We start from the raw sequence: 52,317 nt of genomic DNA, 5'->3' as shown, positions 1-52,317 counted from the left end.
TCGATCCTGCAGGTCTATGCCTTCCTGCTGATTGCCTGGATCTGGGGCATCCGGCCGCCGGCGCCGGGCTATCTCGCGGTGCTGCCGGCGCTGTTCCTGTCGGGGCTGATGCTGGGGGCGCTGGGGCTCTTCATCTCGTCGGCGATCCGGCAGCTTGAGAATTTCGCGGGCGTGATGAACTTCGTCATCTTTCCGATGTTCTTCGCCTCGACCGCGCTCTATCCGCTCTGGCGACTTCGCGATTCCAGTCCGCTTCTGGCCGACATCGCTCTGGCCAATCCCTTCACTCACGCGGTCGAACTGATCCGCTTCGCGCTCTACCGTCAGGTCGAGCCGCTGGCGCTTGGCGTCGTCGCGGGCTGCGCGTTGCTGTTCTTCGGTGCGGCCGTCTTCATGTATGACCCGTCCAAGGGCCTCTGGGCCCTGCGCAAGCGGTGAGGAGGCACCCATGCTGAAATGGTTCCTTCCGGCGATCCTCCTCTGCGGCACGGCCGCGGCGGCGGATTTCTCGGACCCCGACTGGCCCTGCATCCAGCGCAAGCAACCGCACCTGTCGCTGGGCCAGGTCTGGAGCGGCCCCATTCCCGACGCGGCCACCGAGGATCTTGCCCGCGAACCCCACATCCGGGACCTGGCGGAAGAGCTTGAGCAGCGCCGCCTGTCCATCGAGGAGGCCGAGGGACGGATTGCGGAATTTGCGGCCAGCCATCCTCCCGAGGCGCTGGTGGCGCTGTATCTCGCCACCTTCGAGCGGATCGAGGCGGTCCGCAGCCGCGTCATGTCGGGCATCACGCGCTACGCTCACAGCCAGGAGGCGCTTGACCGGCGGATCGACGCGCTGCGGGCCGAGATGAGCCGGCTTCTGGCGGCCGAGGACAAGGACTTCGACCGGATCGACGCGATCGAGGAGCAGCTCGACTGGGACACCCGGATCTTCCGCGATCGTCAGCAGTCGCTCACCTATGTCTGCGAGACGCCGGTGATCCTCGAGCGCCGGGCCTTCGCGCTGGGTCGCGCCGTGGCACAGCATCTGCCGAAGTAGCGGCGGGCGGGGCGCGTCTATTCCCACTCCAGCTCGGCGTAGGCGGCCGAGACATTGCGGGGATGGCTCGTGTCATACGCCTGCCAGCGCGCGGCCTCCGCGGGATCGCGGTCACGGATCGCGACGCTCATTGGCTGGCCGGCGGCGATCGCGGCGCGGACCGTCGTGCGCAGCCGTTCGAGATAGGTGCGCGTTGCCTCGGCCCCGTCAGGCCAGGGAAGGGGGGCTGGGCCATGCCCGGCCACGATCCGGCGCACCTCGGGGCGCGGCTCGTCCAGCCAGGCAAGCCAGCCGTTCACAGAGCCGTCGAGCGTGGGCAGAAGCTCGTTGAAGACGAGATCGCCGGTAAAGAGCGTCCCCGACTGCGCGTGAAACACCGTGAGGTCGTTGTCGGTGTGCGCGGTGGCGACCGCCCGCAGATGCAGAGTGGCGCCCCCCAGTTCAAGCCGCTCGTCGGCTGTGCCGCGGTCGGGCAGGGCCATGAGGGTGCCCAGCAGCGCGCCGTTCCCGACCTGGGGCGGATAGCTCTCCATCCAGCTCGCGGCGCGCGCCTCGATGCCCGCGGCCAGCCTGGGCGCGCCAAGGATCTCGGCGCCGGCTTCGCGGAAGAGGTCCGCCCCGAAGGAATGATCGGGATGCATGTGGGTCAGGATCAGCGCCCGGATCGGCAGGTCGCTTCGGGCCCGGATCGCCGAAAAGAGCGACTCGGCCTGCGCCCGGCTTGCGCCCGCGTCGATGACGGCGATCCCCTGCGATCCGATCACGACACCGAGGTTCGCGATCTCGCCCCGGTTGGCGGTGTCCGGCAGTCCGTCCTGTCCCTCATGGACGAGGAGGCCCGGCGCGATCTCCTTCAGCGGGAGTTGCGGCAGATCCGCGGTCGGCGCGCAGCGGCTTGGGCCGGCCGTCAGCTCCGGGTGCCGCAGCAGCCAGCCTGCGGCGCGCTCGGCGGCGGTGGAGTGGCACTCCTCCTCGGTCAGCGGTGCGGGCGCGGGCAGCAGCCGCTCGGCGCAGGTGGCGGGCTCGGCCGCGAGGCAGGCGTGAAGCAGCAGGTGGAACATGTCCCTGCCTAGCCGCTTCCGCCCGGGCGCGCACTCAGCCGAAAGTCTGATAGGCGGGGCGGACGCCGCGTGGTTTCATATCTGCCGACAGCACAGGAGATCGCCATGCGCATCATCCGGCCGACCGTCATTTGTGCAGTTCTGCTGACCACACCGCTCTGGGCCGAGGAAAGGCCGAGCCCGATGCAGCCCGGCGAGGCCTGGGAGAGCTTGCAGTTCGACGTCTTCGGCACCGATTCCCTTGTCGAGACGCCCGGCGCGCTCTCGCTCGACGCGCCGTTCCGGGCGCATGATCCGGCGCTTGTTCCGGTGCGGGTGACGCAACCCGCCGGCGGGGCGCGCATCGAGGAACTGACCCTGATGATCGACGAGAACCCCTCGCCGGTCGCCGCGACCTTCACGCTGGGCGAGGCGATGCATCCGCTCGACATGGAGGTGCGGGTGCGGGTCAATGCCTATTCCAACGTGCGGGCCGTGGCGCGGACGGACGGGGGCGACTGGGCGATGGCGGGGCGCTTTGTCCGTGCGACCGGCGGCTGCGCCGCGCCCGCGGGCAAGGATGCCGAGGCCGCACTCGCCCATCTGGGGCAGACCCGCTTTCAGCCGCTGTCGGCCGAGACCGGCGGCGGCGACATGCGGCGCGAAGCCAAGCTGATGATCCGGCATCCGAACTACTCGGGCCTCCAGCGCGATCAGATCACCCTGCTGACCATTCCGGCCCGCTTCATCGACCTGCTCGAAGTGCGGCAGGGCGAGGAGCTTCTTTTCTCCATGACCGGGGGCATCTCGATCTCGGAAGATCCCGTCTTCACCTTCCGCTACCGCGACAACGGCGCGGGCGAGATCGTCGTCCGGGCAGTCGATACGGAAGGCGTCGAGTTCGGCGGCACCTTCCCGGTGCCTGCAGGCTGAAAAGAGGCGTCTCATGCGGGAACCGGAAGGGCTTGCCGCGCGTTCCCGGACATGGGCAAGATTGCCCTGCCGGAACAAGAGCAAGAGGAGCGGCAGGCAACCGGCCGATGGGGGAGACCGCGCAGGGAGGGGGAAGCCCGCGCGGAAACGGGAGGAAACTATGGGACATGTTCCTGGTGGGGGCATCGCATGCGCAGGAGCGCAGCGGGTGCCGGCACGCACGATTGGTGACATATTGATCGTCGATGACCATCCGCTGATGTGCGACGCGCTGGCGATGACCCTCACCCATGCCTTCGGGCTGAAGCGGGTGCGCAGCGCGGCCAGCCTGTCGGCCGCCGAGACGCTGCTGCGCGAGGGTCCGCTGCCGGATGCCATCGTGCTCGACCTGAACCTGCCCGACGTGCGGGGCATCGAAGGGGTGATGAGCCTTCGCAAGCTTGCGCGCGCCGTTCCGCTGACGGTGATCTCGGCCGAGGTCGATGCCGAGATGGTGACGGCGGTGATGGCGGCGGGGGCGACGGGCTATGTCTCCAAGAGCCTGCCGCGGCCGCAGATGATCGAGGCCTTCGGGCGGATGTGGGCCGGCGAGCCGGTGACGCCCGAGGAATATGATGCCGACGGTGGCGGCGAGGACAGTGGCGAGCAGATGCGCGAACTGGCCCGCAGCTTTGCCACCCTCACGCCGCAGCAGATGAACATCCTGCGGCTGATCTGTCAGGGGCGGCCGAACAAGCTGATCTCCTACGAACTCTCGATAGCCGAGGCGACCGTCAAGACCCACATCGCTGCCATCATGTCCAAGATCAACGTGAGGAACCGCACCCAGGCAGCCCTTCTGGCCAGCAAGGCGCGGCTCTTCGCGCGCTAGGGGGCTGCGGTTGGACGAACGCTTTGCGACGGAAGGGGCACGCTCCGGCGACAGCGGGGCGCCGGTCGTGCTGTCCGAGCCGGCCTGCGCGCCGGATCTGGCCGAGCGGCTGTGCGCGGGGCTTGCGGGGGCGGCGCCGGCGGCGGTTCTGCTGTTCTCGTCACCCGGCGCAGATCTTCCGGCGCTGGCGGCGCGTCTGGGCGCGGCGCTGGGGGCCCGGATCATCGGCTGCTCCTCGGCAGGCGAGTTTGCCTGCGGCGGCTATGGCAACGGGCATGTGGTGGCGGTGGGGCTGCCCGGCGCGCGCTTTCACACCGACGCCGTCTGGCTGAGGAACCTCGCGGGGCTGGGCGTGTCGGACTGGATGGCCGAGCTGCGCGCGCTCTTTTCCCGGTTCGAGGGGCAGCCGCGGCGGCATCGGTTCGGCCTCCTGCTCATCGACGGGCTGAGCCGGCAGGAAGAGCTGGTGGCGGCCACGGTCGACGCGGTGGCCCACCGGCTGCCGGTGCTGGGCGGATCGGCGGGCGACGGGCTGCGGTTCGAGGAGACCTGCCTCGTCCTTGACGGCGACAGCCACCGGGACAGCGCGATCTTTGCGCTGTTCGAGACGGATTTCGCGCTGGAGCAGGTGATCTTCGACCATTTCACCCCCTCGGGCAGCCGGATGGTGGTGACGGCGGCGGTGCCCGAAGAACGGCTGATCCTCGAGATCAACGCCGAGCCCGCGGCCGAGGAGTACGCACGCCTGATCGGCCTTGCCCCCGAGGCGCTGAACCCGCGTGTCTTCGCCGAGAATCCGCTCCTCGTGCGGATGGGCGGGCAGTATCACGTCCGCGCCATCCGCGAGGTCACGCCCGAGGGCGGGCTTACGCTCATGTCCTCGATCGAGAGCGGCGTGCTGCTGGCCCTTGGCCGTGCCGACGACCTGACGCATGGGCTTCAGGCCCGGCTCGAGGCGCTGGGAGAGCGTCCGGCGCTGATCCTGGCCTTCGACTGCATCCTGCGCCGTCTGGCGCTCGAACAGGCCGGGCTGGAACCGGCTGTCGCCCGCCTCTTTGCCGATTGGCGCATCGCGGGCTTCAACACCTACGGCGAGCAGCACGGCGGCGTGCACGTCAACCAGACCTTCGTGGGTCTCGCGCTGATGGGGCCCGCCCATGCTGCGTGACGGTGACGATCTCGAACGGCAGGTCGAAAAGCTCAAGCGGATCAACGCGGCGCTGATCGACCGGCTGGACCGGGCCGATGCCTCGCGGGGCTCGCACTGGATGCTGTTCCAGACCGCCGCCGTGCTCGAGCAGGAGCTGCTCGCCCGCAACCGCGATCTCGAACAGGCGCTGGCCCATCTGGAGGCGGTCAACCGCGAGCTGGCCCTCGCGCGGGAAACCGCGGACGAGGCCAACCGCTCGAAGACCCGTTTCCTGCGGGCCGCCAGCCACGATCTGCTGCAACCGCTGAGCGCGGCGAAGCTGTTCCTGTCGCATCTGTCCGAAACGGTGAGCGAGCCCTTGCAGGTCGATCTGGTGACGCGCATCGCCACGGCCTTCGACTCCACCGAAGAGCTGATCCGCGCGCTGCTCGAGATCTCGCGGCTCGATTCGGTCCGTCTCGACATTTCCAGCGAGCGCGTCTCGCTGGGCCGGCTCTTCCAGCGGCTGATGGTCGATTTCCAGAACGACGCCGAGGCGCGGGGCCTTGAGCTGCGCTTCGTGATCTCGTCGGCCACCGTGATGTCGAACCCCGTCTTCCTGCGGCGCATCGCGCAGAACCTGATCTCGAACGCGATCAAGTACACGCGGACCGGCCGGGTGCTGGTGGGCGCCCGGCGCGAGGGGGCGGATGTCTGGCTCGAGGTGCATGACACGGGCCCCGGCATCGCCCCCAAGGACCGCGAGCGGATCTTCAACGAGTTCGAGCGGCTGGCCCCCGACGGAGAGGAGCCGGGCACGGGCCTCGGCCTCTCGATCGTGCGGCGCGCCTGCCTGCGGCTCGGCCACGAGATCGCGCTCGACAGCGCGCCGGGGCGGGGCTCGGTCTTTCGCATCCGTTTGCCGCGCGCGCTCGAGGCGCCGGGGGCGCTGGCGGCCGGGCCGGCTCCGGCTGCGACCACCGGCGCCGTGCAGCGGCTGGCGGGGACGCCGCCCGATCCGTTGCTGATGGCCGATCCCATGGCGGGCCCTGCGCCGGCCTCGCTCGCGGGGCGGCGGGTGCTGGTGGTCGAGAATGACGCGGCGATGCGCGACGCCTACGCGCTCCTGCTGCGGCGTTGGGGGATGGTGGTGGCCGCGGCAGACGGCACGCAGGCGGCGCTGGCGCAGGTTGCGGGCTTCGTGCCGGAAGCCCTCGTCACCGACTACCGACTCGACCGGGACGACACCGGCCTCGGCACCATCGCCGCGCTGCGCCGCAGGCTCGGGACGCGGCTGCCCGCGCTGATCGTCACCGCCGAGCCCGACCCGCAACTTGAGGCGCAGGCCGACCGGCTGACCTCGGCGCTGCTGCGCAAGCCCGTCTCGGAGAGCGAGCTTCGCGAGACGCTCTCGGCGCTTCTCGACGCCCGCAGCCGGGGTGCGGCCGCGGCGGAATGAAAGGATGAGAATGAAACCTATACGAGCGATGCTTCTGCTGGGGGCCCTGATGGCGGGGTCGGCCGTCGAGGCGGGGCGGCTGGCCGAGGTGATCTTCCGCCCCGGCGCCTTCGCCGCGACCGACGTCACACGCTACGCCCACATGCGGACAGGCCCCGAGGTGGAGGGTCTGCGGCTTGTCGCCAGCGGCGAACTCGTGGTGACACCCGAGGCGGGCGACGGCGGCCCCCGTCTTGCGCTCATCCACCGCGTCGAGGGGCACGACCTGCCCGTCGCGGACTTCGCGGCCTCGGGCGGGGATCCGGTGCTGCTGTGGTTTCTCGAGAATACGGTGCGCAGCATGGCGACCATCACCAAGGGCAGCCCGTTCTACATCCGCAACCGGATGCGCGAGGCGCTCGGTGCGGCCGGGCTTGCCGAGGCCGAGGGGCCGGTCACGGCCGAGCTGCGCCCGTTCGAGACGGACGAGAGGCGCGAGGAGATGGGCGCCTTTGCCGATCTGGTCCTGCGTATCACCGTGGACCCTTCGGCGCTCGTGCCGCTTCGCGCCCTTGAGGTCGATACGACGGCCGCGGGCGGGAGCTACCGGGAAACCCTGACGCTGGAGGGGCCATGACCCTGCGCTTTCTCCTGACCCTTGCCCTTCTGCCTCTGCCTGCGCTGGCCCAGACGGCCGGAGAGGCGCCCCCTCCGGCGGTGGCCGGGGGCAGCGCCGGGATCTCCGAGCCAGACGCGGGTGCCGGGGGGCGCTTGTCGGGGCCGGATGCCGGTGCCGTGCGGGCCGCACCCGACCTCCATTTCGACGAGAGCCTGAATGATTATCCGACGCTGGCGCGGGCCGACTATATCTTCGCCTGCCTTGCCGCGAACGGACAGGACCGCAACACGATGCGTCGCTGTGCCTGCTCGATCGATGTGATCGCCTCGATCCTGCCCTACGAGGCCTACGAGAAGGCCGAAACCATCCTTGCGATGCGTCTGGGTGCGGGCGAGCGCGCGAACCTCTTCCGCATTCCCTCGACCCAGGCCGGTGTCGCCGATCTCCGCCGCGCGCAGGCCGAGGCCGAGATGACCTGCTTCTGACGCCACGGCCGGGCCCGCGCTAGCGCCGGCCGTGGAAGTCCGAGCCCGGGTCGTTCAACACCATGTCGCGCAGCCGGTCCCAGAGGTGGCGGCGCAGCTCGGCGTAAAGGGGCAGGGCGCGGATGTCGCCCTCCCACCGGGGCCGCGGGAAGGGCACCTCCAGTTCCTCGACCACGCGGCCCGGACGCGGCGACATGAGCAGGATCCGGTCGGCCATGATCAGCGCCTCATCGACCGAGTGGGTCACGAAAAGCACCGTCGCCGGCCGCCGCTCCATCAGCCGCATCAGCTCGATCTGCATCAGTTCGCGCGACTGCGCGTCGAGGCTGGCGAAGGGCTCGTCCATCAAGAGGATCCCCGGCTCGGCCGCCAGCGCGCGGGCGAGCGCCAGTCGCTGCCGCATCCCGCCCGAGAGCTGCGCAGGCCAGCTTTTCGCGAAGCGTGAAAGGCCGACCAGATCGAGATAGGCATCGGCGCGCGCCCGCGCTTCGGCGCGGGGCAGATGGGGCAGCGCGAAGGCCACGTTCTCGCGCGCGCTCTTCCACGGGATCAGGCGGAAGGACTGGAAGACCATCGCCGCATCCGCGCCCGGCCGCGGAGGGCGGTCATCCACGCTCACGCGCCCCTCGTCGGGCGGGAGCAGGCCCGCGACCAGCCGCAAGAGGGTGGTCTTGCCGCAACCCGACGGGCCGAGCACCACCACCACCTCGTTGCGCCTCAGCGAGAGCGAGACCCGCTCGAGCGCCGGCATCCGGTCGGTGCCCTGCCCGAAGGCGAGCGAGACCTGCTCGAGCCGGACGTGCGTCACCCCTCGGCCGGGCCGAGCTTCCGCAGCACCGTCTCGAGCGGCCCGAAGTCGGTCCATTCCTCGAGCCGCACCGGGCGGAGACCCTGGAAGTCCTCCGTGCCGTACATCCATTCCGTCGTCACCTTCAGTTCCTCACGCGTGAGGCCGCCGTCCACGCTCCAGCTGTTGCGGTAGGCCTCGGCCAGCACCATCAGATCCTCGCGCGCCACGTCCGGCCGCGCCACCACCATCCGCTCCACCCATAGGTCCGGGTCCTGAAAGTCGCGCGACGCGAGGACCAGCGCCTCGATCACCGCCTCGACCTCGGCCCGGCGGCTCCCGAGCACCTGGGTCGTGACCACATTGACCTTGGTCGTCACCGGGGCGGCGGCGAAATAGTCGTCCATGCCCACGAGGATGCTGACGCTGTCACGGTCGGGCATCGCGGACCAGGTGCCGATGGACATGGTGGTGGCATCGACCTGACCGGCCAGCAGCGCCTGCGCGCGGACGGCGGGCTGGCCCAGCGGCACCAGATCCATCCGGTCCATGTCGACTCCCTTGGCCGCCAGCACCTTGGCGCTCAGAGAATGGTCGAGCGAGCCGAGGCGGCCGATGCCGAAGCTGCGCCCCTCGAGCTGCGCAGGATCGGTGATGTCGGGCCGTGCCGCGATCAGGAACGGCAGCGACTTGTTGGGCGACATCACGGCGCGCAGGTCGCTCGTGCCCCGCGCCACCATCTGCAGCAGCGCATCGGTCGAGACATTGGCCATCTCGCCTTCGCCCGCCTGAAGGGCCGCCATCGCCATCGGCGTCTGCTGGACGCGCACCAGCTCGACCTCGACCCCCGCCCGCTCGAAATAGCCGTTGGCCAGGGCCAGATCCACGACCGAGTTCGGCACCAGCGGCGTCTCGAGGTCGCTGATGATGAGGCGGAAGGGCTCGGCCGACGCGGGCAGGGCGAGGACGAGCAGCAGGGCGAAGGGGGCGAGAAGTCGGTTCATGGATCCTCCGGTCACGGGTTACGGCCTGCCCGGAAGGCGCCAGCGCGACAGGCGGCCCTCCAGCAGGCGAAGGCTCTCGGTCACGATCACGCCGATCGCGGCGAGGGCCAGCACGATCACGAAATATTCCGCCATGCGGAAGGTGTTGCCATAGAGGGCGAGCAGACCCCCGAGACCGGACACGGCGGTGTAGAGTTCGGCCACCACGGTGTTGATCAGGCCGATGGTGGCGCCAAGGCGCAGCCCCACCACAAGGAAGGGCAGCGCGCCGGGCAGGACCACATGGATCTGGATGCGCGTCGCCGAGGCGCCGGTCGAGCGGGCCATCTCGATCAGCTCTTCATCGCGGGCCTGCACGCCCGCATAGGTGTTGAGGATGATGGGCATGACCGCGCCGAGAAAGACGATCATGGCCTTCGCCTCGATCCCGAGGCCGAGCAGCACGATGATGAGGGGGATGAAGGCCACCCGTGGCGTCGCGGCGAGGGCAAAGACGAAGACATCGACCGTGCGCCCGAAGAGACGCACCATGCCCATCAGCGCCCCCAGCGGGATGCCCACAAGGATCGCCGCGCCGAGGCCCGTGCCATAGGTGATGAGGCTCTGTCCAAGCGCGCCCTGCAGCCGGCCCTCCGAGAGGAGGCGCCTGGCCGCCTCGACCGTGGCCGCGGGCGACGGGATCATCCCCCTCGGTACGGTGGCCGCGGCCAGGGCCCACAGAAGGATCAGGCAGAGCAGGAACGCAAGGCGCATCAGGGTGACCGTCCCGGCACCCGCCGGGCGCCGGCCGGGGCCGTTCTGCGGTCTCGGTCCTGTCATCCGACCCCTCCCTGGCCGTCCGTCCGGCGAGAGTTGCAGGATCGGCCGGGGCCAGCAATCCCACTTTAGGGGGAGGCGGCCGCCCTCAGCCCAGAGCGTAGCCCGCGCCGCGGACGGTGCGGACGGGATCCTCGCCGCCGTGCACGCAGAGCGCCTTGCGCAGGCGGCCCACATGGACATCGACGGTGCGGCTGTCCACATAGATGTCCCGGCCCCAGACCCGGTCGAGAAGCTGTTCGCGGCTCCAGACCCGGCCCGGCTTTTCCATGAAGGTCGAGAGCAGCCGGAACTCGGTCGGGCCGAGCTTGAGGATCTGGCCGGCGCGGTGAACCTTGTGGGTCTCGGGATCGAGGCGGATGTCCTCGAACTCGAGCGTGAGCCCCACACTCGAAGGCCGCGCGCGGCGAAGCTGGCTGCGCACGCGGGCCATCAGCTCGACCACCGAATAGGGCTTGACCACATAGTCGTCGGCCCCGGTCTCGAGGCCGCGCACCCGGTCCACCTCTTCCGAGCGGGCCGAGAGCATGATGATCGGCACCGAGCGCGTCGAGGGGCGCGACTTCAACTGGCGGCAGACCTCGATGCCCGAGACCGACGGGAGCATCCAGTCGAGCACGATCACATCCGGCCCCGTCTCCTCGACAAGCATCAGCGCCTCGTCGCCGGTGCCCGCCTGCACCACGCGAAAGCCTTCGGATTCGAGGTTGTAGGACAGAACCTCGCGCTGGGCGGGCTCGTCCTCGACGAGCAGGACGACGGGCTGGTCGGCGGGCGACATCAGCCGGCCTCCCCGACGGCGAGGCCGGTGCTGCTGGCGGTCATGTCGGCCTTGGGGCGGGGCTCCTCGGGCAGGCGTCCGGTCACCAGATAGATCACCTGCTCGGCGATCGAGGTGGCGTGGTCGCCCATGCGTTCGATGTTCTTGGCGATGAAATGCAGGTGCATGCAGGCGGTGATGTTGCGCGGATCCTCCATCATGTGGGTCAGGAACTCGCGGAACAGCGCATTGTACATCTGGTCCACCTCGCGGTCGCGCTGGCGCACGTCGGCCGCAAGCTGGGCATCGCGGTGGATGTAGCTGTCGAGCGCATCCTTGAGGAGAAGCTCGACCGTCTTGGCCATGCGCCGGATCGAGCCCGCGGAATCCCCCACCTGCGCAAGCTGGCCCAGAACGACCGCACGCTTGGCGAGGTTCTTGGCATAGTCGCCGCAGCGTTCGAGGGCGGCCGCGATCTTGATCACCGTCAGCACGGTGCGTAGGTCTGTCGCGGTCGGCGAGCGCAGCGCGATGAGCCGCGCGGCCTCCGCCTGGATGCGTTCCTCGAGCGCGTCGATGGCGGCGTCGTTGCGCCGGACCTGCTCGGCCAGTTCCTCGTCGCGGGTCTCGAGCGCCTGGGCCGCGTCGAGGATCGCCGCCTCGACCATGCCGCCCATCTTCATGATGAGGGCCTGCACGGCTTCGAGATCGCGGTCGAAGGCCTGGAAGATATGGGGTTCGGTCATCATGCGGTCCTCCTCCTCAGCCGATCCGGCCCGAGATGTAGCTTTCCGTGCGGGGGTCGTGCGGGTTGGTGAAGATCTGGCCCGTCTCGCCATATTCCACAAGGCGGCCCAGGTGGAAGAAGGCCGTGCGCTGGCTCACGCGCGCCGCCTGCTGCATCGAGTGGGTGACGATCACCACCGAGAACTGCGTGCGCAGCTCGTCGATCAGCTCTTCGATCTGGGCCGTGGCGATCGGGTCGAGCGCGGAACAGGGCTCGTCCATCAGGAGCACCTCGGGCGAGGTGGCGATGGCGCGGGCGATGCAGAGCCGCTGCTGCTGGCCGCCCGAGAGGCCCGTACCGGGTGCCGCAAGCCGGTCCTTCACCTCTTCCCAGAGGGCCGCGCGGCGCAGGGCGGTCTCGACGATCTCGTCGATCTCGGCCTTGGAGCGGGCGAGGCCGTGGATGCGCGGGCCATAGGCCACATTGTCGTAGATCGACTTGGGGAAGGGGTTCGGCTTCTGGAACACCATGCCCACCTTGGCGCGCAACTGGACCGGGTCCACCCGCGGGTCGTAGATGTCGTGGCCGTCGAGCGTGATCCTGCCCTCGATCCGGCAGCCCGGGATCGTGTCGTTCATGCGGTTCAGGCAGCGCAGGAAGGTGGATTTGCCGCAGCCCGAGGGCCCGATGAAGGCGGTCACGGTCTTGCCGAGGATCTCCACGTCCACATCCTTCAGCGCGTGGTTCAGCCCGTAGAAGACCTGCACCCGGCTGGCGGCGATCTTGACCTCGGCGGCGCTCACGACGCGCTCGGCATAGCGGATATCGTCCATGTGTCAGCTCCTTACCAGCGGCGCTCGAAGCGGCGGCGAAGAATGATGGCGACCGTGTTCATGGCCACGAGGAACACGAGCAGCACGATGATCGCGCCCGAGGCCCGTTCGACGAAGGCGGGGTCGGCGCGCTGGGTGAAGTTGAAGACCTGCACCGGCAGGGCCGAGGCGGGGTCGAAGAAGCCCTCCGGCGGGGCTGCGGGAAACTCGCGCACGAAGGCGACCATACCGATCAGCAGCAGCGGCGCCGTCTCGCCCAGGGCCTGAGCCAGCCCGATGATGGTGCCCGTGAGGATCCCCGGCATGGCGAGCGGCAGGACATGGTGAAAGATAGCCTGCATCTTCGAGGCGCCCACACCCAGCGCCGCATCGCGGATCGAGGGCGGCACGGCCTTGAGGCTGGCGCGCGTGGCGATGATGATGGTGGGCAGCGTCATCAGCGTCAGCACGAGGCCGCCCACGATCGGCGCGGACTGGGGCAGGCCCATGAAGTTGATGAAGATCGCAAGCCCGAGGATGCCGAAGACGATCGAGGGCACCGCCGCAAGGTTCGAGATGTTGACCTCGATCAGGTCGGTCCAGCGGTTCTTGGGCGCGAACTCTTCCAGGTAGATCGAGGCGGCAACGCCGATCGGCAGGGCCAGCACCAGCACGATGAACATCATGTAGGCCGAGCCCAGGATGGCGACGCCGAGGCCCGCCGCCTCGGGGCGCAGCTCCGAGGCGTCGGGGCCGAACAGGAACTGCGGGTTGAAGGCGATGGTGATCAGGCCCGCCTCGCGCAGCCTTTGCGCAAGGACCAGCTGCTCGGGGGTGATGTTGCTGTCGAGCGCGGCGCTTTCCATCGTCACGCGGCCCTTGAAGAAGCCGTCCACCCGCCCGTTCGCCAGCGCCCGGACCTCGACGGTCTGGCCAACCAGCTCGGGATCGGCCAGCACGCGGTTGCGCAGGCCGGCGGCGGCTTCCTTGGACAGGAGGCCCGCGATGTCCTTGTCGCTGATCCCCTCGGACTGGAGGCCGGCCGCGGCCACGGCCGCCACCATCGAGGCCTCGAGCTGCCGGCCGTAGCCGATGGTCGTGACCTTCTTCATCTCCTCGATGTCGCGGTTGCCGCGCGGATCCACGATGGCCGCGTCGAGCGTCACGGGGATCGCGATGAAGGTCTGCCGGAAGGCGCCGGCGCCGTTGCCGATCACCGAGGTCAGCAGCAGGACCAGCGCGAGGATCGACAGGATCACGGCGCCGAGGCCGTAGGCGCGGAACCGGCGTTCGGCCGCGTTGCGGCGGCGGGTCCGGGCGTCGGGCGCAAAGAGCGAGCCCGGCTCGGGAGGGGCGGCTTCGGGTGCGGTGGCGTCGGTCATTCGTACTGCTCCCGGTATTTGCGCACGATGAAGAGGGCGATCACGTTGAGAACGAGGGTGATCGCGAAGAGCGTGAGGCCGAGCGCGAAGGCCACCAGCGTCTCGGGCGAGGCGAACTCGGTGTCGCCGGTGAGCTGGCTCACGATCTTCACCGTGACGGTGGTCATGGCCTCGAACGGGTTCAGCGAGAGCTTGGCCGCGGCGCCCGCGCCGAGCACGACGATCATGGTCTCGCCGATGGCACGGCTCGCGCCCAGCAGGATCGCGCCCACGATGCCGGGCAGGGCCGCGGGCAGGATCACCTGCTTGACCGTCTCGGAATGGGTGGCGCCGAGCCCGTACGAGCCGTCGCGCAGCGATTGCGGCACGGCGTTGATGATGTCATCGGACAGCGACGAGATGAAGGGGATCAGCATGATCCCCATGACGAGACCCGCGGTCATGACCGAGGACGAGCTGGCCCCGAGCCCGAGCGGCTGGGCGAACCAGTCGCGCAGCGCCGGGCCCACGGTGACGAGGGCGAAGAGGCCGTAGACGATGGTCGGGATCCCCGCGAGGATCTCGATCGCGGGCTTGGCCCAGCTGCGGGCGCGCGCACCGGCATACTCCGCAAGATAGATCGCGGTGAGAAGGCCGATCGGCACGGCCACCAGCAGCGCGATGAACGAGATGTACATGGTGCCCCAGAGCAGCGGCCAGATCCCGAGGTCCGACCCGCCGCGGAATTGCGGGTTCCAGGTCAGGCTGAGGAAGAAGTCCTGCGCCGGATAGAGGCGGAAGAAGTTCATCGTCTCGAACAGCAGCGACATCACGATCCCGACCGTCGTCGCCACCGCCACGAGCGAGGCGGCGATCAGGATCACCATGACGAACCGTTCCGTGGTGTTGCGGGCGCGGAAGTCGGGGCGGATGCGCGCGAGTGCGAGACCGAGGCCCGCGGCGCTGGTCGCAAGGACCGACACGACCATCCAGAAGCCGAGCCTGTCCTGCAGATCGCGGTGGGCGCGGGCCGCGGCCAGCGTCTCGGGGCCCATGCTGGTCACGGCCACACCCACGGCCCGCAGGCGCGGGGCGAGACCCTCGGGGCTGAGGCCCGCCACGTCGCGCGGCGAAAGGCCGTCGGTGACGGCCAGCCGCTGAAGCCCCGTCGAGATGCGACGCACGTCCGCCATCACGAGGCTGCTGGTGCTGGCGTCGCCCGCCGGCAGCAGCGACGCGACGCGCTGCTCGATGACCATGGGCTGTGCCATGAGCCAGACCGCCAGCAGCGCGAGAGCGGGCACCGCGGTCAGCAGCGCCGCGAACTGGCCGTAGTGGCCGGGCAGGGAATGCAGCCGACGGGGATCGCCGCCCGCCGAGGAAATGGCGCGACGCCGCCCGGCGAGAAAGCCTGCGGCGGCGAGGATCAGGACGGCCAGAACGAGGATGCCGAGGCTCATGGGAGGTCCGGGACTGGGAAGAGGCGGCGCGGGGACGTCCCGCGCCGCCGGAGGGGATCAGTTGCTGAGCGGGCCCATCGGAACCCGGTTGGCGATCATGTCCTGCGTCGCCGCCAGCTCGGGGTCGGACACGAGGCCGTAGGCGGCCAGCGGCCCGTCGGGACCGGCCATCTCGTCCGAGACGAAGAACTCGACATATTCCTGCAGGCCCGGGATCACGTCGAGGTGCGCCATCTTCACATAGAAGAACAGCGGCCGGGACACCGGATAATCGCCCGAGGCGATGGTCTCGACCGAGGGAACCACATCCGACATGGTCGCGACCTTCAGCTTGTCGGTGTTGTTCTGGTAGAACGAGAGGCCGAACACGCCGATGGCGTTCTTGTTGGCGTCGATGCGCGAGAGGGTCTCGGTATAGTCGCCATCGATGTCCACCGACGCGCCGTCGGTGCGCAGCGCCATGCACATGTCGTGGGCCTTGTCCTCGTCACCGCCGTTGGCGGCGGCGAAGGCCTCCATCGCGCCCGATTCCTCGCAGCCCGCCACGATCACCTTCTCGTCGAACACTTCGCGGGTGCCGTGCTTGGTGCCGGGGATGAAGGCGAGGATCGGCTGGTCGGGCAGCGCCGGGTTCACCTGGTTCCAGCGGCCGTTCGGGTTCGCGACCACCTGGCCGTCCACGACGATCTGCGCGGCCAGCGCGTTGAACCAGTCGGCCGGCGTGAAGGCGAAGTCCGGCCCGCCGATGTCGGAGGCGAACACGATGCCGTCATAGCCGATGCGCACTTCCATGATCTCGTTCACGCCGTTCTGGGCGCAGAGGTCGATGTCGGACTGCTTGATGCGCGAGGAGGAGTTGGCGATGTCGATCGTGTTCTCGCCGACCCCTTCGCAGAGTTTCTTGCGGCCCGCGCCCGACCCGCCCGATTCGACGACCGGCGTCGGGAAGTCGAAATTCTCGCCGAAGGCTTCGGCCACGATGGTGGCGTAGGGCAGCACGGTCGAGGAACCCGCGGTCTGGATGTTGTCGCGCGCGGCGGCGACGCCGGCCGAAGCGGCCACCACGGCCAGCGAGGACACCGTGAGCTTGAGAAGGGACATGGAACTCTCCTGTCGGTTGGACGGCCGCAGCGGGCGACCTCTGCGCCGTCCTAGCCCCGTTGCGAGTCGGGTTTATTGCAGTTCGGTGACGGTTTTGTAACAGCGCCCGGATCAGCGGCCACGCGTCGTCCGGCTGCCATCATGATCCCTGACGCCCACCGCCGTCGGCGCCCGCCCGTCAGCGCGAGAAGAGATCCGGCAGGGCGGGCTCGATCGGCTCGATCAGTTCGGGGCCTTCGTTGCGGACGGAACTCACGCGGCGCCCGACCTCATGCCAGCGCAGCGCGGTCATCGGGATCCGCGGCAGATCCTCCACCGGGCAGCCGCCCAGCCAGTCGCCGGCCGCCTCGAGGTCCATCATGACCGGCATCCGGTCATGGACCCGGGCCAGCCCCTCGCGCACCGGCTCGGTGAGGATGGCGCAGGTCGGCCCCTCGTAATCGGCCAGCCGCACCCGGCTCTCGAGCCCGGCCATCAGCAGCGCCGGGGCATTGCCGGCGGGCGACATGTAATGCGGATGCTTCACGCCCCCGCGCAGCTGCCATTCGTAATAGCCCGAGGCGATCACGAGGCAGCGCCCGCCGCGATAGGCGGCGCGAAAGCTCGGCGCGGTGGCGGCGCTTTCGACACGGGCATTGATGGTGCTGGCCTTCCAGTCCCGGAGGGCGCCGCGGTGAAAGGGCGGGATGAGGCCCCATCGTGCAAGATCGCCCTGAAGCCCCGATTCCGTCCGCCGCACGATGGGGATCAGCGCGGTGGGCGGGACGTTGTAGCGCGTCTCGATCTCGGCCCGCGCGGGCGCCAGCCCCTGCATCCAGCCGGCCAGCTGAGCCCAGGTCAGCTCCTTGTGGGCCATGCGTCCGCACATGGCCCGATCCTCAGGGCCGGCAGAACATGTCGTAGAGCATGGCGACCGCGCGGCTCACCTTGGGATCGGCGATCGAATACCAGATCGTCTTTCCCTCGCGCCGCGCCGAAACCAGTCCGTCCTGCCGCAGCCGCGCAAGTTGCTGGCTGACCGCCGCCTGCCGCGTGGACAGCAGCGTCTCAAGCTCGGTCACGGATCGCTCGCCGTTCGAGAGATGGCACAGGATCATCAGCCGCCCCTCGTGCGAGAGGGCCTTCAGGAACCCGGCGGCCGCCTGAGCCTGAGCCACCATCCGCTCGGGCGGAACGGGCGTCGCCTCCGGGGCGGTGCGATGCGTGTCGGGCAGGTCGAGAGACATGGTCATGGAACTCCTCATCCGGAGCACATCTAGCACGGAGGCCGGTGCGTGGCGAGATGTCGCAAGGCCGGTTTACCGACTCGCAAGGAAGGTTCCGAACCGCCCCTGCGAAAAGAGCAGCGGCTCGCCCGGCCGCATCGCGGCGCGGATCACCTCGCCCACGACGATGGCATGGTCGCCGCCGTCATGCACCGCCGCCTGCCGACACTCGAACCGGGCAAGCGGTGCCGGCAGCAGCGGAACCCCTTCGGGGCTCGAACGGTAGGCGAGGCCGTCGAACCCGGCGCCGCCCCGTGTGAAGCGGCGGGCGAGGTCGTCCTCGCCCGCATCGAGCACATGGATCGCAAAGTGGGGCGCGCGGGCGAAGAAGTCGAACCGGCTCGAGGCGCGCGCCGGGGACCAGAGCACCAGCGGCGGATCGAGCGAGACCGAGGAGAAGCTGTTGGCCGTCATGCCCATCGGCCCGTCCTCGGCAAGCACGGTCACCACGGTGACGCCGGTCGCAAAGCGGCCGAGCGCGTCGCGGAAGGCGCGCGCATCGGCGGCGGGGACAAAGGCGGCGTCCTCGGTCATCCGGCGTCTCCTCTCTGCCGGCCGGTCCGGCGCCGGAGCCCGGATGCCCCCGCGCCCCGGCGGGGCGGGCCTGACGTCTCACGATCCGCGCCGATGTGCAATGCGTCGCAAGCGCAGACCCCTGCGGCGTGCCGGGCCGTCGCGACGGCGCATGGGCTCAGCAGCCCAGAACCGCGCGTCCAGCAGACCTCAGCCGGCGCGGAAGTGCTTGGCGAGTTTCAGGCCCTGGCCCTGATAGTTCGAGGCGATGCCCGCGCCGTACAGCATGTCGGGCCGCTCCTCCATCCGTTCATAGACCAGACGGCCCACGACCTGCCCATGTTCCAGCACGAAGGGTGCCTCGTGGCAGCGCACCTCGAGCACCCCGCGCGAGCCGGTGCCGCCCGCCTGCGCATGGCCGAAGCCGGGGTCGAAGAAGCCCGCATAATGCACGCGAAACTCGCCCACCATCGCGAGGTAGGGCGCCATCTCGGCGGCATGGTCGGGGGGAATCGTCACCGCCTCGCGGCTGACGAGGATGTAGAAGGCGCCCGGATCCAGGATGATGCGGCCGTCGCGGGCGCGGATCTCCTCCCAGTAATCCGAAGCCGGATAATGGCCGATGCGGTCGAGGTCAATGAGGCCGGTGTGGGGCTTGGCGCGGTAGCCCACGAGGTCGCCGTCGCCGGGCCGCAGATCGACCGAAAAGCCGAGCCCGCCCGAAATGACGGGGGCGCCGTCCACCAGCGGCTCGCGCGCATGGAGCTGGGCCAGTTCGGCATCCGACAGCGTGGCCTCGCCCGCGCGGAAGCGGATCTGGTTCAGGCGCATTCCGGGGCGCACGAGGACCGAGAAGCTGCGGGGGCAGACCTCGGCGTAGAGCGGACCCGCATAGCCGTCGCGGATGCGGTCGAACTCGGTGCCGCCGTCGGCGATGGTCCGGGTCAGAAGGTCGAGCCGGCCCGTCGAACTCTTGGCATTGGCCACGGCCGAGATGCCGGCGGGCAGGGCGAGGCGCTCCATCAGCGGCACGACATAGACGCAGCCCTTCTCGAGCACGGCGCCGGCGGTCAGGTCCATCCGGTGCATCTCGAACTCGTCGAGCCGCTCGGTGACCGTGCGGCCGGCCCCGGCGAGGAATGAGGCGCGCACGCGGTAGGCGACGGTTCCGAGGCGCAGGTCGAGGCTGGCCGGCTGGATCTGGGCGGGAATCGGTGCGGGATCCGCGGAAATGGCGCCCGAGGCGATCAGGGACCGGATCCGTTGCGATGCGAGAACTCCGGTCATCTCTCTCTCCAGCTCCCTTGATGCAAAAAGGCCCGCCTCATGCGAGGCGGGCCTTTTTGATGGTCGGGCCGGCGAGATTCGAACTCGCGACCTTCCGCCCCCCAGACGGACGCGCTAACCAGGCTGCGCCACGGCCCGACAGGCGGGATACATAACGAGATTTGCCGCGGGAGCAAGCGGGAAACGCATCCTTCGGATCGCATCCCACGTCCGGGCGGATCAGGAACCCTGCAGCCGTTCGCGCAGGGCCAGCAGGCGTTCGCGCAACGCCAGAACCTCGTCGCGCCGGTGCGTCAGGCTGCCGCGCGCAAGGGCGCGCAGAGCCGTCGGCCGCCAGAGAACCTCCGCATCCGAATCATCCTCATGCGACTCCGGTTCCCCGCTCGTCGCATCCGGTGCGCGGCCGGGCGGCGATTCCGTGCGTGGGGCAGGGGGCTCGGCCCCGCGTGGAACGAGGGGCTCGGGCGCTGACCAGACGGTGCCGGGCAGGGGCGCGGCGTCCTCGTCCCCGGAACCGGCCATATCCTCGCGCGGGGCGGCGGCTTTCGCGCTTGCCCGCGACGCCTCCACCGTGGGCTCGTTCGCGCGCTCGGACCCGCGCGAGGGCTCCACCCGCGTTGAGGGCGGGCGACGAAGCGCCTCGGCGCGGAGCGCGTCGCCCCGCGGCACATCGCGGGCGAAGGGCACGACTTCGCCCCTCTGCTCGGCAGTCTCCTCGCAGGCAAAGCCGGCCTCGTCCTCGTGCGGGGGCATGGACCCGTCGCCCTGCGATCCCAGCGGGACAAGGCCCTCCTGACCGCTCAGGCTGGCCACATGGCGCACGCCCTGCTCGCGCAGGATCTTCTGCACCCCGCGGATGGTCATGCCTTCGTCGTGCAGAAGCCGGCGGATGCCCGCCAGCAGCGCCACGTCGGAGGGGCGGTAGTAGCGCCGCCCGCCCGCCCGCTTGACCGGACGTATCTGGGGGAAGCGGCTCTCCCAGAAGCGCAGCACATGCGCGGGCGTCTCCAGAATCTCGGCGACCTCGCTGATCGTGCGGAAGGCTTCGGCCGACTTTTCCATCCGCATGTCCGATCAGTTCTTGCCGCCGGCGGCGACACGCTCCTTCATCAGATGCGAGGGGCGGAAGGTCAGGACGCGGCGGGGCGAGATCGGCACCTCGTCGCCCGTCTTGGGATTCCGTCCGATCCGCGCCGACTTGTCACGCACCGTGAAGGTGCCGAAGGACGAGATCTTCACCGTCTCGCCCGAGGCCAGCGCGTCCGACACATGCTGGAGCACGGACTCCACCAATTGCGCGGATTCATTGCGCGACAGGCCCACCTCGCGGAACACCGCTTCGCTCAGGTCCATGCGCGTCAAGGTCTTGTCGCTCATCCCATTCCCCACCCAGATTTGAACACAGGATGGTGTATGAGGAATTCCGAGTCAATATCAACGGCTTGCAACGGGCCCTTGATACGCGCTTACCAGCGCAGCACGACAGAGCCCCAGGCGAGGCCACCGCCGATCGCCTCGGTGACGAGCAGATCGCCTTCCTTGATCTGCCCGCGGGCCTTGCCGACCGAGAGCGCGAGGGGAATCGAGGCGGCGGAGGTGTTGCCATGATCCTGCACCGTGAGGATCACGCGGTCCATCGGCACCTGCATCCGCTGGGCCGTGGCCGAGATGATGCGCAGGTTCGCCTGATGCGGCACGATCCAGTCCACATCGGCCGAGGTCAGACCCGCCTTGTCGAGAGCGGTGTGAGCGGTTTCTGCCAGCTTTTCAACGGCGTGGCGGAAGACTTCGCGTCCCTGCATCCGCAGGTGGCCGGTGCTGCCCGTCGAGGCGCCGCCATCGACATAGAGCAGGTCCTTGAAGCGGCCGTCGGAATGCAGGTCGGTCGCGAGGATGCCGCGGTCGGCCGAGGTTCCGGCACCCTCCGCACCCTCGAGCACCAGCGCGCCGGCCCCGTCGCCGAAGAGGACGCAGGTCGCGCGGTCGCTCCAGTCCATCAGGCGGCTGAAGGTCTCGGCCCCGATCACCAGCACGCGGTTGGCCTGGCCCGAGCGGATCAGCGCATCGGCGTTGGCCAGCGCATAGACGAAGCCCGCACAGACCGCCTGCACGTCGAAGGCAAAGCCGCGCGACATGCCCAGAGCCGCCTGAACCATCGTGGCGGCCGAGGGGAAGGTGAGATCGGCCGTCGAGGTCGCCACGATCAGCGTGTCGATGTCGTCCGGCTGCAGGCCCGCATCCGCAAGCGCCGCGCGCGCGGCGCGGGCGGCCAGATCCGAGGTCGTCTGGCCCTCGGCGGCGAAATGGCGCCGCTCGATGCCCGACCGGGTGCGGATCCATTCGTCGGTCGTCTCGACGAGGGCCTCGAGTTCAGAGTTCGGGACGATGCGGTCGGGCAGATAGTGCCCGACGCCCCTCACCACGGCGCGTATTGTCATTCAGCTCTACCGTTTCTCAGATCTGCCGGGGCGCGGCCACCTCGTCCTGCGGGGCATCCTGCCCCGCGCGCCCGGCGGATGCAAGCCGCGCCGCCAGACGCTCGTGGAAGCCCGAACGGGCGAGCCGCACCGCCAGCCCGATCGCCGCGGCGACCCCTGTCGCATCGGCCGAACCATGGGACTTCACGACGGTTCCATTGAGCCCGAGGAAGACGCCCCCGTTCACGCGGCGTGGATCGATGCGTTTCTGAAGGCGCTTGAGCGAGCCGAGCGCCAGCACCGCGGCCATCTTGGACAGGACGTTCGCGCCGAAGGCGTCGCGCAGGAAGTCCGAGATCAGCTTGGCGGTGCCTTCGCCGGTCTTGAGCGCCACGTTGCCGGTGAACCCGTCGGTCACGATCACGTCGCAGCGCCGGCCGGGGATGTCGCCACCCTCAAGGAAACCCACATATTCGTAGGCTCCGGCCTCGGCATTGGCCGAGATGAGGTCTTGCGCGCTCTTCAGTTCGGCGCGGCCCTTGTGTTCCTCGGTGCCCACGTTCAGCAGCCCCACCCGCGGACGTTCGAGGCTGAGACCGTTGCGGGCGTAGGAGGCGCCCATCAGGGCGAACTGCGCCAGATCCTCGGCATCGGCCTTGATGTCGGCGCCCACGTCCAGCATCACGTTGAAGCCGCCGGGGTTGCGCGAGGGCCAGAGGCAGGCGATGGCCGGACGGTTGACGCCGGGCAGCTTGCGCAGCCGGATCATCGAGACGGCCATGAGCGCGCCCGTGTTGCCGCAGGAGACGGCCACGGTGGCCTCGCCGGCGCGGACGCTCTCGATGCAGGACCACATCGAGGTGCCCTCGCCATGGCGCATGACCTGGCTGGGCTTGTCGCTCATCGTGACCACGCGCGGGGCGTGGCGGATCTCGCAGCGGCCCCGGAGGTCCTTGCGCTTGGCGATCATCGGCCCGATCTGGGCTTCGTCACCGTGGACGATGAAGTAGGCGCCCGGGTTGGCTGAGGCGGATCCGGCAATACCGGCCACCACCGCCGCCGGACCCCGGTCCCCGCCCATCGCATCGACGGATATCACTATTCGCCCTGCGCCCGTCGCCTGGGGTGCGGTATCGCTGGCCATGCGTGGGGGCGGTCAGGCGCGGCTTACGCCGCGTCCTCGTCCAGATCGGTTTCGGCCGTGACCGCGACCACTTCGCGCGAGTCATAGTGTCCGCAGGCGCCGCAGACATGGTGCGGGCGCTTCAGCTCGCCGCAGTTCGGGCATTCGGCCGGGTTCGCGGCCACGAGCGCATCGTGCGAACGACGCATGTTGCGCCGGGAACGGGTGACTCGGTTCTGAGGGACAGCCATGTCTCAACCTCGTGTTACGGAGGGGCCAGGCCCCTGATTATCCTGATGGAATCGCGCGCTATCCGCTGGGGCCGGCGCTTCTGATCCGCGTGTCGAACGAGGCGCGGAACATAGTGGTATTCTGGCGGTGCGCAAGCCCCTTTGTGCGTCGGGGTGAGCCGGGGGAAGAGGCCGGCCGGAGCCGGTCAGCCGTCGCCCTCGGTCCCGCCCGCAGGTTCGTCACCGTCCATCTTGCGGCGCAGGTCCGCAAGCCCCGCGAAGGGCCGCAGGTCGGCGTCCGAAAGCGGCGCCACCCCCGGCGGGGCAAAGCCCGCCTCGGTCAGTTCCGCGCCCGGCGCACGGGGATAGAGCGGCAACGCCAGCGCCAGCGCCTCGACGGCCACCGCGCCTGCGTCGATCACGTCGGGCAGGGGCTCGCTGTCGTCCTCGGACACCTCCACCTCGTCGCCCTCGGGCATGACATAGTCGGCGAGGTAGCGCCGGTTGACGGTCTCCTCGATCCGCGTCGTGACGGGCGCGAGGGTGACCGAGCAGGGCTGCACGACCGTCGCCGCGAGCCGCCCCTCGAGGTCGAAGTCGCGCCGGCCGCGGGGACGGATCTCGCCCTCGAAGCTCAGGCCGCGAACGGCGCTGATGCCGAGAAGCGCCGCCACGAGGCCCTGGATCTCGGCATCGGGCTGGATCCTGAAGCGGGTGGGGCGGTTCGCCGAGAGGGCCGCGACGCGGAAGGGGCAGGTGAGGGGAAGGTCGGCGGTCGAGGGTTGGACAGGTTCCGGCATGGCGCGGTTTCTTTCCGAATTTCGGGCGGTTGCGTGACGGGCCTGTTGCAGGTGCAGCCGCCGTTGGGGGCGCGCGCGGCGGGGCTGTCCGGTGGGGCGCCGGTCCTCGTTCCTTCCTTGAACAGAGGCCGGACCTTCTGTAAGCCGGTGGCTGAGCCGCAGACGGTCCATCGTCGGGTTTCGGGATACGGGGCTTCGCCCCCCAAGGCAAGGGGTCGTCATGGCGCGGGAAGGCAGGATCGGAGCGAGGCTGGACCGGCGGGGCCTGCGCAGGATGGCGCTGGCACTGTCGTTGGGCCTGGCGGTGGGCGCCTGCCAGCCGATCTACCGCAACCACGGCTATGTGCCGACCGAGATCGACCTGCGGCAGATCGAGGTCGGCCGCGACACCCGCGACACGGTGGCCGAGATCGTGGGCCGGCCTTCGGCCTCGACGCTGCTGAACGACAGCGGCTGGTACTATGTCCAGAGCCGCTACCGCCACTATGGGGCCCGCGAACCGCAGGAGGTGGATCGCGAGGTGGTGGCGATCACCTTCAGCGAGGCCGGCACGGTGCGCAACATCGAGCGCTTCGGCCTCGAGAAGGGCCAGATCGTGCCGCTGTCGCGCCGCGTGACCGAGTCGACCATCCAGGGCACGGGCTTCCTGCGGCAGCTGTTCGGCAACATCGGCGCGCTGCGGACCGAGGATCTGATCGAATAGCCAGGGGTGGCCGAGGCGGTCCGGTCGGGGGAGCAGGGCCTGTCCAGACCAGCGCCTTGGAGGGCATCGACCGGGGGCTTCGCGCCCCCGGACCCCCGCGGGATATTTGGACCAGAGTGAATGGGGAGGGCGTGCCGCTACTCCCGCGGCTCGAAGGTCATTGCGACGCCGTTCATGCAGTAGCGCAGCCCGGTGGGCTGGGGGCCGTCCGGGAAGACATGGCCGAGATGGGACTCGCAGCGGGCGCAATGGACCTCCGTCCGGCGCATGAACAGGCTGCGGTCCTCGCGCGTGCCGACGGCGTCGGGCGCGATCGGGGCCCAGAAGCTTGGCCAGCCGGTGCCGCTTTCGTATTTCTGCGCCTGGTCGAAGAGGGGTGCGCCGCAGCCCACGCAATGGAAGGTGCCAGGCTGCTTCGGGAAATCGTCGTGCGAGCCGGCGCGCTCTGTGCCGTGCTTGCGCGTCACCTTGTAGGCGAGATCGGAGAGTTGCGCCCTCCACTCCGTATCGCTCTTCACCACCTTGTCCGGGCTGTCGGTCATGGGTCTCTCCCGTTGGGTCCGCGGCCGCTTGACCGCTTGCGCCCCGTCGTGGCGCGGCTCATATCTAAGATGCCGTTCCGCTCCGGCAAGTCACGAGGAGGTTGTCGATGCTCTCGCTCAGCAGGGGCCGCTATGCGGCCCGGGCGGCCGCGGGCCCCGAGGATCTCCGCCGTGCGCAAGAGTTGCGCTGGCTGGCTTTTCGTGCGGGACAGGGCGCGCACGGGGGCTCGGGCCTCGATGCCGACGGGTTCGACGCTGTCTGCACCCACATGCTGGTCGAGGAGGTGGCGACGGGCGAGCTGGTCTGCTGCTTCCGCTTCCTGCCGCTTCGCGATGGCCGCGAAATCGGGCGCAGCTATTCGGCGCAGTTCTACGAGCTGGGCGCGCTGGAGAGCTTTACCGGGCCGATGGTCGAGATGGGGCGCTTCTGCATTCATCCCGACCGGCGCGACCCGGACATCCTGCGCGTGGCCTGGGGGGCGATGACGCGGCATGTGGATGAGGCCGGTGTCGAGATGCTCTTCGGCTGCTCGTCCTTTCACGGGGTCGAGACCGACGCCTATCTCGATGTCTTCGCCATGCTGAAGGAGCGCCACCTGGCTCCGCCGCGCTGGCTGCCGCGGGTGAAGGCGCCCACCGTCTTCCGCTTTGCCCAGAAGCTCGCCCGGCGCGAGCCGGACGCCCGGCGCGCGCTGATGCTGATGCCGCCGCTTCTGCGGACCTACCTGATGATGGGGGGCTGGGTGTCGGATCATGCCGTGGTCGATCACGACCTGAACACGCTCCATGTTTTTACCGGGCTGGAGATCCGGGCGATCCCCGCCGCCCGCGCCCGTGCGCTCCGCGCCGTGGCGGGGTAGGCGGGGTCAGCGGCCGCGCCAGATCCAGCCGCCGCCGAGGATGCGGCTGTCGCCCGGCGCATGGAAGACGCAGGCCTGGCCCGGCGACACGCCATCTTCGGGCGCGATCAGTTCGACCTCGGCTTCCGTATCCGAGATCGGCCGGATCACCGCCTCGCGCGGGGCCCGGGTCGAGCGGACCTTGGCCATCACCTGCCATTCGGCCTGCAACGTGAGCGGCGCGTCGCCCAGCCAGTTGATCTCGCGCACCGGCACGATGCGGGTCGAGAGGGCTTCCCTCGGCCCCACGATCACCTGCCGCCGCTCGGGGTCGAGCCGCACGACAAAGAGCGGATCGCCAAGGCCGCCGATGCCGAGACCGCGCCTCTGGCCGATCGTGTAGTGGATCACCCCGCGATGCGCGCCCAGCACGTTGCCCGCGAGGTCCACGATCTCGCCCGGATCGGCCGCGCCGGGGCGCAGCTTCTCGATCACGGCGGCGTAGTTGCCGTTCGGCACGAAGCAGATGTCCTGGCTGTCGGGCTTGTCGGCCACGGGCAGCCCGTGCCGGGCCGCCAGCGCCCGCGTCTCGGCTTTCGAGGCGAGATGGCCCAGCGGGAAGCGCAGATAGTCGAGCTGCTCGCGCGTCGTGGAAAAGAGGAAATAGCTCTGGTCGCGCGCCGCATCGGCTGCGCAATGCAGCTCGGGCCCGGCCGCACCCATCTTGCGCTGGATGTAGTGGCCCGTCGCCATGCAGTCGGCGTCGAGATCCTTCGCAGTCTGGAGCAGATCCTTGAACTTCACCCGTTCGTTGCAGCGGATGCAGGGAACCGGCGTCGCCCCCGCCAGATAGGCGTCCGCGAACTCGTCGATCACCGCCTCGCGGAAGGTGTTCTCGTAGTCGAGCACATAATGCGGAAAGCCCATCGTTTCGGCCACGCGCCGCGCATCGTGGATGTCGCGGCCCGCACAGCAGGCCCCCTTCTTCGCCAGCGCCGCCCCGTGGTCGTAAAGCTGGAGCGTCACGCCCACCACATCGTAGCCCTCGGCGGCCAGTTCGGCCGCGACGACCGAGCTGTCCACGCCCCCCGACATGGCCACGACCACGCGCGTGGCGGAGGGCGGTTTGGCAAAGCCGAGCGAATTGAGCGGATGGTCGAGCATGGCGGTGCGCCTTCGGAAGGTGAAGCGCGCAATATAGGAAAATGCGGCGCACTCTCAACCCCGCGTTTCACCGATGCTTAAGCCTGCTCGGTCAGCCTCCGGTCCGATGGAGGGATGAGCGATGTATCTGAAGCGAGTAGATGGTCTCCGGCAGGTCACCCTGCCGGACGGAACCGTGTTCAGCCGGGCCGACCTTCCCCCTCCCGACACGCGGCGCTGGGTGGCCAGCCGCAAGGCCGCGGTCGTGAAGGCCGTGATCCACGGCCTCATCTCCGAGCAGGAGGCGCTCGAACGTTACGCCCTGTCGGAGGAGGAGTTCGCCCTCTGGCGCGCGGCCGTGACGTCGCACGGAGAGAAGGCGCTGAAGGTGACGATGATCCAGAAATTTCGACAACTGTAGATTGTTTCTGGCTCCGCTTATGCAAGAGTAACCCATGATTAACCATTGGGCTCCATTGTAGTTAATACCGATGGTGGCGATGCGGAGCATTTGTGATGAGAATACTGCTGGTTGAAGATGATCCGACCACGTCCAGGAGCATCGAACTGATGCTGACCCATGCGAATCTGAACGTGTATTGCACCGATCTGGGTGAAGACGGGATCGATCTGGCAAAGCTCTACGATTACGATCTCATTCTGCTGGATCTCAACCTGCCCGACATGAGCGGTCACGAGGTTCTGCGCCAGCTCCGTCTCGCGCGGGTGGATACGCCGATCCTGATACTGTCCGGCGCGGATGATACCGAGAACAAGATCAAGGGCTTCGGCTTTGGCGCGGACGACTACATGACCAAGCCGTTCCACCGGGAGGAACTGGTGGCCCGCATCCACGCCATCATCCGCCGCTCGAAGGGTCATGCGCAATCGATCATCCGAACCGGCAAGATCCTGGTCAATCTCGATGCAAAGACGGTCGAGGTCGAGGGAAAGCCCGTCCACCTGACCGGCAAGGAATATCAGATGCTGGAGCTTCTCTCGCTCCGCAAGGGGACGACCCTGACCAAGGAGATGTTTCTCAATCATCTCTACGGCGGCATGGACGAGCCGGAGTTGAAGATCATCGACGTGTTCATCTGCAAGTTGCGCAAGAAGCTGGCCGAAGCCACGGGAGGCGAGAGTTACATCGAGACCGTCTGGGGCCGCGGCTATGTCCTGCGCGATCCGGTGACCACGGAGACCGATCGGCGATTTGCCATCGGCGCCTGAAGGCGTCGTTCATATACCGGCCGGGGCGAAGGGCGGAGTGCCTGCTTCCGGGGGAGCCCGGCTTTTCAGGCGTTCAGATGGCGGGATCATGCCGGGACACGTCCGTGTCATTTGACTTGTGGGCCCAGCAACCGCAGTTTGCCTCTTCTGGACACTGAAGGACGGGCGATGAACTGGCTGCTCAACATCGTGACTGTAACGGGACTGGCGGGGCTCTTTGCGGCTCTGGTGCCTGCGCATGAGCTGGATGAGCTGATGCTGGCGCTGATCGCGGCGCTTCCGGTGATGGCCGCGGTCCTGGTGCTGCGGGCCGGAACCCCCATGCCGAGCGCGGGGTGGGAGCGGATCGATCCGGTGCGGCGCCACCGCTTCACGCGGCGGCTGGTCGAGCGGACGCTGGCCTATCGGCGCGCCGTCTTCATCCTCTCGGGCACGTTTCTGGCCCTGGCGGCGATGTTCGCCGTGGGCAAGGGGGGCGTTCTCGACGGTCGGCTGACGGACTGGCAGGAGCAGCTTGTGGCCGCCGTGGTCGGCGGTCTGCTCGGCCTCTGCGGCAGTTGCCTGCCGGAAGTCCTGCGGCGGGAATGCGCCGTGGCCGACATCCAGAAACGTCTTGTGGACGAGTTGCCGGTCTTCCGTTCGAACCGCCCCGGCGCGCAGATCGTCCGTCTGGTGACGCCGCGCGGGGCCTGAGGCCTGATCGGGCAGGGGCGACCTGCGTCCCACCCGGAACCTGCATGATCCGCATCTCTTTTCCCGCGCTCGGGTTGCTCTGGCGGCCCTTGATGAGCATATCGGGAAAAGGGAACTTGTGCAGGATCCTATGACCTTCCGCTTCGACAACAGCTATGCCCGCGAGCTTGAGGGCTTCTATGTGGACTGGCAGGCGGCGCCGGTGCCGGCGCCCAGGCTCTTGCGTCTGAACCGGGATCTGGCCGGGGACCTCGGGCTGGATGCGGACCGGCTCGAGGCCGAGGGGGCCGCGATCTTCTCGGGCAAGAGGCTGCCCGAGGGGGCGCATCCGCTGGCGCAGGCCTACGCCGGTCATCAGTTCGGCGGTTTCTCTCCGCAGCTGGGCGACGGGCGGGCGCTGCTCATCGGCGAGGTGACGGATCGCTCGGGCCGTCGTCGCGACCTGCAGCTCAAGGGCTCGGGGCGGACGCCCTTTTCCCGAGGTGCGGATGGAAAGGCCACGCTCGGGCCGGTGCTGCGGGAATATCTCGTGGGCGAGGCGATGCACGGCCTCGGGATCCCGACGACGCGGGCGCTGGCCGCGGTGGCGACCGGCGAGCCGGTCCTGCGGCAGGCGGGTGAGTTGCCGGGGGCGATCCTGACGCGCGTGGCCGCGAGCCACATCCGGGTGGGCACCTTTCAGTTCTTCGCCGCGCGGAGCGACATGGAGCGGGTGCGGCGGCTGGCCGACTATGCCATCGCGCGTCACTATCCGGCGCTCGCCGAGGCGCCAGAGCCCTACCTCGCCTTCTACGAGGCCGTGGCGGACGCGCAGGCCGATCTCGTGGCGCGCTGGATGCTGGTCGGGTTCATCCATGGCGTGATGAACACGGACAACATGGCGATCTCGGGCGAGACGATCGACTACGGGCCCTGCGCCTTCATGGAGGGGTTCGAGCCGGGCACGGTCTTCTCCTCGATCGACCTGCAGGGGCGCTATGCCTATGGCAACCAGCCCTTCATCCTGGCCTGGAACCTGGCGCGGCTGGGCGAGGCGCTGCTGCCGCTGTTCGATGCCGATGCGGGCCGGGCGGCCGAGAAGGCCAACGCCGTGCTGGGCACGGTCGGGGCCCGCTATCAGGCTCGCTGGCTGGAGGGGATGCGCGCCAAGCTGGGCCTTGCCGGGGCCGAAGAGGGCGACCTTTCGTTGGCCGAAGATCTGCTGGCCGCCATGCAGCGCGCGCGCGCCGACTGGACGCTGACCTTCCGCCGTCTCGCCGATGCGGTGACGGAGGACGAGGCGCTGCGGCCCGTTTTTCAGGAGGCGGATACGCTCCAGAACTGGCTCTCCCGCTGGCGCCGGCGGCTTGCGCCCGAGGCGGCCCGGCGCATCAGGGCCGTGAACCCGATCTATATCGCGCGGAACCACCGGGTCGAGGAAGCGCTGGCCGCGGCCCATGCGGGGGATCTCGGGCCCTTCGACCGGCTGATCGGGGCGCTCTCGGATCCGTTCACGGAACGGGCGGGTCTCGAGGATCTGGCGCAGCCCGCTCCCGCGGGGTTCAATGAGGGCTACCGCACCTTCTGCGGGACGTGAGCGCGCCGGTGGCGTAAGCTCGGGGCCTGCGGAGAGGGAGAGGGCGATGACAGGACGGGAGAAATTCCTCGCGGGCGTGCGCACCGCTCTTGCCGAGATCGACGCCGAGGGGCTCACGAAGCGCGAGCGGGCGATCCTGTCGCCGCAGGGGGCGCATGTGACGGTCGCGGGGCGCGAGTTGCTGAACCTCTGCGCCAACAACTACCTCGGGCTGGCCAACCATCCCGCCCTGATCGACGCGGCCCGGCGGGGGATGGACGAGCACGGCTTCGGCATGGCCTCGGTGCGCTTCATCTGCGGCACGCAGGACATCCACCGCGAACTTGAGGGGCGGATCGCCCGCTATCTCGGTATGGAGGATGCGATCCTCTTTGCGGCCTGCTTCGATGCGAACGGCGGTCTGTTCGAGCCGCTGCTGGGGCCCGAGGATGCGGTGGTCTCGGACGCACTCAACCATGCGAGCATCATCGACGGCATCCGCCTCTGCAAGGCGCGCCGCTATCGCTATGCCAATTCCGACATGGAGGATCTGCGCGCGCAGCTTGCGCAGGCGCGGGCGGACGGTGCGCGCACCATCCTGATCGCCACGGACGGCGTCTTCTCGATGGACGGCTACCTTGCGCGGCTGCCCGAGATCGTGGCGCTGGCCGATGCGTTCGGCGCGCTGGTCATGGTGGACGACTGCCACGCGACGGGCTTCATGGGGCCGAAGGGGCAGGGGACGCCCGCCCATCATGGGGTGAGGGTGGACATTCTCACCGGGACGCTCGGCAAGGCGCTCGGCGGGGCGCTGGGGGGCTATGTGGCGGGCCCGCAGCCCGTGATCGACCTTCTGCGGCAACGGGCGCGGCCCTATCTCTTCTCCAACGCCCTGCCGCCGGCGATCGTGACGGCGGGCCTTGCCGCGCTCGATCTGGTCGAGGCGGCCGACGATCTGCGCGCGCGGCTCTTCGAGAATACGGCCTTCTGGCGGGCGGGGCTGGCCGAGGCGGGCTTCCGCCTTCTGCCCGGCGACCATCCGATCGTGCCCGTGATGCTCAGCGAGGCGCGGCTCGCGCAGGAGATGGCCGCCGCGCTCTACGAGCGGGGGGTCTATGTGTCGGGCTTCTTCTTCCCGGTGGTGCCGCGCGGGCAGGCGCGGATCCGCACCCAGATGAATGCGGCCCTGACGCGCGAGGATCTGGAGTTCGCCCTGGGCGCGTTCCGCGAGGCAGGCAAGGCGGTGGGAGCGATCTGATGCGCGCGCTGGTCAAGGCGAAGGCAGAGCCCGGTCTCTGGATGGAGGAGCGTCCGGTGCCCGGGATCGGCCCCGACGAGGTGCTGATCCGGGTGAAGAAGACCGGGATCTGCGGCACCGATGTGCATATCTGGAACTGGGACGAATGGGCGGCCCGGACGGTGCCGGTGCCGCTGGTGACCGGGCACGAGTTCGCCGGCGAGATCGTCGAGGTGGGCCGCGATGTCGAGGATCTGACGGTCGGCCAGAGATGCTCGGGCGAGGGGCACCTCATCGGGCATCATTCGCGGCAGGTGCGCGCGGGGCGCTTCCACCTCGATCCCGAGACACGGGGCATCGGGGTCAATGTTGCCGGCGCCTTTGCCGATTACCTCCGGCTGCCGGCCTTCAACGTGGTGCCGCTGCCCGACTCGATCGACGACGAGGTGGGGGCGATCCTCGACCCGCTCGGCAATGCGGTTCACACGGCGCTCAGTTTCGATCTGGTGGGCGAGGATGTGCTGATCACCGGGGCAGGCCCGATCGGCATCATGGCGGCGGCCGTCGCCCGGCATGTCGGCGCGCGGCATGTGGTCATCACCGACGTCAATCCCGACAGGCTGCGGCTCGCAAGCGAGGTTGCCGATGTCGTGCCGGTCAATGTCGCCTCCGAGGATCTGCGCGAGGTCATGGGGCGGCTCAGGATCGTGCAGGGCTTCGACGTCGGCATGGAGATGTCGGGCGCGCCTGCGGGCTTTGACCAGATGGTCGAAGCGATGGTGATGGGCGGCCGGATCGCGATGCTGGGCATACCGCCCGGCCGCAGCCCCGTGGACTGGAGCCGCATCGTCTTCAAGGCCCTGACGATCAAGGGCGTCTATGGCCGCGAGATCTTCGAGACCTGGTACAAGATGATCGCGATGCTCGAGAACGGCCTCGACATCCGCCGGGTGATTACCCACCGCTTCCCCGTGACGGACTTTGCCGAGGGCTTTGCCGTCATGCGCGGCGGAACCTCGGGCAAGGTGGTCCTGGACTGGGGCTGACCTGTCCCCGGCGAACGGATGCGGCGGCCCTCGGGGCCGCCGCTTCGGCACTCCGCCGCACTTCCGGGGTGACGCCCCTCGATCAGAAGATCAGCGCGAGAATTCCGATGATCACGAGCAGGCCGACGATGAAGATGAAGCCGACGGTGCCGCCGATGAACTTGAGCATGGGATTCTCCTTTCCGTTGTCAGGTCAACCGGCAACACAAGGCTCTGTTCCCGGGCGGCGCCGGATCGAGGCCAGCACCATGCCGCTGCGGGGCTGGGCGGGAAGGCGGTTCAGCCGCACGCCAAGATCCTGTGGGGGAATCTCGTAGTCCATCTCGAGGCAGAGCAGGCGGATCGCCTCCTTCAGCAGTTCGACCGTGATCATCTCGCCGGGGCACCGATGGGTGACGGCAACCTCGCCACCGCCCTGCGGGACGAAGCAATCGTCCTGCCCGGACCAACTCAGCATCCGCTCTGCCCGGAAGCGGGCGGGATCGGGGAAGTTGCGCGCATCGTGCAGCGTGCCGTAGAGATCCAGAAGCAGCCACTGGTCGGCGGGCAGGTCGTAGCCCTCCCACTGCAGGGGGCGGGTCGTGACGGCGGCGGTGAAGGGGAAGAAGGGCGAGATCCGACGCACCTCCTCGGCGAAGTCGGCCGCCAGTTCCAGCGTCCCCGAGCGGAAGAGGTCGCGCCAGTTGGTCTCGCGGTGCAGCGCCAGCGCGGTGAAGGTGATGTAGCGCCCGACCGCCACGATGGGGCGCAGGACATTGAGCAGTTCGACCGCCGCCACCGTGTCATCGAGCAGCGCGCCGTCGGCTTCCCGGTGGAAGGCGATGGCATGAAGCGCCGTCGCGCTCCCCGGCACCACCTCCCCGGCCCGCACCTGCTCGATCAGCTTGCGCAGGCGCCGTTCCGTGCCCGACCGCCGCATCTGGGCCAGCCAGTTGCGCGGGCCGATGCTGCCGGCCTTGTCGATCATGTCGAAGATCTCTTCGGCCAGCCGCGCCTCGGGCTGGTTCTCGACGCCGGCCCAGCGACAGGCGGCGCGGGTCAGCACGCGCGCGGCCTCCTGCTGCAGGACGATGCTGTCGGCTTCTTCCCACTCGTCCAGCGCGGCGCGCCAGGCAGCGCGAAACTCTGCGACCAGCGCCTCCACGCGCGCGGGATCCATGCAGATGCCGAGGAACAGGGCCTTGCGGTGACGGTGCGCCGGCCCTTCGAGCTGCTGCACCGAGCCCTTGTCCTGCAACAGATGCAGCACGCTCGAGGGCATCGCGCCCACGCGCGTCAGGCCCTCGGCGCCATAAAGCAGCCGGGCCGCGGTGCCGCCGCGCAGGCAGATCACCTCGCGCAGGCGGATGCGGGTCGAGACGATGTCGCTGTCGAGCTGGTCGCAGAGGTTCGACACGAACCTGTAGCCTTCCGACAGCAGCCCCATCGACGCATCGAGCCGGGGATCGCGCGGGATCTCGCGGCCGCAGGTTGTATCGGAAGGGCCCGCTTCATGGCGGGCGTCGCTGTTCGACATGTTGGTCCCCTCGTTCGACAAGGCGGTCAACGTGGGCCACAACCGGAGGTTCCTGCCGAGTGGGGTTTTCGCACGGTCATCCGGCCCCGGCCTCGGATGGGGATGGTCGCAAAGGGCGCCCGGCAGGGGCGCCCTTCGGCCGGCCTAGTAGTTCGAGGGTGGATCGCTGGCCGGGAAGGACTCATCCAGTTGCTCGTCCACCTCGTCCCAGTCGTCCGGCGGGTCACGCATCGCGTCCGGGCCTGCGGGCCTGACATCCGGGTAGCCCGACGGCTGACGGCTGTTCATCAGATGCCGCACCGCCAGAGCACCGAACGCGCCGAGAATCACGGCGGAGGCGAGCATGAGCGTCGAATGCCGCCCCTCTCCCGCGCGCGTATCGTTCCTCGCATAAGCCATGGTCGATCCTCTTCCTTTGCGCCCCGTGGGGCCTAGAGCGAAAACGTCCGCACGAGGGGAGGGTTCCCGCCCAGCGTCTGCTCGCGCGGCCAGTGGCGCAGGCTTCGGCAGGCGGCGACGAAGCTGTCGATGTCGGACGTGCCCGCGAGGGCCCGCCAACCCTCGTCCATCTTGTCCCGCAGGGCGCAGGCGTCGATCAGCGCCTCGGCTCCGTGGTGGGCGATGAACTTGCAATGGGCATGGGCATCCGTGAGGAAGTCCTGCGCGGCCGGATTGGCGGCGATTGCCACCGCCTCGGCGCCCGGCAGCACCGCCACCGCATCAAAGAGCACCGAAGGCCCGCCGCCGAGCTTCTCGTCGGCCGGGTGCAGCGCGCCCGCGCTGTCCGTCACCCCACCGATGCGGGGGGCCACCAGCTTGACCATGGCGCCCTCGGCCGCAAGGATCGAGCGCAGTTCCGAGAGCAGGCCGGCCTCGACACCGTCTCCGACAAGGACGCCGACGGTCCGGCCGGCAAAGGAGGGCGGCGGGTTCTTCAGGATGCTCAGCGCGTCCGACGGAGGCAGGTCGGTGCGCGTGGGCCGGGCCGCCGGGGCCGGATCGGGCATCGCAGCCAGGCCCAGCCCCTTCGCGACCGCCTCGGCCAGCCCCTCGTCGATGTTGAGCAGATGGGCCACGATCCGCGCGCGGATCTCGATCTCCTGGCATTTCGACAGTTCGAACACCAGCGCATCGCGAATGTGGCCCTGCTCGACCGGCGTCTGGCTCAGGAAGAACTGCCGCGCCTGGCTGTAGTGGTCGGCAAAGCTCTCGGGCCGGAGGCGGCGCTTCTCGCCTTCCTCGCGCACGGCGTAGCTCACATAGCCCTCGAGCGGATGGGCGCGCGGCCCCTTGCCCCAGCCGTTGGGCTCGTAATTCACCCGGCCCTTGGGGTTGGCGGTCTGCATGTGGCCGTCCTGCTGGAAATTGTTCACGGGACAGCCGCGCGGCGCGTTGATCGGCAGTTTGGTGAAGTTCGGGCTGCCCAGCCGCTTGAGCTGCGTGTCGAGGTAGCTGAAGTTCCGGCCCTGCAGCAGCGGATCGTTGGTGAAGTCGATGCCGGGGATCACGTTCTGGGTGCAGAAGGCGACCTGCTCGGTCTCGGCGAAAAAGTTGTCCACCACGCGGTCGAGCGTCAGCGTCCCCACGATGGTCAGCGGCACCAGATCCTCGGGGATGATCTTGGTCGGGTCGAGCACGTCGAAGTCGAAACGGTCGGCGAAGGCTTCGTCGAAGATCTGCAGGCCGAGATCCCATTCGGGGAAGTCGCCGGCCGTGATCGCCTCCCACAGGTCGCGCCGGTGCCGGTCGGGGTCGGCGCCGTTGACCTTCAGCGCCTCGTCCCACAGCACCGACTGAAGGCCGAGCCGGGGCTTCCAGTGGAACTTGACGAAGCTCGACTTGCCCTCGGCATTGACGAAGCGGAAGGTATGGACGCCGAACCCTTCCATGAAGCGGAAGCTCTTGGGGATCGCGCGGTCCGACATCTGCCACATCACCATGTGCATCGACTCGGGCGTCAGCGAGATGAAGTCCCAGAAATTGTCATGCGCCGATTGCGCTTGCGGGAAGCCGCGGTCGGGTTCGGGCTTCACGGCATGGACGAGGTCGGGGAACTTGATCGCGTCCTGGATGAAGAAGACGGGAATGTTGTTGCCCACGAGGTCCCAGTTGCCTTCGTCGGTGTAGAACTTGGTGGCGAAGCCGCGCACGTCGCGCGCCAGATCCATCGAGCCTTTCGACCCCGCCACCGTCGAGAAGCGGACGAAGGTCTCGGTGACCTTGCCTTCCTTCTGGAAGGGCGCGGCGCGGGTGATCTCGGGGATGGCCTTCGTGCATTCGAAGAGCCCGTGGGCGCCAAAGCCGCGCGCATGGACCACCCGCTCGGGGATCCGCTCATGGTCGAAATGGAATATCTTTTCGCGTAGGACGAAATCCTCGAGCGCGGTGGGCCCGTTCCGCCCGACCCTGAGCGAGTTCTGGTTGTCGGCGATCGTGACGCCCTGGGCGGTGGTCAGCCGGTCGTCGCGGTCTCCGGCGTGCTGATGGAACTCACCTCCGGCCCCGTAGTCGGACACGAGGTTCTCGAAACTTCCAGGACGCGAAGCGGGCTTGTCATCGGCCATCTGGCTCTCCTTGACGACGGGATGGATGAGGGCCGGCAGCAGGGGCCGGGCATGGTTCGGCCGGATCATCGCGCGACGATCCGGCCGGGTCGGATGCGCTGACGCACAGCGAGGCTGTCCGACAGCGGTGACGTGGCTCGCGCCGGGCGTGTCCGGCCGCGGGCCGCTCTTACTGGGACTGGAACGAGGTGACGAAGGAACAGGCCTGGTTCCAGACGGGCGCATTGCCCGGCGCGGGCGGGGCTTCGGACGAATTGGTCGTGTCGGTCGGCACCGGGGCAGGTGTATCGGTCCCGCCGATCTGCGACCCCGAGTCCGCCTGTTCCGTGTCAGGCCGGAGCGCACCGCCCAGGCCGCCCGATGAGGCGCCGCCCATCGAGCCCGCATCCATCAGGAAGGCCTGACAGTCGCGCTTGGCGCGCTCCTTCGCTTCGGGATCGAGGGCCGCCCAGCGTTCCTCCATCTCGTCGGTGGGGCGCAGGGACGTCATCGCTTCATCAATGAAGAAGACCTCCCGGACGTCGTCCGACCAGGTCTGCTCGCTGATGTCGCGCATGCTGCCAGTGCCGGTCTCGGTCGCGACGGGCCGGGTGGGGTCCATGCCGTCGGCGCCGCTCTGCGCCAGAACCGGCGTGCTAACGATACCGAAAAGGGCTGCAGCCAAAGCAACTTTCATCATCGACATTCTCTCCATTCGTAATCTTCATGGGGATGCCGCACGGGGTGCGGTCTTGCGGAGAGAACCTGTTCGGCCGAGGAATGTTCCGGCAAAGGCTCCACTGCGGCGTGGTCGGGTGAGGACGGAAGACGGGCATGGAACGGGCTGCGGCGTTCTTCGGCAGGGATGCCACCTCGGTCGCCGTGGATCTGGTCGGCGCGCATCTGACGGTGCGGGGTGCGGGCGGCCGGATCGTCGAGACCGAAGCCTATGCGCCCGACGATCCCGCCTCGCACAGCTTTCGCGGCCCCACGGCGCGCAACGGGTCGATGTTCGGCTCGCCGGGCTGCGCCTATGTCTATCTGTCCTACGGCATCCACCTGTGCCTCAATGTCGTGTGTGCGCCGGGCCATGCCGTGCTGATCCGCGCCTTGGAGCCGACCGAGGGGCTGGCCGAAATGGCGCGGCGCCGGGGAACCGAGGAGGTCCAACGTCTCTGTTCGGGGCCGGGACGGATCGGGCAGGCGCTGGGACTCTCGCTGGCGGACGACGGGGCGCGGTTCGGCACGGCCGGCTTTCTTCTCCGCCCGGGCGCGCCCCTCGAGGCCGGGGCGATCCTGGTGGGGCCCCGCATCGGAATCAGCCGCGCAGCCGAGCGGCCGTGGCGGTTCGGCCTGCGGGGGTCGCCCTGCCTGAGCCGGAGGTTCTGAGCCGGAACATTCTGCCCCGACGCATCTTGGTGGCAGAAGGGCACGGAATGCCCGAAGGAGAGGAGCAAGCGAATGAGTGACGAGATGCGCCTCGGTCCCAACGATCCGCCGACGCCGGATCCGATGCCCGAGCCGAACCCCTATCCCGATCCGATGCCGGACCCGGATCCGATCCCGCCGGGCGACCCGGACCTGCCCGATCCGGGCGAGCAGACACCGCCGATCTACTCCTGAGTCGAAGAGGATGCGGCGGCGGTCCGAAGGTCGCCGTGCCCATGACACAGGAAAAGGGCGGACCGGCCGGTCCGCCCTTCGTTCGTTTTGGGGAGTTCAGACGCTCTTGCCGGCAGCCTTGGTCGAGCCAGAGGATTGACCGGAGCCCTGTCCGGTCGCGGAGCTGGTGGCCTCCTCGCCCTCTTTCCCGTGCAGCACCGGATCGACCTGCGCCTTGGCTTCCGAGGCCGCGGCTTCGGCCACACGGCCGAGCTTCGAGGCCAGCGTCTCGCCTTTTTCGGGCATCAACCCTTCCTCGCGGGCGGCGTCGAGGGTGGCGTCGTAGGTCTCGCGCGCCGCGCTCATCGCACGGTCGCGCAGTTCCCACGAGGTCGCCTTGGCCTCATCCCAGAGATCGTCGCTGGTGCGGCCCATCCAGCGGTCCTCGGTCCGCGTCCGCGGCATGGCCGCACCGATCACCGCGCCAAGCGCCACCGCCGCGGCCCCCACCAGAAGCGGCTGCTGCTCCATCCCGTGCGCCACGCTCTCGCGCATGTGCTGGGCGCTCGACGAGGCGCGGCCCTGCCAGTGCTCGGCGCGATGGCGCAGATCCTCCGAGCGATGGCCGAGGTCGTCACGCCAGTGTCCGGCGCGGTCGTAGGCATCCTCGCGGGCGCGGCCGGCGCGGTCGCGGGCATCGCCGAAGGCTCCGCCCACCTTCTCGGCCGCGGCGTGGGCGCCGTGGCTGACCCGTTCGGTTGCGGCATGGGCGGCCCGGCTGACGCTGTCGGCCGCGTCGCTGACCGCGTGCTTCACGCGCGAGGCCATGCCTTCACCGGACGAGCGGTATTCGGCGCCTCCGCCGTAGGGCTCGTACGAGCGGCCGCCCGAGGCATAGCCCCCGGGGTAGTCGGAATAGCCGTCCGGCCCGTAGGAGGAACGGGAGCGGCTCCGGTCGGACGAGCCGCCGAAGGCGAGCCAGGCGAGGCCGAGACCGATCAGCCCGAGGGCCACGGGATTGTCCCGCACCTGCCGCCCGGCCGAGTTCATCACCCCGCGCACGTCCTCGACGCCCACGAAATTCGCGAGGTCATCGACCACCTGATTGACCGTCATCCGTTCCTTCAGCGCATCGAGCGTGCTCTCCACCCGGGCGCGGTTCTCTTCCACTTCGCGTTCGATCTTGTCAGAATTCATCAGATTTGCTCCCGTGCAAGCCGCACGTCGCGGCTGGTCTGTTCGATGGTGCGCTCGGGCACCAGGCTGGCGGCGCTTAGGTCCTTGCGGCCGCGCGCGATGAGGATCCCGCCGATCGCGGCGAGCGCCACGCCCACGATCAGGGCGGCCCAAGCCGGGCCGACCCAATGGGCCAGCAGGACCACGAGGGCCTGCACCAGCACCAGAAGCGCCACGAGCAGCAGGATGGCGCCCGCGGCGATCAGTTCGGCGCCGATGGCGAAGCTGCGCCCCGCCTCGGCAATCTCGGCCCGCGCCAGCCGGCTTTCGCTGCGCACGAGGCCGGTGAGGTCGCGCACCAGATCCGACAGGAGGTCCGCTATCGACCGTTCGGTGCCAAGGGGGCGCTTAGGCGCTTCCATCTCGTCCCTCCTTGTCCGTTACCCCATCCTTTGCCCCTGAACCCAGCGGCTTCGCCGTCTCGCCGACGATCGGGCTGCCGGCGGGAGCGGACGGCGAGCCCTCGTGGTGGTGCGCGTCGCCCTTGTTCGTGCGGTCCGAGCCCGCCGGCCCGCTGCCCGAGGCCGCAGCGCCGCTGCCGAAGCTCGCCATGCCGGGGGTGCCGCCCTGGCCTGAGGCGGCCGAGCCGGACGACCCTGCGCCCGAGGCTCCGGCCGAACCCGTGCCGCCCAACCCCGCGCCCGCAACACCCGCGCCACCGACGCGCGTGCCGCCGACGCCGGATCCCGTCGGGTCCGAGCGGCTTCCCATCGGATCGGTCCCCATCGGATCGCTCGGTCCGCGCGAGGGCGAGGTGCCACCGGCCGCGGAACCACCCCAGCGATCCTCGTCGCGCAGGCCCATCCGGTCCTCGTTGTCCCGGTTCCCGCGGCGGTGGCGGTCGGACGAGGAGGAGACCAGGAAGCGGCCCAGCGCGAGCCCGGCAAAGAGCGCGCCGCCCACGAAGAGCGCGGGGTTCTCGCGCCCGAAACGGGCCACGGACCGCGCCATGTCATCGGCCGAGCGGTGGCGCATGCGGTCCGCCATGTCGTCGAGCGTGTTGATCGCCTGATGGATCATGTGCGGCGGCGTCGGCGTGTCCTCACGGCGCTCGGCCTCGTCGGCCGCCTTGCGCATGGACTCGGCCAGCCCGTGGATCCCGGCGCACAGGTCCTCCTTGCGGCGGTCCACCTCGTCCATGACGAGGCGGGACACGCTGCTGCGCGCCTCGCGCGCCCCGCTGCGTGCGCGGCCGGCGGCCTCATGCAGATGGTCCCGCGCATCGTCCATCTCGCGGCGGGCGGTCTCGCGCACGTTGTCGGTGAGGCCCGGACGGCCGGACGGAGCCGAGGCTGTCCCCGGGCCGGTCATGTTCTTGTCGGTCTGCATCCTGATCTCCTCGCGATGTCTGTGGCCGGCGATGCGACAGGCATCCGCCTTGCCCCGTGTCGCCCAGAAACAGGGATCGGAAGCCATTTGTTCCGAGCGCCGCGCGCCGCCCCGGTGCGGGCCACCGCGGGAACCAACCCGAAGCGGGGCCGGTTGCACCCGCCGTGCCACAGCAGATCAGGAGGGCCGAATGGCCGACACGAAACTAGCCCAGACCGACCCCAAAGCCGCCTTCTGGAAAGAGGTCGGCAAGCTGCGCGCCGGCATGCTCGGCATCGAGGGCTCGGGTCAGCACATGCAGCCGATGTCGCATCATTGCGATGAGACGGGCGGCCGGATCTGGTTCCTCACCAAGCGCAGCACCGACCTGTTCAAGGCGGTCGGTCCCACCAGCAAGGCGCATTTCTGCATCATCTCGCCGGATCAGGATTTCCACGCCTGCGCCTCGGGGCCCGTCGCGGACGAGATGGACCGCGCAAAGCTCGACGAGATGTGGAATCCCGTGGTGGGCGCCTGGTTCGAGGGCAAGGACGACCCCGACCTCGTGATGCTGTCGGTGCGGCTGCAAAGCGCGGCGATCTGGGCCTCGACCGGCTCGGCGGCCCGCTTCGCCTATGAGATCGCCAAGGCCAACGTGACGGACCATGACCCGGATGTGGGTGTGCACAATGTGGCGACGTTCGACTGAAGGGCGGATGCCCGCCCCTGCAAGGCCGGCTCTTTCGAGGGCTCCGGCCCGGCTGGGTGGGCATCACGGCCAAGATCATTGTCACGTTGAGCGTTTTGCGCGAACCTGCGGAACCGGGTCTCGCCAAGGGCGTTAGGCGCCGGAAAGGAGGACATCTATGTCATACATGTTGGGAATCCTCGTGTTCCTCGGAATGCTGGCGGTCTGCTGGTTCGGCTTCATGGCCGCAGAACGCCGGTCGGGAAGCACGCAACTCGGGATGGCACCGAAGCGCGCGTCCGAGCCGCATCAGACTTCGTCCGCGTCGCCTGCGGGCCATTCCTCGTCGGCCCAGTCTACGTCGGCTCAGTCCACGTCGGCCCAGTCCACGTCGGCCCCGTCTTCTCCGGCGCATTCGCCGGGGCCGGCCGCACCGTCGGAACCGGCTGCCGATCAGGCCGCCGGTCGCTCCAAGCCCGCGGAGGCGCGCACGGGTGACAGGCCCTCGCAGGCCAGCTGAGGGCGCAGGCCGAAAGAGACGATGTTCGTCCGGGCGGTTGCCCCTCGCCCGGACATGCGGAGCGCAGCCTTCCCCCGGAGGCTACGCTCCGCCCATTTCCGGGTATGGCTCTCATCCCCCATTCGGCCAGCCGGTTGGCGCGAAGGGATCGACCTGCTAGGCTTCCTCTCGTAGGCGGTGAGGGGGAGATCAGATGGTGCCAGAGGGCGACGGAATGCAGCCGGTGCATGAAGCCCCTTCTCCGAAGGGCGGGCGCACCGAAAATCTGGTGATGGTCACGGCGCTCGGCGTGATCGAGCGGGGCCTTCTGATCCTCGTGGCGGTCATGACGCTGGCCGCAACCGCGGTCGAGATCTGGTCGATCATCGAACGGTGGAGCGTGAACCTCGGCGACATCCTGCTGATGTTCCTCTATACCGAGGTCATCGCCATGGTCGCGGTCTTCTACACCGGCAAGGGGCTGCCCTTCGTCTATCCGATCTTCATCGCCATCACCGCCCTTGCCCGCCTGATCGTGTTGCAGGGCAAGGACATGGATCCGCAGAACATCGTGCTCGAGGCGTCGGCCATCCTGCTTCTGTCCGTCGCCGCCGTGGTCCTGCTGAGGTTCGCGCGGCGCTGAACGGCTCAGGCTGTGGCCCGCTCGGGGAACATGGCCGCCATGGATCGCGCATCGGCGGCGCAGATCCCGCGCTCGGTGATGAGGCCCGTGACCAGCGTGGCCGGTGTCACGTCGAATGCCGGATTGCGCGCGCCGGTGCCGTCGGGCGAGATCTGGACCGAGAGCACCGTTCCGTCGGGGGCCTTGCCCTGCACATGGGTCACCTCGAGGCCGGAGCGTTCCTCGATCGGGATTTCCTTCACGCCGTCGCGCACCGTCCAGTCGATCGTGGGAGAGGGCAGGGCCACATAGAAGGGCACCCCGTTCGCCTTCGCCGCCAGCGCCTTCAGATAGGTGCCGATCTTGTTGCAGACATCACCCTGCGCGGTGGTCCGGTCGGTGCCCACGATCACCATGTCCACCTCGCCATGCTGCATCAGATGGCCGCCGGCATTGTCGGTGATCAGGTCGTGGCTCACCCCGTGCGAGTTCATCTCCCAGGCGGTGAGCAGCGCGCCCTGGTTGCGCGGCCGGGTCTCGTCCACAAAGACATGCACGTCGATCCCGGCCTCGATCGCGTGGTAGATCGGCGAGGTCGCGGTGCCCCAGTCCACCGTGGCGAGCCATCCGGCGTTGCAATGGGTCAGGATGTTGACGCGCCCCGCCTTGCGCTCGGCGATCTCGCGGATGAGCGCGAGGCCGTGGGTGCCGATGCGGCGGTTGATCTCCACATCCTCGTCGCAGATCTCGGCCGCCCGGCGCGCGGCGGCGGCCGCCCGTTCCGAGGGGGGCAGCGGGGCCAGAAGCCGCTTCATCTCGTCGAGCGCCCAGCGCAGGTTGATGGCGGTGGGCCGCGTCTCGTGCAGCATCTCCCATGTCTCGCAGAGCGCCCGGTCCGAGGCATCCTCGGCCATCTGCACGGCCATGCCCCAGGCGGCGGTGGCGCCGATCAGCGGGGCGCCCCGCACCCACATGTCGCGGATCGCGGTGGCGAACTCGGCCCGCGAGCGCAGCGGAACGATGCGGAGTTCATGCGGCAGCCACCGCTGGTCGATGATGCGGACTTCGCCCGCTTCGGTCCAGATCGAGCGGAAAGGGGTGCCGTTGATCTTCACGCATGGTCTCCGGGTCAGGATGGAACGCGGCCAGAAGGCCCCGCCGGGGCGCGAAGGTCAAGGGACCGACCGGCCTCCGCGACGATCCGCGCCTCAGTTGACCTTGCGCTGCGGCATGAAGGGCAGGGGGGCGACGGGCACGCCGTCCTCGATCAGGCGCCGCGCCTCCTCGACCTTCGCCTCGCCATAGATCGCGCGCTCAGGCGCCTCGCCATTGTGGATCCGGCGCGCCTCGTTCACGAATCCCATGCCGACATATTCCGAGTTTTCCTGCACCTGCCGCCGCAGCGTCAGGAGCGCCTCCTCGATCTTCGATGAGGGCGTGGCGAGGGGGCGGGCGGTATCGGCGACCGGCTTGGCCGCGCGCGACGGCTGGACGGCGGGTGCCATCAGCACCTTCTCGACCTGGGCCGAACCGCAGACGGGGCAGGAGACCTTGCGGGCCTTCAACAGCCCGTCAAAGGCTTCGGACGACTGGAACCAGCTTTCGAACCCGTGGTCATCAGCGCATTTGAGGGAATAGCGGATCATCTCGGCACCGGATCGGAGCCGCCCCTGTGCGGCCCCTCATCCTGTCAGGTAAGGCTCTGCGTGACGAGGTTCAACGCCCTTGCAGCGGCAATTCGTCCGACGGGGCATCGGCGACCGGATCGAACCTGCCGAGGATCTCGCGCAGCTCGGGTTCGGCCACCTTGAGGGCCGCCTTGTCGGGGTTGAACCACTTGCGCTTGCGCTGCCCCCGCTCGGGGAAGGTGTCGAGCATCTCATCGACCTCAAGCGGGAAAACCACGACCTCGCAGGCGATGCTTCCGGCATTCTTGGCCAGCTTGCGGTAGGTAAAGCGTCCCAGCGCGCGCGCACCGACCGCGCCGCGGATGCCGGCTTCTTCCCAGGCTTCCTGCGCGGCCGAGGCCGGATCGTCGAGGCCCGCGATGCGTCCGCCCTTGGGAATCACCCAGCGCCCGGTGTCGCGGCTGGTGATGAGCAGGACCTCCACCTCCCCGCCGTTGCGGCGCCAGCAGACCGCGCCGCACTGCATGCGCACCTCGCCGGCCTCCTCCGCATTGCCGGTGATCATCCTGAACCGCCCGTCGCCCATCGCCACCTCCTGCCGGGCATCGTGGCCCGGTTCTCATCTTGGTTCCGTCCCGCCCAGCCCTCTGGCTTCGTCGCACCACCGCAACGCAGCATAACCGAAAAAAGTTCTCAGATTGTTGCAGGCAGTCGAAAAGATCCGCAAGGGAAGGAAGGCCGTCCGCGGTCCGTTTGACCGCCCGAGAAGTTCTCCTATGCTATGGATGCAAGCGGCGTTCCATCGGCCGCTCCGCGCGCCTCCGGAAGAGGTGCCTCGTGCCGGGACACCCTGCCATGTTCCTTCGTGTGCTGTTCATCGCCGCCTTCTGCCATCTTGCCCCGCCGGCTATTGCCGCAAGCGCACCCGTGATCGTCTTCGACTCGATCGACGGCGGAGAGATCCGGCTCGATCATCTGCGGGCCAGGGGGCCGGTTCTCGTGGTGAACACGGCGTCGCTCTGCGGGTTCACGCCGCAGTATGACGACCTGCAGGATCTTTCGGATCGCTACGCCGCTCAGGGGCTGACCGTGCTGGCCGTGCCTTCCGATGATTTCCGGCAGGAACTGGATGACGCGCGCGCCGTCCGCGACTTCTGCGCCACGAACTTCGACCTGACGATACCGATGACCACCATCACCCATGTGACGGGATCGGAGGCCCATCCGTTCTACCGCTGGCTGGCCGAGGAGCATCAGGTGGTTCCGGGCTGGAACTTCCACAAGGTGCTGATTGACCGCGAGGGTGAGCTGGTGGCCAGCTGGGCCTCGCCGGTGCGGCCGACCGATCGGGCGATCGTCGGGCGGATCGAGGCACTTCTTCCGTGACGAGCAGCCGGCCGTGATCCGCGCAGCGGGACAGGCGGAGGCGGCCCCGCCCGAGGTGCGCGGCCCGGCCGCGACCCCTTCGCGTCTCGATCAGCCCATCTTCATCGGATCCGAGATCTACCGCGGCTCGAGCTACGGGCTGCGCCATCCGCTGCGCGTTCCGCGCGTCTCGACGGTGATGGACCTTGCGCGCGCGATGGGCTGGCTCTCGTCGGCCAACTACCGCGGCGCGCCGCGCGCCAAGCCGGCCGCGCTGCACATCTGGCACGATCCCGACTATGTCGCGGCGCTTCAGGCCGCCGAGGCGGGGCTTGCGGCCCCCGGCACGCTGGCCGCGTTCGGGCTCGGCACGCTGTCGAATCCGGTCTTTCCCGAGATGTTCCGCAGGCCCGCGACGGGGGCAGGGGGCGTCATGCTGGCGGCCGAGCTTCTGCGGACGGGCGGCTGCGTGCATGTCCCCGACGGAGGCACGCACCATGGCCTGCCGGATCGGGCGAACGGCTTCTGCTATCTCAACGATCCGGTGCTGGGGATGCTGGTCCTGCGGCGCGCCGGCCTGCGGCGCATCGCCTATGTCGATATCGACGCCCATCATCCCGACGGGGTGGAACATGCCTTTGCGGGCGATCCCGAGGCGCTGCTGATCTCGGTTCACGAGGAGGGGCGCTGGCCCTTCACCGGCACGCTTGATGCGGACGGGGGCGGGAACTGCTTCAACCTGCCGGTGCCGCGCGGTTTCAACGATACCGAGATGCGCGCCGCCCTGGAGGGGCTGATCCTGCCCCGGCTTGCGGCCTTCCGCCCCGAGGCGCTCGTGCTGCAATGCGGAGCCGACGCGCTGGACGAGGATCCGCTGTCGCGGCTGTCGCTGTCGAACAATGCGCATTTCGAGGTGGTGACGGCCCTGCGCCCCGTGGCGCCGCGGTTCCTTGTTCTTGGCGGCGGGGGCTACAACCCCTGGTCGGTGGGCCGTTGCTGGGCGGGCGTCTGGGCCGTCCTTTCCGGCCACGAGATCCCGGACCGCCTGCCCGCGTCCGCCCGCTCCGTGCTGGAAGCACTCGACTGGGGCGGCGGCGGGCGCCCGCCGCCCGCGGCCGCGATGATCGAGACGTTGCGCGACCCGCCCCGCGAAGGTCCGGTGCGGCCCGAGGTCCGGGAGCGGCTCGCCCGTCTGGCGCGCCGATGATCCGCGCCTTTGTCGCCATCCCGCTGCCCGAGGCGATCCGTTCGGCCCTCGTCCTGCAACAGTTCCTTCTGCCGCTGCCGCGCAAGATCGAGCCCGAGAACCTCCACCTGACGCTTCTGTTTCTGGGCGAGGTGCCGGGGCCGGTGCTGGAGGCCGCGCACGAGGGGCTTGCCGGGATCGTCATGCCGCCCTTCCGGCTGGAGATCGCGGGGCTCGGGCTCTTCGGCGGTGACCGGCCCCGCGCCGCATGGGCGGGTGTCACAGCTTCGGCGCCGCTGGAGCGTCTTCAGGCCAAGGTCGAGCGTGCCGCGAGAGTGGCCGGGATCGCGCCCGAGCGCCGCCGGTTCAGGCCCCACGTCACGCTCGGCCGCTTTTCGCCGCCCCCGCCCGAGGAGCGGATGCGGCTCGAGCGCGCCGTGGCCGGGGGGGCTGCCTCGCAGGCGGGCGCCTTCGATGTGACGCGCTTCGTCCTCTACCGGTCATTCCTCGGCCCCAAGGGCGCGCGCTACGAGGAGCTGGCGGAGTATCCGCTAAACGGAGGTCAGTAGTAGCTGCCCATGAAGGGATTGTGGTCGAGGTAGATGTGGGTCGAGGTGATCGCGCCGTAAAGGGCCAGCCCGATCCCCACCAGCACGGCGTCGCGCCGCAGCGGTCCCGGCGGTGGGCGCACCCACTCTCCCTCCTGCGCATTGATCAGCAGGATCGAGCCCGCCGCCCAGAGCCACATGCTGCCGAACAGCAGGATCGCGGCAAGGTCTCCGTTCACGAGCAGATGCGCGGTGGCCCAGATCATGGTGGCCAGGAACTGCGGGTGCCGGATGCGCGTCCAGATCACCCCCTTCAGCACCCCCGCGCCCAGCAGCACGATGGCAACCAGCATGAGCAGGTTGTTCAGATAGCCGATCTCGGGCAGCGGTATATAGACGGGGATGTAGTCCGCCGTCCGGTAGCCGTAGATCATCAGCCCGAGCCCGACCGTGATGATGATCGTGATGAGGCCCTTTCCGGGGTCGCCCATCCGGGCGCGGAGATCGGGGAAGATCCGCTTGAACAGGTGGCCCCCGACCCAGAGGAAGATACCGATCGACAGGAGGAACATGACGCGACTATCCGGCAGACTGACAAGATGCATGACGGATGCATGAAAGCGGCCGAAAGTTCCCGGTTCGGCCGGCTGTCGTCGGGTCAAGTTTTCTGGCGGTCGGACGGAGTCGCGCCCGGTGTCAGCCCCCGGTGCGCCCCGCGTGTCCGCCGCGGCGGCGGGTCAGGCGCGGCGCCCGCTCGGGCAGTTCGGCCATGACGGCGCGTCGCGCCTCGGGCGTCATGCGTGACCAGCCGGCGATCTCCTCGATCGTGCGGGCGCAGCCCACGCAGATCCTTTCCTCGGGATGGATCGTGCAGAGCTTGACGCAAGGGCTCTCGATCTCGTCACGTCTCCAGATCTCGTCCTTCATGCGTTTCTCTTTCGGCCAAGCCAGTCCAGCCGGTCCAGCACCCCCTGCAGGATATAGCCGGCCGCCACATGGTCGATCACCTCGGCGCGACGCTTCCGTGACGTATCCGCCTCGATCAGCGCCCGTTCGGCGGCGACGGTCGAGAGCCGCTCGTCCCAGTAGCCGATGGGCAGCGGCAGCACCTGCGAGAGATTGCGGGCGAAGGCGCGGGTGGATTGCGCCCGCGGCCCCTCGCTGCCGTCCATGTTGCGCGGCAGGCCGAGCACGATCCCCACCAGCCCCCGTTCCGCCGTGATGGCCCGCAGCCTGGCCGCATCTTCGGTGAACTTGGTCCGCCGGATGGTCAGGAGCGGAGTGGCGATCCGGCGCAGCCCGTCGGTCACCGCAACCCCTATGGTCTTGGTCCCGAGATCGAGCCCGATCAGCGCGCCGCTGCGGGGCAGGGCCGCAAGAAATTCCTCGATGCTCTCGTGGATCACTCGGCCACCCCCGCCTGCACGCCGGCGGCGCGGATGGCGGCCAGATCCGGCTCGCGCCCCTCGAACCGGCCCATCGCCTCGCCATAGATCGCGCGCGCACGGTCGGTCTCGCCCAGCACGCCGAGGGCCGAGATCAGACGCGCCCATTCCGAGGCGGTGCCGCCTTCGGTCGCGAGCCGCTGGTTCAGCCCCTCGACCATGCCGCGCACCATCTCCTGCCGCTGCTCGGGCGTCATCTCGCCGGCGGCCTGCATCTCTTCCTGCGTCGGGCGGGGGGCGCCGGGTTCCTCGGCCGGGGCCGGGGGCAGCTGGTATTTCGCACCGGCCAGCCAGGCCAGCTCTTCGATTTGCGCCCGGAGGGGCGCCACCCAGGGATCGCCGGGGCGCGAGCCCTCGAGCAGCGCGCGCCAGAGGCGGAAGGCCATGTCCGGCCGGCCCGTCTGCGCCAGCAGAAGGCCCGAATAGTAGCGGGCCGTCCCGTTGGAAGGGTCGATCCTCAGGGCCTCGGTCAGCTGTGCTTCGGCCTCGGGCGAGACGGCGCCGCCGGCGGCCAGGATCATCAGCTCGGCGAGGGCGGCATGGTCCTCGGCCGTGGCCTTGGGCTGCGACAGGGCGATCACCTGCTCCTGCGCGCGGGCCGCCGCCGCATAGTTGCCGAGCGCCGCCTCGTTGCGCGCCAGCAGCTCCTGCCCGCGGATGTCGTTCGGGTTGCGGGTGACGGCCTCGCGCAGCTTCTCCATCAGTTCGACAAACTGCGGATCGGGCTCGGGGCGCGTGGACGCGTGCGAGGCGGCCATCCGCGCCTCGGCCTCGGCCTGGCTCGGGCGCTCGCGATAGGCGGCGTCGGCATCGGCCATCCGCGCCGCGAGCGGCATGTCCGGGTAGCCCGGAGCGCCCAGGTCGAGATAGGCCGCAAAGGACCCGCCCAGCAGCAGCAGCACCGCGCCTGCCGCGGCGATCGCCGCCGATCCGGGCGCGCGCCCGTCTCTCTCGCCGCTCCGCGCCGCGCGGTCGGCCTCGAGCAGCCGGCGCGAGACCTCCGCCTTCAGCCGGTCGGCCTCCTCGGCGGCGATGGTGGCGCGGGCGAGGTCACGCTCGATCTCGCGCAGCTGGTCGCGATAGACCTGCATGTCATAGGCGGCCGCAGGCGCCGCCCCGCGCCCGCCGCGCAGCAGCGCCTGCACGAGGATTGCACCGACGCCGAGCGCGATCACGCCGGCGAGGATCCAGAACAGCGTCATCCCCATGCAGTCCCCCATGCTGACGGCCTCCATGTAAGGCCTCGCCTGCATGCGCAAAAGGGTCAAAACGCCGTCATCGGGACGCAGGGGCCCGTCGCATCCGCGTGATGTCGCATTTGTGCGGATTGTGCCGCTTGCACGCGGGGCTATAACTCCTGCTCGTTCCAGAAGGCACTAAAGGCCCGAGACGGGGAGTCGGCACCATGAAACGTTATTCGGTCTTCGCCATCGCGCGCGAGGCGATGCGCCACCATACGGGATGGGAGCGCGCCTGGGCCTCGCCCGAGCCCCGGCCTTCGTATGACGTGATCGTGATCGGCGCGGGCGGACACGGGCTCGCCACGGCCTATTACCTCGGCAAGAACTTCGGGATCACCAATGTCGCGGTGATCGAAAAGGGGTGGCTCGGCGGTGGCAACACGGGCCGCAACACGACGATCATCCGCTCGAACTACCTGCAGGATCCCTCGGCCGCGATCTACGAGAAGGCGCGCAGTCTCTACGAGACGCTGAGCCAGGATCTCAACTACAACGTCATGTTCAGTCCGCGTGGTCTTCTCATGCTGGCACAGACGCACCACGAGGTGCGCGGCTACATGCGCACGGTCCATGCGAACCTCCTGCAGGGGGTCGAGACCGAGTGGATCGGGCCGGACCAGGTCAAGCGCCTCGTGCCGATCATGAACATCCACGGGCCGCGCTATCCCGTGCTGGGGGCGCTGCTGCAGAAGCGCGGCGGCACGGCGCGGCACGACGCGGTGGCCTGGGGTTACGCGCGGGCCTGCTCGGCCATGGGGATGCACATCATCCAGCAGTGCGAGGTGACGGGTGTCCGCGCCGAAGGCGGCGTCGTGTCCGGGGTCGAGACGACGAAGGGCTTCATCGGCACGAAGAAGCTCGCGATCGTGGTGGCGGGCCATTCGGGGCAGGTGGCCGAGATGGCGGGCTTCCGTCTGCCGGTCGAGGCGGTGGCGCTGCAGGCGCTGGTGTCCGAGCCGGTCAAGCCCTGCATCGACGTCGTGGTGATGGCCAACACCGTGCACGGCTACATGAGCCAGTCCGACAAGGGCGAACTGGTGATCGGCGGCGGCACCGACAGTTTCAACAACTTCACCCAGCGCGGCAGCTTCCATCACATCGAGGAGACGCTGCGTGCGCTGGTGGAGACCTTCCCGATCATCAGCCGCCTCAAGATGCTGCGGCAGTGGGGGGGGATCGTGGACATGACCGGCGACCGCTCGCCGATCATCTCGAAGACACCGCTGGGCAACTGCTTCATCAACTGCGGCTGGGGCACGGGAGGCTTCAAGGCCATCCCGGGCTCGGGCTGGGCGATGGCGGAACTGGTGGCCAAGGGCGAACCGGGGCCGCTTGCCGCGGAATTCGGCATGGACCGCTTCCGCGCGGGCCGTTTCATCGACGAATCGGTCGCAGCCGGGGTCGCGCACTGATGCAACCGCGTTACCGTGTCGCTTTGACGCCCGTGTCCCATGCGGTATCTCCTGTGCACAACTCTCTGGAGACGCCGACATGTTCTCATTCATCGACGACATCCCGTCCCTCGATCAGATCAGGGCCCGTGTGCGGGACGACCTCAGGAAATACGGCTGGGACAAGCGCTGGAACGACTCGCGCCTCGTCCAGAAGTCGCGTGAGCTTCTCAGCGACGAGGAACTCAAGATCGACCCGGTCACCTGGATCTGGAAGCGCCTGCCCACGAAAGAGGAAGTCGCCGCCCGTCGCCAGCGTGATTTCGAAACGGTCTGGAAATACCGCTATCAGGCAGGCGGGTTTGCCGCCGGCGCCCTGCTGGCGCTGTCTCTTGCCGGCATCTTCTCGACGGGCAACTTCGGCGGCTCGTCGGACGCCAGCAACCGCCCGACCGTCATCTATCCCATCGAATGAACCGGGCGCCTGCGCC

General features: G+C 69.1%; 62 protein-coding genes and 1 tRNA gene (1 of these 63 running past the window's edge). 25 read left to right on the top strand and 38 right to left on the bottom strand.

The window, feature by feature from the left end; translation table 11 throughout:
• A protein-coding gene (locus LV780_RS08575; protein ID WP_108220524.1) for an ABC transporter permease crosses the window boundary here: on the top strand, positions 1-438 show its 3' portion. 423 nt of this gene lie to the left of the window's left edge; only the last 438 of its 861 coding nucleotides appear in the window; its start codon lies off the left edge, out of view; the stop codon is at positions 436-438.
• Between the two features lie 10 nt (positions 439-448).
• Positions 449-1,042: a hypothetical protein gene (locus tag LV780_RS08570; protein WP_108220525.1), complete on the top strand. Its 594-nt coding sequence runs from the start codon at positions 449-451 to the stop codon at positions 1,040-1,042.
• 17 nt (positions 1,043-1,059) lie between these two features.
• On the opposite strand, the gene LV780_RS08565 is transcribed toward LV780_RS08570, so the two are convergent.
• Positions 1,060-2,103, bottom strand: a complete 1,044-nt coding sequence (locus LV780_RS08565) for a quinoprotein relay system zinc metallohydrolase 2 (RefSeq protein WP_108220526.1) — start codon at positions 2,101-2,103, stop codon at positions 1,060-1,062.
• A 105-nt stretch (positions 2,104-2,208) separates the two neighbouring features.
• Between LV780_RS08565 and LV780_RS08560 the strand changes: the two genes are divergently transcribed.
• The 6 genes from LV780_RS08560 to LV780_RS08535 all read left to right on the top strand — a co-directional run bounded on the left by LV780_RS08560 (position 2,209) and on the right by LV780_RS08535 (position 7,557).
• Positions 2,209-3,015: a quinoprotein dehydrogenase-associated SoxYZ-like carrier gene (locus LV780_RS08560; protein WP_108220527.1), complete on the top strand. Its 807-nt coding sequence runs from the start codon at positions 2,209-2,211 to the stop codon at positions 3,013-3,015.
• A 160-nt stretch (positions 3,016-3,175) separates the two neighbouring features.
• Positions 3,176-3,886 (top strand): response regulator, encoded by a 711-nt coding sequence (locus LV780_RS08555; RefSeq protein ID WP_108220528.1) that lies wholly within the window; start codon positions 3,176-3,178, stop codon positions 3,884-3,886.
• A gap of 10 nt (positions 3,887-3,896) precedes the next feature.
• Positions 3,897-5,054, top strand: a complete 1,158-nt coding sequence (locus LV780_RS08550; protein WP_011908943.1) for an FIST N-terminal domain-containing protein — start codon at positions 3,897-3,899, stop codon at positions 5,052-5,054.
• Positions 5,044-6,474 (top strand): ATP-binding response regulator, encoded by a 1,431-nt coding sequence (locus tag LV780_RS08545; protein ID WP_108220529.1) that lies wholly within the window; start codon positions 5,044-5,046, stop codon positions 6,472-6,474. Before LV780_RS08550 ends, LV780_RS08545 begins: the two co-directional genes overlap by 11 nt.
• 10 nt (positions 6,475-6,484) lie before the next feature.
• Positions 6,485-7,090 carry a hypothetical protein gene (locus tag LV780_RS08540; RefSeq protein WP_181318468.1) on the top strand — a complete coding sequence of 202 codons (606 nt, stop codon included), beginning with the start codon at positions 6,485-6,487 and terminating at the stop codon, positions 7,088-7,090.
• Positions 7,087-7,557: a hypothetical protein gene (locus LV780_RS08535; protein WP_011908940.1), complete on the top strand. Its 471-nt coding sequence runs from the start codon at positions 7,087-7,089 to the stop codon at positions 7,555-7,557. The genes LV780_RS08540 and LV780_RS08535 overlap by 4 nt, the downstream gene beginning before the upstream one ends.
• A gap of 19 nt (positions 7,558-7,576) precedes the next feature.
• Here the strand turns inward: LV780_RS08535 and LV780_RS08530 are convergent, their stop codons facing one another.
• From LV780_RS08530 to LV780_RS08435, 20 genes are all read right to left on the bottom strand, one after another.
• Positions 7,577-8,308 (bottom strand): ABC transporter ATP-binding protein, encoded by a 732-nt coding sequence (locus LV780_RS08530; RefSeq protein ID WP_326489520.1) that lies wholly within the window; start codon positions 8,306-8,308, stop codon positions 7,577-7,579.
• A 53-nt stretch (positions 8,309-8,361) separates the two neighbouring features.
• The gene (locus LV780_RS08525; RefSeq protein ID WP_108220532.1) at positions 8,362-9,348 is read right to left on the bottom strand and encodes an ABC transporter substrate-binding protein; all 987 of its coding nucleotides are present in this window, start codon (positions 9,346-9,348) and stop codon (positions 8,362-8,364) included.
• Positions 9,349-9,366: 18 nt separating this feature from the next.
• Positions 9,367-10,167 (bottom strand): ABC transporter permease, encoded by an 801-nt coding sequence (locus LV780_RS08520; RefSeq protein ID WP_101340966.1) that lies wholly within the window; start codon positions 10,165-10,167, stop codon positions 9,367-9,369.
• An 85-nt stretch (positions 10,168-10,252) separates the two neighbouring features.
• A complete protein-coding gene (gene phoB, locus LV780_RS08515; RefSeq protein WP_011908936.1) occupies positions 10,253-10,945 on the bottom strand; it encodes a phosphate regulon transcriptional regulator PhoB in 693 nt (230 codons plus the stop codon).
• Complete coding sequence (gene phoU, locus LV780_RS08510; protein WP_011908935.1) at positions 10,945-11,673, bottom strand: phosphate signaling complex protein PhoU; 729 nt, start codon at positions 11,671-11,673, stop codon at positions 10,945-10,947. The genes phoB and phoU overlap by 1 nt, the downstream gene beginning before the upstream one ends.
• Positions 11,674-11,686: 13 nt before the next feature.
• A complete protein-coding gene (pstB, locus tag LV780_RS08505) occupies positions 11,687-12,484 on the bottom strand; it encodes a phosphate ABC transporter ATP-binding protein PstB (RefSeq protein WP_108220533.1) in 798 nt (265 codons plus the stop codon).
• Positions 12,485-12,495: 11 nt separating this feature from the next.
• Entirely contained in the window at positions 12,496-13,845 is a 1,350-nt protein-coding gene (gene pstA, locus LV780_RS08500) for a phosphate ABC transporter permease PstA (RefSeq protein WP_108220534.1), read from the bottom strand.
• Positions 13,842-15,284 (bottom strand): phosphate ABC transporter permease subunit PstC, encoded by a 1,443-nt coding sequence (gene pstC / locus LV780_RS08495; protein WP_011908932.1) that lies wholly within the window; start codon positions 15,282-15,284, stop codon positions 13,842-13,844. The genes pstA and pstC overlap by 4 nt, the downstream gene beginning before the upstream one ends.
• 57 nt (positions 15,285-15,341) lie before the next feature.
• A complete protein-coding gene (locus LV780_RS08490) occupies positions 15,342-16,385 on the bottom strand; it encodes a substrate-binding domain-containing protein (protein WP_108220535.1) in 1,044 nt (347 codons plus the stop codon).
• A gap of 178 nt (positions 16,386-16,563) precedes the next feature.
• Positions 16,564-17,253 (bottom strand): SOS response-associated peptidase, encoded by a 690-nt coding sequence (locus tag LV780_RS08485; protein WP_108220536.1) that lies wholly within the window; start codon positions 17,251-17,253, stop codon positions 16,564-16,566.
• A gap of 10 nt (positions 17,254-17,263) precedes the next feature.
• Positions 17,264-17,617 carry an ArsR/SmtB family transcription factor gene (locus LV780_RS08480; protein ID WP_011908929.1) on the bottom strand — a complete coding sequence of 118 codons (354 nt, stop codon included), beginning with the start codon at positions 17,615-17,617 and terminating at the stop codon, positions 17,264-17,266.
• Between the two features lie 66 nt (positions 17,618-17,683).
• Positions 17,684-18,184, bottom strand: coding sequence for a flavin reductase family protein (locus LV780_RS08475; protein WP_011908928.1), 501 nt, complete (start codon positions 18,182-18,184; stop codon positions 17,684-17,686).
• A 189-nt stretch (positions 18,185-18,373) separates the two neighbouring features.
• Entirely contained in the window at positions 18,374-19,450 is a 1,077-nt protein-coding gene (locus tag LV780_RS08470; RefSeq protein ID WP_117344989.1) for a 2'-deoxycytidine 5'-triphosphate deaminase, read from the bottom strand.
• A 60-nt stretch (positions 19,451-19,510) separates the two neighbouring features.
• A tRNA-Pro gene (locus LV780_RS08465) sits at positions 19,511-19,588 on the bottom strand.
• A gap of 81 nt (positions 19,589-19,669) precedes the next feature.
• On the bottom strand, positions 19,670-20,518 hold the full coding sequence (locus LV780_RS08460) for a MerR family transcriptional regulator (RefSeq protein WP_233863765.1): 849 nt from the start codon (positions 20,516-20,518) through the stop codon (positions 19,670-19,672).
• A 6-nt stretch (positions 20,519-20,524) separates the two neighbouring features.
• Positions 20,525-20,827 (bottom strand): integration host factor subunit alpha, encoded by a 303-nt coding sequence (gene ihfA / locus LV780_RS08455; protein WP_002719760.1) that lies wholly within the window; start codon positions 20,825-20,827, stop codon positions 20,525-20,527.
• 89 nt (positions 20,828-20,916) lie between these two features.
• Entirely contained in the window at positions 20,917-21,888 is a 972-nt protein-coding gene (locus tag LV780_RS08450; protein ID WP_011908925.1) for a beta-ketoacyl-ACP synthase III, read from the bottom strand.
• Between the two features lie 16 nt (positions 21,889-21,904).
• Positions 21,905-23,011 (bottom strand): phosphate acyltransferase PlsX, encoded by a 1,107-nt coding sequence (gene plsX, locus LV780_RS08445; protein ID WP_044248176.1) that lies wholly within the window; start codon positions 23,009-23,011, stop codon positions 21,905-21,907.
• Between the two features lie 23 nt (positions 23,012-23,034).
• A complete protein-coding gene (rpmF, locus tag LV780_RS08440) occupies positions 23,035-23,241 on the bottom strand; it encodes a 50S ribosomal protein L32 (RefSeq protein WP_011908923.1) in 207 nt (68 codons plus the stop codon).
• 185 nt (positions 23,242-23,426) lie between these two features.
• On the bottom strand, positions 23,427-24,020 hold the full coding sequence (locus LV780_RS08435; RefSeq protein WP_101340973.1) for a YceD family protein: 594 nt from the start codon (positions 24,018-24,020) through the stop codon (positions 23,427-23,429).
• A 220-nt stretch (positions 24,021-24,240) separates the two neighbouring features.
• On the opposite strand from LV780_RS08435, the gene LV780_RS08430 reads away from it, so the two are divergent.
• A complete protein-coding gene (locus LV780_RS08430; protein ID WP_011908921.1) occupies positions 24,241-24,723 on the top strand; it encodes an outer membrane protein assembly factor BamE in 483 nt (160 codons plus the stop codon).
• A 137-nt stretch (positions 24,724-24,860) separates the two neighbouring features.
• On the opposite strand, the gene msrB is transcribed toward LV780_RS08430, so the two are convergent.
• Positions 24,861-25,265 carry a peptide-methionine (R)-S-oxide reductase MsrB gene (gene msrB, locus LV780_RS08425; protein WP_101340974.1) on the bottom strand — a complete coding sequence of 135 codons (405 nt, stop codon included), beginning with the start codon at positions 25,263-25,265 and terminating at the stop codon, positions 24,861-24,863.
• Between the two features lie 107 nt (positions 25,266-25,372).
• Between msrB and LV780_RS08420 the strand changes: the two genes are divergently transcribed.
• Positions 25,373-26,125: a GNAT family N-acetyltransferase gene (locus tag LV780_RS08420; protein WP_108220539.1), complete on the top strand. Its 753-nt coding sequence runs from the start codon at positions 25,373-25,375 to the stop codon at positions 26,123-26,125.
• Between the two features lie 6 nt (positions 26,126-26,131).
• On the opposite strand, the gene mnmA is transcribed toward LV780_RS08420, so the two are convergent.
• Positions 26,132-27,268, bottom strand: coding sequence for a tRNA 2-thiouridine(34) synthase MnmA (gene mnmA / locus LV780_RS08415; RefSeq protein ID WP_108220540.1), 1,137 nt, complete (start codon positions 27,266-27,268; stop codon positions 26,132-26,134).
• Between the two features lie 121 nt (positions 27,269-27,389).
• On the opposite strand from mnmA, the gene sciP reads away from it, so the two are divergent.
• The 6 genes from sciP (at position 27,390) to tdh (ending at position 33,008) form a co-directional block, all read left to right on the top strand.
• Positions 27,390-27,668 carry a CtrA inhibitor SciP gene (sciP, locus tag LV780_RS08410; RefSeq protein ID WP_011908917.1) on the top strand — a complete coding sequence of 93 codons (279 nt, stop codon included), beginning with the start codon at positions 27,390-27,392 and terminating at the stop codon, positions 27,666-27,668.
• A 95-nt stretch (positions 27,669-27,763) separates the two neighbouring features.
• Positions 27,764-28,477 carry a response regulator transcription factor CtrA gene (gene ctrA / locus LV780_RS08405; RefSeq protein ID WP_011908916.1) on the top strand — a complete coding sequence of 238 codons (714 nt, stop codon included), beginning with the start codon at positions 27,764-27,766 and terminating at the stop codon, positions 28,475-28,477.
• Positions 28,478-28,645: 168 nt separating this feature from the next.
• Positions 28,646-29,170 carry a hypothetical protein gene (locus LV780_RS08400; RefSeq protein ID WP_011908915.1) on the top strand — a complete coding sequence of 175 codons (525 nt, stop codon included), beginning with the start codon at positions 28,646-28,648 and terminating at the stop codon, positions 29,168-29,170.
• A gap of 130 nt (positions 29,171-29,300) precedes the next feature.
• Entirely contained in the window at positions 29,301-30,746 is a 1,446-nt protein-coding gene (locus LV780_RS08395; protein WP_108220541.1) for a protein adenylyltransferase SelO, read from the top strand.
• Positions 30,747-30,792: 46 nt separating this feature from the next.
• Entirely contained in the window at positions 30,793-31,983 is a 1,191-nt protein-coding gene (locus LV780_RS08390) for a glycine C-acetyltransferase (protein WP_108220542.1), read from the top strand.
• The gene (gene tdh, locus LV780_RS08385) at positions 31,983-33,008 is read left to right on the top strand and encodes an L-threonine 3-dehydrogenase (protein ID WP_108220543.1); all 1,026 of its coding nucleotides are present in this window, start codon (positions 31,983-31,985) and stop codon (positions 33,006-33,008) included. Before LV780_RS08390 ends, tdh begins: the two co-directional genes overlap by 1 nt.
• An 82-nt stretch (positions 33,009-33,090) precedes the next feature.
• On the opposite strand, the gene LV780_RS22165 is transcribed toward tdh, so the two are convergent.
• The 5 genes from LV780_RS22165 to LV780_RS08365 all read right to left on the bottom strand — a co-directional run bounded on the left by LV780_RS22165 (position 33,091) and on the right by LV780_RS08365 (position 37,767).
• Positions 33,091-33,177, bottom strand: a complete 87-nt coding sequence (locus LV780_RS22165; RefSeq protein ID WP_101340979.1) for a small membrane protein YohP — start codon at positions 33,175-33,177, stop codon at positions 33,091-33,093.
• Between the two features lie 24 nt (positions 33,178-33,201).
• Positions 33,202-34,524, bottom strand: coding sequence for a cytochrome P450 (locus LV780_RS08380; RefSeq protein ID WP_108220583.1), 1,323 nt, complete (start codon positions 34,522-34,524; stop codon positions 33,202-33,204).
• A gap of 144 nt (positions 34,525-34,668) precedes the next feature.
• Positions 34,669-34,923, bottom strand: a complete 255-nt coding sequence (locus LV780_RS08375) for a hypothetical protein (protein WP_108220544.1) — start codon at positions 34,921-34,923, stop codon at positions 34,669-34,671.
• Between the two features lie 32 nt (positions 34,924-34,955).
• Positions 34,956-37,088, bottom strand: coding sequence for a catalase (locus tag LV780_RS08370; RefSeq protein WP_108220584.1), 2,133 nt, complete (start codon positions 37,086-37,088; stop codon positions 34,956-34,958).
• A gap of 169 nt (positions 37,089-37,257) precedes the next feature.
• The gene (locus LV780_RS08365) at positions 37,258-37,767 is read right to left on the bottom strand and encodes a hypothetical protein (RefSeq protein WP_233863764.1); all 510 of its coding nucleotides are present in this window, start codon (positions 37,765-37,767) and stop codon (positions 37,258-37,260) included.
• 134 nt (positions 37,768-37,901) lie between these two features.
• Between LV780_RS08365 and LV780_RS08360 the strand changes: the two genes are divergently transcribed.
• Both LV780_RS08360 and LV780_RS08355 read left to right on the top strand, forming a co-directional pair.
• Entirely contained in the window at positions 37,902-38,456 is a 555-nt protein-coding gene (locus LV780_RS08360; protein ID WP_108220546.1) for a DNA-3-methyladenine glycosylase, read from the top strand.
• Between the two features lie 72 nt (positions 38,457-38,528).
• A complete protein-coding gene (locus LV780_RS08355) occupies positions 38,529-38,690 on the top strand; it encodes a hypothetical protein (protein WP_011908906.1) in 162 nt (53 codons plus the stop codon).
• A gap of 96 nt (positions 38,691-38,786) precedes the next feature.
• Here LV780_RS08355 and LV780_RS08350 read toward each other — a convergent pair whose 3' ends face one another.
• Genes LV780_RS08350 through LV780_RS08340 form a run of 3 tightly spaced genes read right to left on the bottom strand, consistent with a single transcriptional unit; the run spans position 38,787 to position 41,234 of the window.
• On the bottom strand, positions 38,787-39,866 hold the full coding sequence (locus tag LV780_RS08350) for a DUF3618 domain-containing protein (RefSeq protein WP_108220547.1): 1,080 nt from the start codon (positions 39,864-39,866) through the stop codon (positions 38,787-38,789).
• Positions 39,866-40,267, bottom strand: coding sequence for a phage holin family protein (locus tag LV780_RS08345; RefSeq protein ID WP_011908904.1), 402 nt, complete (start codon positions 40,265-40,267; stop codon positions 39,866-39,868). The genes LV780_RS08350 and LV780_RS08345 overlap by 1 nt, the downstream gene beginning before the upstream one ends.
• Entirely contained in the window at positions 40,254-41,234 is a 981-nt protein-coding gene (locus tag LV780_RS08340; protein WP_108220548.1) for a methyl-accepting chemotaxis domain-containing protein, read from the bottom strand. The genes LV780_RS08345 and LV780_RS08340 overlap by 14 nt, the downstream gene beginning before the upstream one ends.
• 190 nt (positions 41,235-41,424) lie before the next feature.
• Here LV780_RS08340 and LV780_RS08335 point away from each other — a divergent pair, with 190 nt between their 5' ends.
• Together LV780_RS08335 and LV780_RS08330 are read left to right on the top strand one after the other, a co-directional pair.
• On the top strand, positions 41,425-41,922 hold the full coding sequence (locus LV780_RS08335) for a pyridoxamine 5'-phosphate oxidase family protein (protein WP_101340985.1): 498 nt from the start codon (positions 41,425-41,427) through the stop codon (positions 41,920-41,922).
• 692 nt (positions 41,923-42,614) lie between these two features.
• Positions 42,615-43,043: a phosphate-starvation-inducible protein PsiE gene (locus LV780_RS08330; protein WP_011908900.1), complete on the top strand. Its 429-nt coding sequence runs from the start codon at positions 42,615-42,617 to the stop codon at positions 43,041-43,043.
• 5 nt (positions 43,044-43,048) lie between these two features.
• On the opposite strand, the gene mtnA is transcribed toward LV780_RS08330, so the two are convergent.
• From mtnA to LV780_RS08315, 3 genes are all read right to left on the bottom strand, one after another.
• Complete coding sequence (mtnA, locus tag LV780_RS08325; protein WP_108220550.1) at positions 43,049-44,137, bottom strand: S-methyl-5-thioribose-1-phosphate isomerase; 1,089 nt, start codon at positions 44,135-44,137, stop codon at positions 43,049-43,051.
• A gap of 93 nt (positions 44,138-44,230) precedes the next feature.
• A complete protein-coding gene (locus LV780_RS08320) occupies positions 44,231-44,668 on the bottom strand; it encodes a DUF1178 family protein (protein ID WP_108220551.1) in 438 nt (145 codons plus the stop codon).
• A gap of 70 nt (positions 44,669-44,738) precedes the next feature.
• The gene (locus tag LV780_RS08315; protein ID WP_101340989.1) at positions 44,739-45,236 is read right to left on the bottom strand and encodes an NUDIX hydrolase; all 498 of its coding nucleotides are present in this window, start codon (positions 45,234-45,236) and stop codon (positions 44,739-44,741) included.
• Between the two features lie 269 nt (positions 45,237-45,505).
• Between LV780_RS08315 and LV780_RS08310 the strand changes: the two genes are divergently transcribed.
• The 3 genes from LV780_RS08310 to thpR are packed head-to-tail and all read left to right on the top strand — an operon-like array spanning position 45,506 to position 47,770.
• A complete protein-coding gene (locus LV780_RS08310; protein ID WP_108220552.1) occupies positions 45,506-46,036 on the top strand; it encodes a glutathione peroxidase in 531 nt (176 codons plus the stop codon).
• Between the two features lie 55 nt (positions 46,037-46,091).
• A complete protein-coding gene (locus LV780_RS08305; protein ID WP_108220585.1) occupies positions 46,092-47,222 on the top strand; it encodes an acetoin utilization protein AcuC in 1,131 nt (376 codons plus the stop codon).
• Positions 47,219-47,770: an RNA 2',3'-cyclic phosphodiesterase gene (gene thpR, locus LV780_RS08300; protein ID WP_108220553.1), complete on the top strand. Its 552-nt coding sequence runs from the start codon at positions 47,219-47,221 to the stop codon at positions 47,768-47,770. Before LV780_RS08305 ends, thpR begins: the two co-directional genes overlap by 4 nt.
• Here the strand turns inward: thpR and LV780_RS08295 are convergent.
• The 4 genes from LV780_RS08295 to ccmI form a co-directional block, all read right to left on the bottom strand.
• Positions 47,764-48,321 (bottom strand): NnrU family protein, encoded by a 558-nt coding sequence (locus tag LV780_RS08295; RefSeq protein WP_044248171.1) that lies wholly within the window; start codon positions 48,319-48,321, stop codon positions 47,764-47,766. The genes thpR and LV780_RS08295 overlap by 7 nt on opposite strands.
• 124 nt (positions 48,322-48,445) lie before the next feature.
• Positions 48,446-48,676: a DUF1289 domain-containing protein gene (locus tag LV780_RS08290; protein ID WP_044248170.1), complete on the bottom strand. Its 231-nt coding sequence runs from the start codon at positions 48,674-48,676 to the stop codon at positions 48,446-48,448.
• Positions 48,673-49,155, bottom strand: coding sequence for a Holliday junction resolvase RuvX (gene ruvX / locus LV780_RS08285; protein WP_108220554.1), 483 nt, complete (start codon positions 49,153-49,155; stop codon positions 48,673-48,675). Before ruvX ends, LV780_RS08290 begins: the two co-directional genes overlap by 4 nt.
• The gene (ccmI, locus tag LV780_RS08280; RefSeq protein ID WP_108220555.1) at positions 49,152-50,429 is read right to left on the bottom strand and encodes a c-type cytochrome biogenesis protein CcmI; all 1,278 of its coding nucleotides are present in this window, start codon (positions 50,427-50,429) and stop codon (positions 49,152-49,154) included. The genes ruvX and ccmI overlap by 4 nt, the downstream gene beginning before the upstream one ends.
• Positions 50,430-50,599: 170 nt before the next feature.
• On the opposite strand from ccmI, the gene LV780_RS08275 reads away from it, so the two are divergent.
• Together LV780_RS08275 and LV780_RS08270 are read left to right on the top strand one after the other, a co-directional pair.
• Positions 50,600-51,847 (top strand): sarcosine oxidase subunit beta family protein, encoded by a 1,248-nt coding sequence (locus LV780_RS08275; RefSeq protein WP_108220556.1) that lies wholly within the window; start codon positions 50,600-50,602, stop codon positions 51,845-51,847.
• Between the two features lie 79 nt (positions 51,848-51,926).
• Positions 51,927-52,301 carry a hypothetical protein gene (locus tag LV780_RS08270; protein WP_011908889.1) on the top strand — a complete coding sequence of 125 codons (375 nt, stop codon included), beginning with the start codon at positions 51,927-51,929 and terminating at the stop codon, positions 52,299-52,301.
• Positions 52,302-52,317: the final 16 nt, after the last annotated feature.

The organism is Cereibacter azotoformans (genome assembly GCF_021391315.1).
In the GTDB taxonomy this organism is placed as follows: Bacteria; Pseudomonadota; Alphaproteobacteria; order Rhodobacterales; family Rhodobacteraceae; genus Cereibacter_A; species Cereibacter_A azotoformans.
This window is presented reverse-complemented; position numbering and strand designations above follow the sequence as displayed.

What these genes read in the sequence shown, in the direction of transcription:
- LV780_RS08570 (WP_108220525.1), top strand. Translation starts at nt 449, where the DNA reads ATGCTGAAATGGTTCCTTCCGGCGATCCTCCTCTGCGGCACGGCCGCG.
- LV780_RS08565 (WP_108220526.1), bottom strand. Translation starts at nt 2,103, where the DNA reads ATGTTCCACCTGCTGCTTCACGCCTGCCTCGCGGCCGAGCCCGCCACC.
- LV780_RS08560 (WP_108220527.1), top strand. Translation starts at nt 2,209, where the DNA reads ATGCGCATCATCCGGCCGACCGTCATTTGTGCAGTTCTGCTGACCACA.
- LV780_RS08555 (WP_108220528.1), top strand. Translation starts at nt 3,176, where the DNA reads ATGGGACATGTTCCTGGTGGGGGCATCGCATGCGCAGGAGCGCAGCGG.
- LV780_RS08545 (WP_108220529.1), top strand. Translation starts at nt 5,044, where the DNA reads ATGCTGCGTGACGGTGACGATCTCGAACGGCAGGTCGAAAAGCTCAAG.
- LV780_RS08540 (WP_181318468.1), top strand. Translation starts at nt 6,485, where the DNA reads ATGAAACCTATACGAGCGATGCTTCTGCTGGGGGCCCTGATGGCGGGG.
- LV780_RS08535 (WP_011908940.1), top strand. Translation starts at nt 7,087, where the DNA reads ATGACCCTGCGCTTTCTCCTGACCCTTGCCCTTCTGCCTCTGCCTGCG.
- LV780_RS08530 (WP_326489520.1), bottom strand. Translation starts at nt 8,308, where the DNA reads ATGCCGGCGCTCGAGCGGGTCTCGCTCTCGCTGAGGCGCAACGAGGTG.
- LV780_RS08525 (WP_108220532.1), bottom strand. Translation starts at nt 9,348, where the DNA reads ATGAACCGACTTCTCGCCCCCTTCGCCCTGCTGCTCGTCCTCGCCCTG.
- LV780_RS08520 (WP_101340966.1), bottom strand. Translation starts at nt 10,167, where the DNA reads ATGACAGGACCGAGACCGCAGAACGGCCCCGGCCGGCGCCCGGCGGGT.
- phoB (WP_011908936.1), bottom strand. Translation starts at nt 10,945, where the DNA reads ATGTCGCCCGCCGACCAGCCCGTCGTCCTGCTCGTCGAGGACGAGCCC.
- phoU (WP_011908935.1), bottom strand. Translation starts at nt 11,673, where the DNA reads ATGATGACCGAACCCCATATCTTCCAGGCCTTCGACCGCGATCTCGAA.
- pstB (WP_108220533.1), bottom strand. Translation starts at nt 12,484, where the DNA reads ATGGACGATATCCGCTATGCCGAGCGCGTCGTGAGCGCCGCCGAGGTC.
- pstA (WP_108220534.1), bottom strand. Translation starts at nt 13,845, where the DNA reads ATGACCGACGCCACCGCACCCGAAGCCGCCCCTCCCGAGCCGGGCTCG.
- pstC (WP_011908932.1), bottom strand. Translation starts at nt 15,284, where the DNA reads ATGAGCCTCGGCATCCTCGTTCTGGCCGTCCTGATCCTCGCCGCCGCA.
- LV780_RS08490 (WP_108220535.1), bottom strand. Translation starts at nt 16,385, where the DNA reads ATGTCCCTTCTCAAGCTCACGGTGTCCTCGCTGGCCGTGGTGGCCGCT.
- LV780_RS08485 (WP_108220536.1), bottom strand. Translation starts at nt 17,253, where the DNA reads ATGTGCGGACGCATGGCCCACAAGGAGCTGACCTGGGCTCAGCTGGCC.
- LV780_RS08480 (WP_011908929.1), bottom strand. Translation starts at nt 17,617, where the DNA reads ATGACCATGTCTCTCGACCTGCCCGACACGCATCGCACCGCCCCGGAG.
- LV780_RS08475 (WP_011908928.1), bottom strand. Translation starts at nt 18,184, where the DNA reads ATGACCGAGGACGCCGCCTTTGTCCCCGCCGCCGATGCGCGCGCCTTC.
- LV780_RS08470 (WP_117344989.1), bottom strand. Translation starts at nt 19,450, where the DNA reads ATGACCGGAGTTCTCGCATCGCAACGGATCCGGTCCCTGATCGCCTCG.
- LV780_RS08460 (WP_233863765.1), bottom strand. Translation starts at nt 20,518, where the DNA reads ATGCGGATGGAAAAGTCGGCCGAAGCCTTCCGCACGATCAGCGAGGTC.
- ihfA (WP_002719760.1), bottom strand. Translation starts at nt 20,827, where the DNA reads ATGAGCGACAAGACCTTGACGCGCATGGACCTGAGCGAAGCGGTGTTC.
- LV780_RS08450 (WP_011908925.1), bottom strand. Translation starts at nt 21,888, where the DNA reads ATGACAATACGCGCCGTGGTGAGGGGCGTCGGGCACTATCTGCCCGAC.
- plsX (WP_044248176.1), bottom strand. Translation starts at nt 23,011, where the DNA reads ATGGCCAGCGATACCGCACCCCAGGCGACGGGCGCAGGGCGAATAGTG.
- rpmF (WP_011908923.1), bottom strand. Translation starts at nt 23,241, where the DNA reads ATGGCTGTCCCTCAGAACCGAGTCACCCGTTCCCGGCGCAACATGCGT.
- LV780_RS08435 (WP_101340973.1), bottom strand. Translation starts at nt 24,020, where the DNA reads ATGCCGGAACCTGTCCAACCCTCGACCGCCGACCTTCCCCTCACCTGC.
- LV780_RS08430 (WP_011908921.1), top strand. Translation starts at nt 24,241, where the DNA reads ATGGCGCGGGAAGGCAGGATCGGAGCGAGGCTGGACCGGCGGGGCCTG.
- msrB (WP_101340974.1), bottom strand. Translation starts at nt 25,265, where the DNA reads ATGACCGACAGCCCGGACAAGGTGGTGAAGAGCGATACGGAGTGGAGG.
- LV780_RS08420 (WP_108220539.1), top strand. Translation starts at nt 25,373, where the DNA reads ATGCTCTCGCTCAGCAGGGGCCGCTATGCGGCCCGGGCGGCCGCGGGC.
- mnmA (WP_108220540.1), bottom strand. Translation starts at nt 27,268, where the DNA reads ATGCTCGACCATCCGCTCAATTCGCTCGGCTTTGCCAAACCGCCCTCC.
- sciP (WP_011908917.1), top strand. Translation starts at nt 27,390, where the DNA reads ATGTATCTGAAGCGAGTAGATGGTCTCCGGCAGGTCACCCTGCCGGAC.
- ctrA (WP_011908916.1), top strand. Translation starts at nt 27,764, where the DNA reads ATGAGAATACTGCTGGTTGAAGATGATCCGACCACGTCCAGGAGCATC.
- LV780_RS08400 (WP_011908915.1), top strand. Translation starts at nt 28,646, where the DNA reads ATGAACTGGCTGCTCAACATCGTGACTGTAACGGGACTGGCGGGGCTC.
- LV780_RS08395 (WP_108220541.1), top strand. Translation starts at nt 29,301, where the DNA reads ATGACCTTCCGCTTCGACAACAGCTATGCCCGCGAGCTTGAGGGCTTC.
- LV780_RS08390 (WP_108220542.1), top strand. Translation starts at nt 30,793, where the DNA reads ATGACAGGACGGGAGAAATTCCTCGCGGGCGTGCGCACCGCTCTTGCC.
- tdh (WP_108220543.1), top strand. Translation starts at nt 31,983, where the DNA reads ATGCGCGCGCTGGTCAAGGCGAAGGCAGAGCCCGGTCTCTGGATGGAG.
- LV780_RS22165 (WP_101340979.1), bottom strand. Translation starts at nt 33,177, where the DNA reads ATGCTCAAGTTCATCGGCGGCACCGTCGGCTTCATCTTCATCGTCGGC.
- LV780_RS08380 (WP_108220583.1), bottom strand. Translation starts at nt 34,524, where the DNA reads ATGTCGAACAGCGACGCCCGCCATGAAGCGGGCCCTTCCGATACAACC.
- LV780_RS08375 (WP_108220544.1), bottom strand. Translation starts at nt 34,923, where the DNA reads ATGGCTTATGCGAGGAACGATACGCGCGCGGGAGAGGGGCGGCATTCG.
- LV780_RS08370 (WP_108220584.1), bottom strand. Translation starts at nt 37,088, where the DNA reads ATGGCCGATGACAAGCCCGCTTCGCGTCCTGGAAGTTTCGAGAACCTC.
- LV780_RS08365 (WP_233863764.1), bottom strand. Translation starts at nt 37,767, where the DNA reads ATGATGAAAGTTGCTTTGGCTGCAGCCCTTTTCGGTATCGTTAGCACG.
- LV780_RS08360 (WP_108220546.1), top strand. Translation starts at nt 37,902, where the DNA reads ATGGAACGGGCTGCGGCGTTCTTCGGCAGGGATGCCACCTCGGTCGCC.
- LV780_RS08355 (WP_011908906.1), top strand. Translation starts at nt 38,529, where the DNA reads ATGAGTGACGAGATGCGCCTCGGTCCCAACGATCCGCCGACGCCGGAT.
- LV780_RS08350 (WP_108220547.1), bottom strand. Translation starts at nt 39,866, where the DNA reads ATGAATTCTGACAAGATCGAACGCGAAGTGGAAGAGAACCGCGCCCGG.
- LV780_RS08345 (WP_011908904.1), bottom strand. Translation starts at nt 40,267, where the DNA reads ATGGAAGCGCCTAAGCGCCCCCTTGGCACCGAACGGTCGATAGCGGAC.
- LV780_RS08340 (WP_108220548.1), bottom strand. Translation starts at nt 41,234, where the DNA reads ATGCAGACCGACAAGAACATGACCGGCCCGGGGACAGCCTCGGCTCCG.
- LV780_RS08335 (WP_101340985.1), top strand. Translation starts at nt 41,425, where the DNA reads ATGGCCGACACGAAACTAGCCCAGACCGACCCCAAAGCCGCCTTCTGG.
- LV780_RS08330 (WP_011908900.1), top strand. Translation starts at nt 42,615, where the DNA reads ATGGTGCCAGAGGGCGACGGAATGCAGCCGGTGCATGAAGCCCCTTCT.
- LV780_RS08320 (WP_108220551.1), bottom strand. Translation starts at nt 44,668, where the DNA reads ATGATCCGCTATTCCCTCAAATGCGCTGATGACCACGGGTTCGAAAGC.
- LV780_RS08315 (WP_101340989.1), bottom strand. Translation starts at nt 45,236, where the DNA reads ATGGGCGACGGGCGGTTCAGGATGATCACCGGCAATGCGGAGGAGGCC.
- LV780_RS08310 (WP_108220552.1), top strand. Translation starts at nt 45,506, where the DNA reads ATGTTCCTTCGTGTGCTGTTCATCGCCGCCTTCTGCCATCTTGCCCCG.
- thpR (WP_108220553.1), top strand. Translation starts at nt 47,219, where the DNA reads ATGATCCGCGCCTTTGTCGCCATCCCGCTGCCCGAGGCGATCCGTTCG.
- LV780_RS08295 (WP_044248171.1), bottom strand. Translation starts at nt 48,321, where the DNA reads ATGTTCCTCCTGTCGATCGGTATCTTCCTCTGGGTCGGGGGCCACCTG.
- LV780_RS08290 (WP_044248170.1), bottom strand. Translation starts at nt 48,676, where the DNA reads ATGAAGGACGAGATCTGGAGACGTGACGAGATCGAGAGCCCTTGCGTC.
- ccmI (WP_108220555.1), bottom strand. Translation starts at nt 50,429, where the DNA reads ATGGAGGCCGTCAGCATGGGGGACTGCATGGGGATGACGCTGTTCTGG.
- LV780_RS08275 (WP_108220556.1), top strand. Translation starts at nt 50,600, where the DNA reads ATGAAACGTTATTCGGTCTTCGCCATCGCGCGCGAGGCGATGCGCCAC.
- LV780_RS08270 (WP_011908889.1), top strand. Translation starts at nt 51,927, where the DNA reads ATGTTCTCATTCATCGACGACATCCCGTCCCTCGATCAGATCAGGGCC.